Genomic DNA, 57,671 nt, shown 5'->3' on the forward strand with positions numbered 1-57,671 from the left:
ACAAGAAACCCGAACAACCTGCACTGAGGTCAAAGGCAGGAACATTTTTTGCTCCAATATTATTTTGGATTATACAAGCTGTTGATGGAAATGCCATATCGGGAGTAACCGTAGCTACAATAATCAAATCGATTTCTTCAGAGGTAACTCCTGCCGCCTCCATTGCCTTCAAAGCCGCTTGAGTAGCAATATCTGAAGTCGCAGTCTCATCATCAACTATTCTTCTATTATGAATTCCTGTACGCGCCACAATCCAATCATGGGAAGTATCAACAATTTTTTCGAGATCATGATTTGTTATAACCTTTTCTGGAAGACAACTTCCTGTCCCCAGTATTCCAACATTCCTTAAACTATTCTTCAATATTATCAGCTCCTTTAATTTCTTCTTCGATCTTTTCTATTACACCCTTCGAACTAAAGATTTCTCCATACTTAATCGCATTCTTTATTGCTTTATCATTTGAGCTTCCATGGGCTTTAATCACTGGTTTTTTCACCCCTAATAATGGGGCTCCACCATATTCTGTATAGTCAAGCTTTGATTTAAATTCCTTTAATCCACCCTTTAGAATCATTGCCCCAATCTTGCTTATAGTATTTTTAGTAAAAGTCTCTTTGAGCATGGAAGTAAGGTTCATGGCTACACCCTCTGTAAGTTTTAGTATCACGTTGCCAACAAATCCATCGCATACTATTACGTCCACTACTCCATCTGGAACCTCACGGGCTTCTAAATTACCATAGAAATTCAAGTTTGAGTTCTTCATTACTTCATAGGCCTCTGAAACTAATTTATTTCCTTTACCCTCTTCTGTACCAATATTAACTATCCCAACCTTTGGAGTTCTAATATTCAATACCTTTTCCAGATAGATTGATCCCATGATACCAAACTCAAGTAAATTTCTTGGCTTGCAATCTGCATTGGCTCCTGCATCTATCAATAAAGAAAAACCCTTTTTAGTTGGATAGATAGGAGCTAAAGCTGGTCTGTCAATCCCCTTTATCCTACCTATTTTCAACAGACTCCCTGCTAATAATGCACCTGTATTCCCTGCCGACACAAATGACTGAGCCTCATTCTTTCTTAATAAATCAAACCCAACCGCCATAGAAGAATTTTTCTTTTTACGAATTGCTTGAACTGGCTTATCTTCATTAATTATTACTTCATTTGCATTAACTATATCAATTCTTTTAAAATCCTTTGTATGTTTTTCTAACTCACTCTTTATTATCTCTTCTTTTCCGACTAATATAATTTCTGATTTAATTTCCCTTAAGGCTTTTAGACTTCCTGAGATTATAGCACTTGGCGCATTGTCTCCTCCCATTGCATCTATGGCAATTTTCATATTCTTACTCCCCCTAAACATGCATCTATATAGCTACTAAAATGAACTTTCCTCTAAAAACTTGTTCATCCTTAACCATTATCTTTACATGAACGAAATAATTATTAGCCCTTATTCTTGTTACTTCAGCCTTAGCTATAAGCTTCTGTCCAGATAATACAGGCACTCTATACTTTATATTAGCAACACCCGTTAAGGCTACATCCGTATCAATTACTGCCATAGCCAAGGATTCAGCCATAGCAAATATGTAGTGTCCTCTAACAATCTTTGTTTTCTTAAATACCATTGTGGCATCGGTCTGTAAAATAGAAATTCCCCTTTTATTCAATTCTAGGTCAATGAGCTCTCCAACTATTTCCGCTTCACCTATAGTTCTGACCTTCTTATAGTTTAATTTAGCAACATTTCTTACCCTTTCCCTAAGCTCAGGTATATTCAGATATAATCTATCAAGTCTAATTGTCTGTATGCTAACATTAAAAAGCTCACACAATTCTTCATCGGTTATAAAGGGATTATCTTCGATTTCTTTCTTTAGCCTTTCCTGTCTTTCATTTTTACTTATTCTCTTTGAAGACATATTTCCCACCCCTTTAATATTTATATATAATTTTTAGAATAGCTATTAGTACCTACTACTAATAATTAGTATAAATGATTATATAGATCATTGCAAGTTTTTTATGCTGGAAATTTGGGATAAAATTTTTCCCGTGAAAATAGTCCATAATAAAAAATAGTAAGGATGGCTCTAACCCATCCTTACTATTTCTTATAAAACAATTAGTATATTACGTTTTAATATTAGTCTACTTTAACAACTTCCTTGTCGCCATAGTAACCACATGAATCACACACTCTATGAGGCATCTTTGGTTCGTGACACTGAGGACAATTTACAAAATTTGGAGCTGTCATCTTTATATTAGAAGCTCTTCTCTTATCTCTTCTTGCCTTAGAAGTTTTACGCTTAGGTACTGCCATAACTACACCTCCTCATTTTTACTAAAAAACTCTTTAAGTTTTTCCAATCTGGGGTCAATATCGTCTACTTCGCAGTTGCATTCTTTTATGTTAAGATTTTGCCCACAACCGGAGCATAAACCTTTACACTCTTCACTACAGAGAGCCTTCATAGGTAAAGAAAAAGCCAAAGCTTCTTCTATGATGATTGATAGATTTAAGCAATCACCCTGGATATAGGAATCTTCCTCATCCTTTTCTACCAAAGGAATTTCAAAATCTATATTCCCTGAAATATTTTTTTTGAATTCTTCCAAGCATCTAGTACATCTAAAAACTGCTTCTCCAGAAAATACAGCATCTATAAATATGTTTTCATCATCCCTATAAACTTTTCCTAAAAACTTTATAGGGCTTGCCTTTAAAATACCTAAATCCTGTAGAAGCTCTGAATTATTCAGTTCATAATCAAAATTGATATCTATAGTTTTAGTCTTATCGCAAATAAGATTTGAAATATTGATATTCATCAGTTCACCCCAAAGCACGGTCAGATTTATTATACAAACCCCGACCATATTTGTCAAGTAAAAGTACTTGATAACATAAATATTTTTAATACTATTTGGTGTTATTATTTAAGAAGTTCTACAGTATCCTTTGCTATCATTAATTCTTCATTAGTTGGAACAACTAGAACCTTAACCTTTGAATCATCAGCACTTACTATAGCATCCTTACCTCTTACATTATTTTTTTCTTCGTCTATATTGATCCCCATAAACTCAAGACCAGAACAAATTTCTAATCTATTTGAAGCTGAATTTTCACCAAGACCAGCAGTAAATACCACTGCATCTACTCCACCCATAACTGCAGCATATCCAGCAATATACTTTTTAACTCTTGAATTAAATTTATCTAATGCAAGCTGTGCCCTTTCATTTCCATCTGCAGCAGCTCCCTCAATATCTCTAAAGTCACTACTAACACCTGATATACCAAGTACCCCTGACTTCTTATTTAAAAGGTTGTTCATTCCATTAATATCTAAACCTTCTTTTTCCATGATAAAAGTCACTATAGCTGGGTCAAGATCACCACATCTAGTACCCATAACTAGACCTTCAAGTGGTGTAAAGCCCATACTTGTATCTACGGATTTTCCATTTTCTACAGCTGCTAAACTCGCACCATTACCTAGGTGACAAGTAACTATCTTTAATTCATTTATATCCTTACCTAATACCTGTGCTGCCCTTGCAGAAACAAATCTATGACTTGTACCGTGGAAACCATATTTTCTAATGCCATATTTCTCATATAACTCATATGGTAATGGATATATGTATGCTGAGCTTGGCATTGTTTGATGGAATGCAGTATCAAAAACTCCTACCATTGGTACTCCAGGCATTAATTCTTCACATGCTCTAATCCCAATTAAGTTTGGTGGATTATGTAATGGTGCTAATTCAATACAATCTTCTAGTGCCTTTATTACTTTGTCATCAATAATTACAGAACCACTGAAATTTTCACCGCCATGAACAACCCTATGACCAACAGCATTAATTTCTTTAAGATCCTTAATAGCACCATGATTTTCGTCAACTAGTGCATCTAAAACGATTTGAAGTGCTGCTCTATGATCTTCCATTGGCTTCTCTATTACTACCTTGTCCATATTTGGAACCTCATGCTTTACCACAGAGCCTTTAATGCCTATTCTTTCAGCTAAACCTATCGCCATTACATTCTCATTGTTCATATCAATTAATTGATATTTTAATGAAGAACTACCACAGTTGATAACTAATACATTCATAATATATCCTCCTCAAAATCAATAAATAGTTTTATAATACTCTACTAAGTAAATATATACTAAATATAGAGAGTTCCAAGTAAATCTTAATTTATACATATACAAATACTCAGTGTTCCTGAGAGTTTTGGACATGTATAAATTAAAGTTTTTACTGAAATCTCTATAAAAAGTATTATTGTAATTAGATTAAGATTTTATAATCCAATCCATAACAAGGGGAATTATAGAAATTCCCCAATCATAATAATTATAAAATATTCAAGAAATTTTTCAAGCTTTAATTGTTTTTTTTTTGATTTTTGTCGTTTTTTTTGATTATACTATATATAATTATAGATTATATATAGTAAATCCTAAATAACTACATATCATATCAACAATGATATACATTATTTTTTATAATAATATTATTCCCAATAACCTTAAAATCTTTTATATTAATTAAATATTTCTATAGGGATTTTAAACTACCCTTAATATACAAGGAGGATATATGAAAGTCATAGGTTTAGTTACTGAATATAATCCATTCCATAATGGACATAAATACCATTTGGAAAAATCCAAGGAATTATCAGGTGCAAGTCATAGCATAGCTGTTATGAGTGGTAATTTTCTTCAACGGGGAGAACCCGCTTTGTTTGATAAATGGGAAAGGGCAAAGATTGCTGTTAATGAAGGTATCGATTTAGTGATTGAGCTTCCCACTATCTTTTCCTGTAATAGTGCAGAATTCTTCGCCCAAGGCAGTATTACTTTACTGGATTCCCTTAATATCGTTAATTTCATTTGTTTCGGAAGCGAGGATGGGAAATTAGAAAATATTGATTTAATATCAGAGTTATTGATTAATGAACCCCTTGAATATAAGGAAATCTTAAAGAAATATCTTGATTTAGGATATACCTTCCCATTAGCTAGGCAAAATGCCCTAGAAGAATATTTAGGTAATAGTTTGGCTCCCACTAATATATTGAATAGCCCTAATAATATCCTAGGTATAGAATACATAAAGGCATTAAAGCTTTTAAATAGTAGTATTGAGCCCTTAACAATAAAAAGAATTAAGGCCGATTATAATTCTAAGAAGATAGAAGATAACATTTGCAGTGCAACGGCAATTAGAAGCCTACTTCAAGAGGATTATAGTGATTTAATGGGTGTTAAGAAAGTAGTTCCCTTTAAAAGCTTTAATATCATAAAGAATATCATAGAGGAAGGTAGAGGCCCTATATTTTCCAAGGATCTAGAACAAATAATACTTTATAAGCTTAGAATGGAATCACCATATGAATTGAGTCATATCCATGATGTGGTTGAAGGTCTTGAGAACAGATTAAAAAATGGATCAATGAGATCTACCTCCTATACCGAGTTGATGGAGTATTTGAAAACAAAAAGATATACAATGACCAGATTGCAAAGGATTTTAATAAAAACTATTCTAGGTATTTCGAAGGATGATGTAGCTGTTTTAGTAAAAGGACTAGGTCCCCAATATATTAGAGTTTTAGGTTTTAATTCAAAGGGTGCTGATTTATTGAGAATGATAAAAAAACAAAGCAAGCTTCCCATAATAACTAATTTGAAAAGATTTAATCCCCCTAACGAAAATGTTAAAAGAATGCTTGACATTGATATAACCGCTTCAGATGTTTATAGTCTTTTATATAAGAATGGGAAATTAGCTATCGGAGGACTAGATTACATCACAAAACCATTCATTGCTAACTAAAAAGTAATAAAATAGGAATCTGAAAATATATATAAATATATATATTTTCAGGGAGGATCCAGAGTTGATCAATTTCTTTATTATTTTATCCATAGCTTTTACCCTTGTTTTTTTGAAGATCAAATATGTAGACCTTTTCAAAAAAATCAAGTCATTCACATTTGTTTTTATTGTTATTATAATGGTTTTTTATATAGTAATATATCCAAGCGAAATAATAGAAGCCACCCGTAACGGTATTCTTTTATGGGCTAATATAGTTTTGCCCTCACTACTGCCCTTTTTTATTGGAGCTGAGCTTCTAGTTGGTCTGGGGGTCGTAAAATTTATCGGGGTTTTAATAGAGCCCTTTATTAGGCCCATATTTAATGTTCCCGGCGAAGCTTCATTTATTTTTGCTATGAGCATCACCTCTGGATATCCTATGGGGATTAAATTAACCTCTAATCTACGAAAAAGTAATGTACTTACTAAACTTGAGGCCCAAAGAATTCTTTCATTTTGCAGCACATCTGGCCCCTTATTTATGATTGGATCGGTGGCTGTAGGAATGTTTCACAACCCAGATGTTGGTCCATATATAGTTTTAGCCCATTATTTGGGAGCATTAACCGTCGGTATCATCTTCAGATTTATTTATTATAATGAAAGCCCTAACTTCAAAAATAATTTTCACAAAAACAACATTTTTAAAAAAGCTTTGGATGAAATGTCAAAAAAAAGGGAAAGTGACGGAAGAAAAATAGGAAAGCTACTTAGTGACTCCGTTAAAGAATCTTTATCTACATTAGTTGTAGTAGGAGGAATGATTGTTACATTTTCGGTTATAACAAAGGAACTATATCTAATTGGTTTTTTTGATTATGTCATATCCACAGTCAACTTCATTTTTCAAAATAATTTTAGTATTCCTAGGGAAATGATAGAAGCTATATTGACTGGAAGTATAGAAATTACAATGGGCTGTAAGATAACCTCAGAGGCTCTATCAATACCTCCCATACTCCAAATCACATTAGCTACAATGATTATTTCCTGGAGTGGATTATCTATTCATGCACAATCAGCTAGTATACTTAATGATACAGATATAAATTTAAATTCTTATATTCTGTCAAAATTCTTCCATTCAATCATTTCCGGAGTTTATGTTTATATTATGCTAACAATAAGTAATTTTAATTTAAAATCAACTCAAAGAGAAGTTTTCTTTGAAGGCATAAGAAATGTCTATAATTTCACATGGATAGATAAATTTATTTTTTCAAGTTATATGTTTTTTATAATCTTTATAACCCTAATAATTATAGGGCTATTTATAGGACTATTCAATCAGAACCGTTCATAAAAACAAAAAAGGCTTGAGTCATTATTCTAGATTATAACTCAAACCATAGTCCTTTAGTCTCTATAGTTTATGTAGCCAATATATAATAAATGCAAATATCTTAAATCTTCATATTTTTCAGTTCTTCTCTATTAATTTTCAATGTATTCAGTATTTCTATTGTGCTTTTTTCTAGTTTTTCTAAAAGATCATCTGTATACTGAATTGATGCCATTTTCATATTTTTCGCATTTTGCTCAGAATCTAAGATAATGTCTTCGGCTTTTTCCTGTGCTATTTTAACTATTTCATCTTTATCAGCCAATTCTTGTATTCGTTCTTTAGCATTATTAACTAATCTATCGGCTTCTTTCTGTGCATCAACCAATATCTTATTCCTCTCCTCTTTTATCCATTGAGCTTGTTTTACTTCATCTGGAAGTTGTATTCTTATTTCTTTAATCAACTCCGTTATTTCATCCTTATCAAGTAAAACCTTTCCAGAAAACGGTATAGAGGAACCACTCTCAATTAAATCCTCAAGCGTATCGATAAGACTTAGTACATTCATGATCTTTCCCCCTTTTTACAGCTTTTTCTTCATTTTTTCAATTACAATATCCGGTACTAGACCCTCAATAGAACCTCCAAATTTAAAAACTTCTTTTACTAGACTTGAACTGAGATATGAAAAATTGCTACTAGTAGTCATAAACAAAGTCTCAACATCTTTGCATAACTTTTTATTCATTAAGGCCATTTGGAACTCATATTCAAAATCTGAAACTGCTCTTAGTCCCTTTATTATAACATCGATATTCTTATCTTCTATATAATCTATTAACAATCCTGAAAAACAATCTATCTCCACATTGTCTAAGTCTGAAGTAGCATGCTTTATAAGCTCTACTCTTTCTTCAAGATTAAACATAGGTTTTTTATTTGGATTATTTAATACACCTACAACCACTTTATCAAATACCTTTGCAGATCTTCTTATAATATCTAAATGACCATTTGTTACGGGATCAAAACTTCCTGGATAAATTGCTTTATTCATTATTAGTCCTCCTTATGGTAAAAAGAAATCATAGTAGCACCATATTTTTTTTCTTTGAATTTTACTAGATATCCTATATTTTCTGGTATTATATCCTTAATATCGTGTTCAATTACTATTAAACCATCTATACTTAATAAATGCAAATTATTTATTTCTTCTAGACAAGGAATAATAAAGCCTTTTAAATATGGTGGGTCCATAAAAATTATATCAAATTTTTCTCCAATTTTGCCAAATATTTTTAAAGCAGAAGATGCATCTTTTATCAAAATCTCTATTTTATCATCAAACTTTGTTTTCATCACATTGTCTTTAATAACATCAAAGCATTTTCTATTTTTTTCAATCAAGTAAGCCTTTGATGCCCCTCTACTAATTGATTCTATCCCTAAATTACCGGTTCCCGAAAATAAATCCAGCACCTTTGAATCTTCTATGTATGGAGCTAGTATATTGAAAACAGACTCCTTTACTTTATCACTAGTTGGTCTAGTGTCCATACCTTTTTGAGCCTTTAGTCTTATGCCCCTTGCTTCTCCACTTATTACCCTCAAATTATACGCTCCTTTCAAGAATATATTTTAGCACAAATGCAAAATATGAACAAATTTTTATTAGTTTTATTACATTCAAAATAAAAAGAAGAGGTAGTAGAAAACTACTACCTCTTCTTTTTATAATTTATTTACCTGACATTTGTCTTTCTGCCATTTCTACTAATCTCTTAGTCATATAACCACCAACATAGCCATTTTGTCTAGCTGTTAAGTTTCCCTTATCAGCTGTTTGGTAGTTTGTAAGTCCAAGCTCACCAGCGATTTCATACTTCATTTGATTAAGCGCTTGTCTTGCTTCAGGAACTACTTTTTTGTTAGCCATCATATTCACCTCCTGTACTATTAATTTCTCCACTTAGGTGAAAGTATATGCTAGTAATTTTTACTAACACTGTAAAGATACACTAACGTACAAAGGAAGCAAATTCAAATGGTAATAATAATACACCTATATTGAAAACTCCTTAAAGAAGTCCCCAAATAATTCACTCAACTTATATTTAAAATTTTCTTTTTCTACATCAGTTAATTCATCAAAATTTTTCAAAGTTTCATATGCTTCTTTTTGAGCTTTTTTAAGTATATCCCTATGCTTAAATAAATCTGCAATTTTAAACTGGGGAAGACCATGCTGTTTGGTACCAAAAAAATCTCCCGGTCCCCTTAATTCTAAATCCTTTTCAGCAATAACAAACCCATCATTTGTACTTTCCATGGTTTTTAATCTTTCTAAAGTCACTTCACTTTTACCTTCGCTAACAAGGAAGCAATAGGATTGAAATTCTCCTCTACCTACCCTGCCCCTAAGCTGATGGAGCTGAGCTAAACCAAATCTCTCCGCATTTACGATTACCATGATTGTTGAGTTTGGTACATTAATTCCAACCTCAATAACTGAAGTTGAAATTAATAGATCAATTTCTCCTCCTTGAAATTTTTTCATTATACTATCCTTTTCATCGGGTTTCATCTTTCCATGAATCAATGCCAGCTTCCAAGCTTTAAAAACAGAATCCTTCAAGTCATTATATAGCTCCACCGCCGACTTTGCATCTACTTTTTCAGACTCTTCCACCAAGGGACAGACTATATATCCCTGTCTACCCTTTTTAAGCTCCCCTTGGATAAATTCATAAAGCCCTGTAGTTTTATTATTTGTTATATGATGAGTTTTTATATATTTTCTTCCCGGTGGCAGTTCATCAATAATTGATATGTCAAGATCACCATATAATATCAATGAAAGGGTCCTTGGAATAGGTGTAGCTGACATAACTAGCACATCTGGATTTAATCCTTTTTTCTTTAGAAAGCTTCTTTGTCTTACCCCAAATCTATGCTGCTCATCGGTCACAACTAAACCTAAATTATTAAATTCAACCTTATCCTGTATAATTGCATGGGTTCCTATAACTATATCTATCTTACCCTCTTTTATTTCTTGTATTACAATTTTTTTATTTTTTACACTTCTAGATAGCATTCCAATATTAACACCTAGGGGCTGTAACATATCTTTAAAGCTTTCAAAATGTTGTTCAGCCAAAATCTCAGTTGGTGCCATCAATGTGCTTTGACACCCATTTAAATATGCCAAATACATTGCTAAAAGTGCTATAATAGTCTTTCCTGATCCAACATCCCCTTGAACAAGTCTATTCATTTCCTTTGTCTCAGTCATATCACCAACAATATCATCAAATGTTTTTTGCTGGGCTGCTGTAAGTTTAAAAGGTAAAGAATCCAATAAACCTTTGAGTTTTGGATGATTTTTGAACCTTATCCCTTTACTACTATGGAAATACTTCTTCTTTAATAGCATTAATCCAAGCTGTACAAAGTAAAGTTCTTCAAAGATCAATCTATATTTTGCAACCTTAAGTGCCCGAGGTGAAGATGGAAAATGAATATTCTTCAAAGCATATTCAATATCACAAAGCTTGTTTCTTTCTATCACTCTGGATGGTAAATATTCACATACATCTAGAGACTCTTTAAATAGAATCTTACTAATATAATTAGTTATTTCCTTCTGTGTCAAACCCTTTGTCAACCCATATATTGGCTTAATACTACAAAAGCTCTCTATACTATCTTTTTTGACACTAGAAAATTCTGGGTGGCTCATTTGTATTACTCCACCAATATTATTTGCAGTTCCATAAAAGTAATAAGTCTCATTTTTTTTAAAAACATTCTTTAGAAACATGGAGTTAAAGAAAGTAACATACCCTCTCCCTGTACTATCCTTAATAGGCACCTTTAAAATTCTCATTTTTTTTCTGGTTCTCATTTCCTTTACTTCATCATAAACTGTGCCTATGATAGTTGCCTTTTCCATATGCTTAACTGTATTAAGTTTTTTTATATTTCTCCTATTTTGATAGGATGATGGATAATGATTCAATAAATCCTTAAGGGAAAATATATTTAGTTTTGCATATAAAGCAAGCTTCTTAGGTCCTATACCCTTAATCTGGGATATAGAATCATTTAGTAATGACATATTAACACCCCGTAAAAAAAGCGACAAAAGTCGCTTCAGATTGTTGACAAAGTCAACAAGATGTCAGGCTGTTGAGAAATCTGGAGTTCAAGGCGTGCTGAAACCGAGAGGCCGCAGCGTATACAGACATACGTAAGGGTTCTTGGTTGAAGCAACAACGAAGAAATTCGGGTTTGTCAATAGCCTGAAGCGACAAAAGTCGCTTTTAAAATTATATTCAGGTCATTCCTATAGATATTTAAAATAATTAATATTTAAATTTAGAATTAAACTCGTCACACAAACTAAAATCTAACTTTGTTCATTCATTATTCAATAGAAAAAATATAATAATATAATGGCTGCCCACCGTAGTATACTTCTACATCTAATTCTTCATATTTTTCTTCAATTAATGAAGCAAGTTCATCGGCTTGTTCTTCACTTATATCTTCTCCATAGTAGATAGTAAGTATTTCATGATCATCATTAACAGCTTTATCCAAAACTTCTATGGCAACCTCTGAAACATCATTTCCTACTTTATCTATATCACCATTAAGTATTCCCAGAATATCATCCTTCTTAATTTCCAGATCATTAAACTTAGAATCCCTTACAGAATAAGTAATCTGTACTGTATTTACCTTAGTTAATGACTTTGTCATATTTTCCTCATTTTCCTCTGGGGAAGAGGTGGGATCGAATTCCAGCATTGCTGTTATTCCTTGGGGAACTGTTTTAGCTGGGACAACTATCACATTTTTATCGCTTAATTCCTTTGCTTGATTAGCAGCCAATATTATATTGCTATTGTTAGGAAGTACAAAAATATTATCTGCATGTATCTCATTAACCGCCTTTAGAATATCTTCTGTACTAGGATTCATGGTTTGTCCACCCTCAATAACCCTGTCAATATTTAAGTCTTTAAAAATACTACTTATTCCTTCTCCCATGGCTACGGTAATGAATCCATATTTCTGAATGTCTTTTTTACTATCCTCTTCTGCAATATGTCTGTTATTATGTTGATATCTCATATTATCAATCTTTATATCAATTAGTTCTCCAATATTTAATCCAAATTCTATTACTTTCCCTGGATTATTTGTATGTATATGAACTTTAATTAAGTCCTCATCTCCAACAACTATTAAACTATCACCTAAACCCTTAATCTTATCCTTAAAGCCGTCGGACTTTGATCCATCGCCTTGGATTATAAATTCAGTACAATAACCAAATTCTATATTGGTTTCAACAACCTCTTTTTTATGACTTGGTTCTACTCCTCTACTCTCAGGCTGGGAAACCTCTTTTCCAGAAATGGCCTCCAAAAAGCCATTTAATATAAAAATCAGACCTTTTCCACCTGCATCAACCACATTTGCTTGTTTTAAAACATCAAGCATGTCTGGGGTTTTATCAAGAACAGAGTCTCCATATGAAATTATCGCAGATAAAAAATCATTAAAGTCCATGGCATCATTTGATAACTGCAAGGCTCTTTCACTGGTTTCCCTTATTATTGTTAGTATAGTACCCTCAATTGGTTTCATAACAGCCTTATAGGCAGTATTTGATGCTTGCTTTAATGCATTAGCAAAATCCACTACATTAAGTATTTCTTTGCCTTTACAACCCTTTTCAAAGCCTCTAAGTATCTGAGATAATATAACTCCTGAATTACCCCTCGCACCCATAAGAGAACCCTTGGCAGCTGATTTTGCGACATTTTCAATAGAAGGATCCTTTACCCTTAATATTTCATTTAATGCTGAATCAAGGGTCAACGACATATTTGTGCCTGTATCCCCATCGGGAACGGGAAATACATTAAGTGCATCCACTACATCACGATTTTTATATAACGAATTATTACCTAGTATAAACATTTTCTTGAGCATTTCACCATTTATATGTTTTATTTTCAAGATGAACCCTCCTCTAAACTCCTTGAACTCTTACTCCTTCAATATTAATGTTTACTTTTTTCACATTCATGCCAGTTTGATTCTCAACGTTATATTTGACTTTATTTATTATATTATCAGCAACTGTAGAAATCCTTGTTCCAAACTGAATAATAACGTACAAATCGATAACTATTGAGTTCTCATCTAAATATACCTTAACGCCTTTATGCATATTATCCCTTTTTAATAATCTAACAAATCCATCGGCTGCCGATTTCGATGCCATCCCAACAAGGCCATAGCATTCCATTGCAGATGCTCCTGCAATTGTAGAAATCACTTCGGTATTTATATGAATAGTTCCTATTTCATTTTCAAATTTTGCTGACATATAGATGACCTCCTTATTTTTTTGAGGATATATATATATATATTCTATAGTAATATCGATTTATATTCAATTATTACTTAAAATTTTTCTTTTTATTATAAATAGAAATCTATATCTAAGATAAAAATAATCAAAAGGAAAAATAATATGACTAGTTTATTTTGTGAACCTGCCTTGATTAAAGGTTCTGTTACATTCTTAGATATATCTATTATTATTCCCTTCACTAAAAGGTATTGACCTATAAGAATATTTTGTGATAAAATAAATATTGTTTTATTAGGAAAATTAACCACTCGAGGAGGTGTTATATATGGCAAAGCATTGTGTAGTTTGTGGTAAGGGTAAGATATCTGGAAACAGGGTTAGTCACTCAGTACGTCGTACAAGAAGAACTTGGTCACCTAACATAAAAAAAGTTAAAGCTTTAGTTGACGGTACACCAAAAAGAATAACTGTATGTACTAGATGTTTACGTTCTGGCAAAGTTGAAAGAGCTATCTAGTGTTCCATATGAAAGGCCTACTTGCTATGTAGGCTTTTTTTAGCACATAGGAAATCATGTTTTGAGTTATAGGGATTTTAGTATAGACTTTAACTTATACAAGTCCAAAATGCCCAGAACCATAGCATATTTGTCCATGCATAAGTTAAGTTATACTATGAAAACCCTATATAGATATTCCAATTAAAAAGTTAATTTATACACATCAAAATTCCCTAAAAACATCGGATATTTTGAGATGTATAAATTAATTTTAACTTTAGGAAATCTCTCTATAGATATTCCAGTTAAACAGTTAATTTATACACATCAAAAATCCCTAGAAACATTGGATATTTTGAGATGTATAAATTAAGTTTAGCTTTAGGAAATCTATATATATAGTATAAACTCAAAACATCATTTTCTGTTATCAATAATCTATATATAATACTTAGTATAGATGGTCTTAGGCCTTTATTTACATAGAAACAGCTTGTAGCCAGCTATAATAAGGGCAACTCCAAAAAATACTATCCATACACTATAGGGCAATACCATTACAGCTATAATAGTTATTCCAATAGCTACTAATATAATCCCTAATATCTTATCATTTTTTATCTTGATTCTGTAAATCTTCTTTTTGCACTTACCCATCAAAACACCTCTTATTCCTTATAAATATAAGAAAAGAACAATAAAAAAAGATATTACTAATCCAAATAATAATATGTACCATATTTTAATAGGAACAAATTCAATTACAATTATTGCACCAATTAATCCTAGAATTACGCCAAGAATTTTTCTCATCACTACCTTTCTTCGCAGCATAAAAATCACTCCCTAGGCTTATTACTAATATATTATTCATTTTTACAGCTTTATGACACAAAAAAACACCTGCATGTTTGCAAGTGTATTTTTTAAAATGATTTTTCACTTTAAAGAATGCTCCAAATCTTAGAACTTACCACTTTGAACTTGCAATGTGTCACTAGCCACTTTGCAACCTAGTCTCTCGCTTTAATAACAAGAAGAAAGCCCTCTTTAATCACTATTTTTACCACATCCCTAGCAAATTCATTGCTGATACCTAAAGAAGACCCCAGAGGGATTTCTGCGTCCTTTAGTGGAAACTTAAATCCACTTAGGGTAATACCCTTTACACTATTTGATAGAGGAATTATAGAGAGATAGTCCCCTTCCTTGCCTTGTAAAGTAAGTTCATTTATTTTATTATTTAAAAGATATATTTCATTGTTTTCATTTATTACTTTTCCTTTTATATCATTATCTAAAAGTTTTTTTAATAATGTGATATTTCCAATAGAATGATCCATCCTACTACCTATGGCACCTATAAAAACCACTTCAGATGCACCATGGGATAATGCAAAATCAAGAGCCAACTCTGTATCACTAGCATCCTTATCACAGGGGAATTCATAAAACTCAACTTTTTTTTCTTTAAATATTTTTTTATCTTCTTCTCTAATTGAGTCTAAATCCCCAAGGATTACATTAGGCATAATATCCATTTCTATTAAGTGCCTTGCTCCACCATCTGCACAAATTATATAATCTGAATCTTTAAATAGTCCCTTATAAAAGCTATAGTCAAAAATACCACCATTAGAAACTATAATATGTCTCATAATATATTCCCCTAAACTTCTTTGAATTTTTCTTTAAAAGACAATACATTTTCCTTAATATTATTACCATTGAATATAGCCGATCCTGCCACTATTACATTTGCACCAGCATCTATAATCTTACTCACATTATCAACCTTTACTCCACCATCAACCTCTATGTCAATGTCTAAGCCTCTACTATCTATCATTTTTCTGAGTTCACTTATTTTTCTTAGTGAACCTTCAATGAACTTCTGTCCCCCAAAACCCGGATTAACAGACATGATCAAAACCATATCTATTTCTTCAAGTACTTCTTCAATAGTATGTAAAGAAGTCCCAGGATTTAAAGAAACCCCTGCCTTTATGCCATAGGACTTGATATTTTGAATTGTCCTATGGATATGGGGACATGTTTCCACATGTACAGTTATTATATCCGCTCCACCCTGAACAAACTCTGGTACGTATTTATCAGGATTTTCAATCATAAGATGTACATCAAAGGGTAACGATGTTTTTCCCTTTATGCTATTCATAATCACTGGTCCTAAGCTAATATTGGGGACAAAATGTCCATCCATCACATCTATATGCAGAAGATCCACTCCAGCCTCCTCTGCGGCTCTTATATCAGTAAGTAGATTTGAAAAATCAGCTGATAGAATTGAGGGAGAAAGTTTAATCATTTTAGTACCTCCTATTATTAATTTCTTTAATTTGTTCTAAAAATTCTACATAATTATTATAACGATCCCTATTAATATATCCCATATCCAAAGCATTTTTCACTCCGCAGCCCGGTTCATTGACATGAAGACAATTAGCGAATTTGCAATCATTTATATATTTTTTAAATTCAGGAAATAAATATCCTAACTCTTCTATTTCAATAAAGTCAATATTTAAGGAAGTAAAACCTGGTGAATCTACGACCCATCCTCCAAAATCAAGCTGAAGAAGCTCGGAATGACGCGTTGTATGCTTCCCCCTCTTTATTTTACTGCTTATTTCACCGGTCTTAAGTTCCAGACCCGATTGTACTTTGTTAAGCAAACTTGATTTACCTACACCCGACGGCCCTGCAAAAACAGATATCTTGTCCTTTAAAACGGTTTTAATTCTATCTATTCCAATGTCTTGTTTAGTACTGCAAGGAATTATCTCATAACCTGTATTTTTATACATTTCCATAATATGGTCAAAATACTTGTCCTCGTCCAGATCAATCTTGTTTATACAAATTTTCAATTCTAGGTCATGATATTCAGACATAATCAGTATCTTATCTAATAGCCTTAGATTCGGGTCGGGATTTTTGAGTGCAAAGACTATTATAGCTTGTTCTACATTAGCAACCGGTGGTCTTAAAAGCTTTACTTGTCTCTCAAGAATATCTTCAATTATCCCCTGCTTTGTCATATCATCATATGTAAATAATACATAATCCCCTACTAATGGAGTTATTTTTTTATTTCTAAATTTACCCCTCGCTTTACACTCAAAAATCTTATCCCCTTGCTTTATATAGTAAAATCCACCTATTCCTTTAACAATAATACCTTCTTCCATTCAATTCCTCCTTACTCAAATACCATTTCCTCTGAGTACCTCGACTTTTCTCCAAAGAAAATCTCTATCTTTACTGTGCCTTTACCAGAAATTGATAATCTAAGCTGTTTTTCATTTCTATTGTGAATGCTTTCATATACCGTTGATGAAACACCATTTTCTGTCTTAACAACCTTTACTACTTCTTCTTCCTTATCGAAATTGAGAGGAATTATAAAATCCTTAGTTACTTCCGGCAGCTCCTGTTCCTCAGGAGGTTGTTCTATCTTTTCAGAACCTTTACTTACCACTAAATTGAGTACAGAATTTTCTTTTATTTCTGAGCCAGGAGGAATACTTTGGGAAATCACTTCATCCTTTCCGTATTCGTCATTAAATTCATAACCAACGTTCTTAACAATCAATCCTAAATCTTCAGCAGTATCCTTGGCATCCTTTATATTTTTACCCTTCATAGTAGGCATTATAAAGGTTCTTATTTCTTTTCCTTGACTGATGACAATATCAACGGAAGAATGTTCTTTGATCTCAGTTCCTGCCTTGGGATTTTGTCTAATAATGATGCCTACGGGCAAATCATTATATTCATATTCCCTCTCCCCTAGCTCCAAATTTTTATTCTGTAATTCAACCCTTGCTTCTTCTATTTCCTTATGAAGTATTTCAGGAACATTAACTGTTCTTTGACCCTTACTTAAAATTATACTTACAGCATAGCCTTCCTTTACAATATCTCCAGCAACTGGGTCTTGACTGATTACAAAGCCAGCTGGTATTTCATCATCAAAAAGCTGCTTTTGAACTAACATCTTCAACCCTAAATTATTTAGGCTATTCTCGGCAATTTCCTCAGACTGTTTTATTAGGCTAGGTACTGGAACTTCTTTTATCATAAATCTTTCTTTAAACACGTTAAAGAAAATCATTGTTATAAATAATACGGAGATCACCAGTGCTGATAATACTCCAATTACTACAGTTAACTTACCAGTCTTTTTTCTTTCCCCAGAGTACTCCTCTTCCTCTTCAATATCATTTATCGAAGGAATTACTATGGTAGGGGATTCCTCATCATCAACTATGTCTATATTGTGATCAGGATTTTTTAAAGATTTCTCTAGGTCGCTATATACCTGGGTAGCATTATCATATCTAACGTTCTTATCCTTTTTCATGGACTTTAATATGATATTTTCCAGACCTTTACTAATATCGGGATTAATCATTGATGGAGGCACTGCTTCTTCCTTTAGATGCTTTAATGCCACAGTTACAGGGGTACTTCCCGAGAAGGGAACTCTTCCTGTAACCATTTCATACATTGTCGCCCCAAGGGAATATATGTCAGATTTTTCATCAACAAAACCCCCACGTGCTTGTTCAGGAGAAAAATAATGCACTGATCCAATGACATTTCCCGTATTGGTTATGGTTGATGAAGTAATGGCCCTGGCTATGCCAAAGTCAGTAACCTTAACTCTTCCATCATCGGTTATTAGTATATTGTGGGGCTTTATATCCCTATGAACAATATGATTAGTATGGGCATGTTTAAGGGCCAATGCTATTTGCTTGGATATATTTATAGCCTCATCATTTTTAAGAAAGCCCTTCTCTTTTATATGCTTTTTTAAGGTTTTTCCCTCAACTAATTCCATAACTATATAATGTACATCATTATCAGTTCCAACATCATAGATATTAACTATATTAGGGTGGGATAGGCTTGCAGCAGCTTGAGATTCCTTCTCAAATTTATTAATGAAGTCTTCATCACTAATAAATTCTGGTCTGAGTATTTTTACAGCAACAAATCTATTCAAAAGGTGACATTTGGCCTTATATACTAAAGCCATACCACCTCCACCAATCTTTTCAATTATCTCATATCTTTTACCTAATATTTTACCAATCATAGTTTCAACTCCCTCATTAACTATGCCTATATCTGATAGCAATTAAAGTGATATTATCAAATCCACCCCTATTATTAGCTTCATCGACTAAGAAGTCACAAGAATCCTGTAGATTTGAATTATTTAGAAAGCTATTTTTTATCAAATAATTATCAACCATATTAGTTAGTCCATCTGTACATAGTATGATTACATCACCATCATCAACGTCTACACTTAATATATCCGGTATAGGACTTATCTCTGTTCCGAGGGCTTTTGTAATAACATTCCTTTTTGGATGAGTTTTTGCTTCAACCTCGGTAATACTTCCATTTTTCATAAGCTCACTTACTAAAGTATGGTCCTCTGTTAATTGTGTTAATTCTTTTTGTCTCAGCATATAAGCCCTACTATCTCCCACATGGGCAAAATAAAGCCTATGATCAATAAATAATGCCATAGTTATTGTTGTACCCATTCCATCCCAACTATTATGGGACAAAGATTGATTATATATCTCCTTATTACCTTTATAAATCGCATCTTCTATTACCCTTTTAATCTGAGCTTCATCATTAGTGGATATACTATCAAATTTGTTTTTAATTGATTCACTAACTTGTTCGATAGCCATTTTACTTGCAACTTCTCCTGCATTATGTCCACCCATTCCATCAGCCACAATAAAGATACGCATATGTTTCTGATCTACATAAAGCGAATCTTCATTCTTGCTTCTGATTCTACCTATATCTGTTTTTGATGCCCATTCCATTAAATCACCTCAAACTTAAATCAACCCTTAGAAAATTCAATAGAGCAAATTGCATAATTACCTTGTGTTAAGATCATCCACTATACATAGTTCTAAAATTCCTAAAGCTTTCCACCATGTATTATGAAATTTGATCAATAAATAAAGATAAAAATATAATGCATATATTTTCCCTATTTGTCATGGGGCGATAATAAATTTCCAATAATAACTAAGTTTATCATAACTACTAAATTATCTCAATCGTTTCATCTTACATATAAAGAATCCATCGGTATTGGTAATATTAGGATATAGCTGTAGGTATTCCTTTTTAGAATGTAATGATTCAGGCAAATAACTATTTACATCCATCAAAGCAAAATTATCATTTTGTCTTAAAAATTCCTTTATTACATTCTCATTTTCTTCATCTTGAATGGTACAAGTACTATAAAGAAGTTCTCCACCATTCTTTACATATTTTGAACTCATGCTTAGCATTTTAATTTGCATCTTTGAAAGTTCTATTATATGCTTATATTCTTTAAAATATCTTATTTCAGGTTTTCGTCTTATAATACCAAACCCAGAACAAGGAGCATCGACAAGAACCTTGTCTGCACTGCTTAAAAGACCTTTATCGAGCTTTAAAGCATTGAATTTTTCTGTATTAACAATAGAAATGCCCAGTCTTTCACAATTCTCCTTTATTAAGTCTAGCTTATGTTCATGGATATCCCTAGATAATATTTTACCTTTATTATTCATGAGCTGGGCAATATGGGTAGACTTTCCACCAGGCGCACTACAAACATCCAAAATAAATTGTCCTTCACGGGGCTTCAGTACATGACTAACCAGCATGGAACTTTCATCTTGCACCTGAAACAGTCCATTATTGAAGGGTTTTAAATTATCTAAACCTTCCTTCATCGACTGAATGATAATAGCTTCAGGAGCTATCTCACCCCTCTGACATACTACACCATCTCTGTTTAATTCATCAATTAATTCATCCCTAGTAGCTCTCAAAGTATTAGTTCTAATTGTTAAATTAGGAACTTGATTATTAGCTTCTAATAATTCCTTGGTGAAATCTATGCCATAATCATCGACCCACTTATTTACTAACCACTCAGTATGGGAATATTTTAAGGATAGATGCTCTACAGGGTTGTCTTCATACTTAGGTAACTTAATAGAGTCCCGCTCCCTTAAAAAGCTTCTCAATATACCATTTACAAAACCAGATAACCTAAAATTAACTTTCTTAGCTAACTTCACAGATTCATTTACTGCCGCCGATTCCGGTATCTTTTCCAAAAATATTATTTGATATAAACCTAACCTTAAAATGTTCAATATTTCTATTTGTATTTTATTTATTTTGGTCTTAGACAAATTCCTTACTATGTAATCTAAATATTGTTTATTCTCTAAAACTCCATAAACCAATTGGCTAATAAAACGCCTATCTAAAGAAGAAACTTTATTCTTCTTTAGATATTTGTTTATAGTTATATTTGAAAAAGCTGCATTTTTTTCTATGTCTACTAATATGTTTAAAGCTATTTTCCTAGGATTAACATTTTGCATAGTAACCTCCAGTTTTGACTATAGGGTATTCTTAATCTCTACTATTCCTTAATACTAGTAATCTTAACAATTGTCCAATCGAAACAGCTACAGCAGCAACGTATGTTAATGCGGCAGCATTTAAAACGGCCTTTGACGACTTTACTTCTTCATTGTATATTATGCCGTTTGCAGTAAGCTCTTTTATCGCCCTAGAACTGGCATTATACTCAACAGGTAAAGTAATTACATGGAATGCTATTGCTGCAATATAAATATATATTCCTAAATCTATTAATGCTAATCCTCCCCGTCCTAGAAAAAATCCTAGAAATGCCAATGGTAAAGCGACTTGAGATGCTATAGACGCCACTGGAGCAATTTGACTTCTAATAGTTAGTGGGGCATAGTTCTTTGAATGCTGTATTGCATGACCAACCTCATGGGCCGCAACACTTATTGATGCAATTGATGTCCCATTATGGACATTGCTAGAGAGTCTTACTACTTTTTTTCTTGGATCATAATGATCTGATAAATAGCCGCGGACATGTTCTATATGAACGTCTCTTAATCCATTTCTATCCAATATGGTTCTAGCTACTTGGGCACCTGTATATCCCCTCATACTCCTCACCTGTAAAAATCGATTAAAGGTTCCCTTTACTTTACTCTGAGCATAGAAAGCAAATATCATTGCTGGAATCATTAGTATCATACTAAAGTGATACATACCTCCGTAATACATTTTATTCCCTCCTTAAAAATTGCTTTATAGCCTTTTCTACTTTATCAATATCTACACATGTATTATAACATGGACCGTTTGGTCTCTCATTTTTCACGCCAATTACTGGTATACCTTTAACATCTAATATTCCATGTGATAGGTCTCTTTCACAGGCTATTGCTATAACTCCCTTTGGTCTATAATCCTTGATAATTTTTCTTGCCAAGGTTCCTCCCGTTACAATTTGCAGATTTATATTATAGCTTGTACATAAATCAAAAAGACCATTTATATCACAGCCCCCACACCTCTTACAGTTATTAATATCTCCAGTGATTTTATGTTTGCAAGAAGCTTTTTGTAAGCAATGTGGTGCTATCATGAGTATATCCTCTGGATTTAACTTTTTGTTCTTTTGAATCACAACTCTATTATTTATTTCTGAAAAGAATCTTCTGATTGCATCCTTTTCAATTTTAAAAAGATCGCAAAAAGAAATCATTATGGGATAGACAGCCTTTATAGAATATTCAAATACGGGTATAAGAAATCCTGGCAGCCTTTTATTTTTCGTGATTCTAACTGTCAGCATTAACATTACCAATAGATATACCGTAACTATTATAAAGAATAATATCATTCCACTTAATATAGTTAAGTATAAATCTAATTTACCACCTTTAATTAACCAAAACAAAGCACTGACTATGAAAACCGCAAGGATAATGATCAAAATCAACATATTAATAAAAATATTCTTATCACTTTTTACAATACTTCTCATATTGTCTTATTCTCCTAGCACTGTTCCAATTTCTACGTTATTACCTCTAATGTATTCATCAACACTCATTTTTCTGCTATTTGGAAGCTGCATTTCTTTTATGATTAGCATTCCATTTCCTGTACTAACAAAGATACCTTCTTTGTTGACATCAATAATCTTCCCAGTTACTTCAAAGCTTTTTTCCCCACCAATAGCACATTTCCAAATCTTTAACTTTTTACCCTTGTACATAGTATAAGCAACAGGCCATGGATTTAAACCCCTAACTAAGTTGTATATATCTTTAGCTGTATTTTGCCAATCCACAAGTCCAGTTTCTTTTTTTAGCATTGAAGCATAGCTACTATTTGAATGCTCCTGGGGAATTCTTGGAGCTTCATCTGCTTTAATAAGCTCCAGGGTTTCAGCTAGTACCTTGGCTCCTACTCCGCTAAGTATATCATGAAGCTCACCGGCAGTCATATCTTCTTCAATAATGACTTCTTCTTTCAAAATCATGTCTCCAGTATCTAGCCCTTCATTCATATACATTGTGGTAATACCAGTTTCATCTTCGCCATTGATAATAGCCCAGTTTATAGGAGCAGCTCCTCTATACTTTGGTAAGAGAGATGCATGTACATTTATACATCCCTTTTCTGGCATCTCCAATATTTCCTTTGGAAGTATTTGTCCGTATGCTACAACTACACAGCAATCAAAATCCATTTTTTTAATTAATTCAACACTTTCTTTTTCTTTAATTTTTTTGGGTTGCAATACCGGTATGCCTATTTCTATTGCTTTAGCCTTTACAGGAGGAGGCAATACCTTTTTACCTCTTCCTTTAGGCCTATCGGGCTGTGTAACAACAGCCACTACATCATGATTATTCTTAACCAATGCTTCTAAACACGGAACTGCAAAATCTGGAGTTCCCATAAAAAGAATTTTCATATCTTTACACCTGCTCCTCAATAATTTTATCTATGAATAGTACTCCGTTCAAATGATCTATCTCATGGCATAAAGCTCTAGCCAATAATTCTTCACCCTCTATAATTATTTCCTTACCCTCTCTATTAAGCCCTTTAACCTTTACAAACATAGGCCTTTCCACAGTTCCTGTTCTATTTGGTATACTTAAACATCCCTCTACATCAATTTGAGATCCATTTTGGTCAAGAAGTTCGGGATTAATGAGTTCAATTATACCCTCACCCACATCTATAACAATAATTCTCTTTAATATACCAATTTGTGGAGCAGCTAATCCAACTCCATTTTCATGATACATGGTATCTATCATGTCATCGAGAAGCTGTTTAATTCTGTCATCAATTTTATCTACAACCCTTGAGTCTTTCCTCAATATAGGATCTTCATCTGTTCTAATATTTCGTATAGCCATAATATATTACCTCCTAAAAATTCTTAATCTTAATCTCGCAAGGTCCATAATTAAAAAATATTATAGGGCTTCATGTCGAAAATTAAGCTCACATTATTTTCTATATACTTATTCTTATTAATATTACATATATAATTAATTATACTCTTTATATTTTCATGGTCAACACTTTGATACTTTAATAAAATCTGCCATCTATAGTTCTCTTTGATTCTACCAAGTATCGCTGGATTTGGTCCTAATACCTGTGTGTTTTTTAAATCCTTGTGCCTTAGTATCTCACCATGTATTTTTTGGAATAATTTATTTGTGGATCTTATGACTGAATTCTCATTTTTTCCTAATACAATAATATTTATAATCTGATAAAATGGTGGATAGTTAAATTCCCGTCTGAGTTTTATTTCTCTTTCATAAAAATCAGTGTAGTCATGGCTTTTAGATGCATTTATGGCATAATTATTTGGGCTATAGGTTTGAACGACCACCTCTCCAGTATAATCATGTCTACCCGCTCTCCCTGCAACTTGTGTCAATAGTTGAAATGTCCTTTCATTCGCTCTATAATCAGGAAGATTTAAAGTTATATCAGCAGATAATACACCTACTAATGTAACATAGGGAAAATCTAAGCCCTTTGTCACCATTTGTGTACCAATTAAAATATCAATTTCTCTTTTCTCAAAGGAGTCAATAATTTTTTCTAGGCTACCTTTACGAGAAGTAGTATCTATATCAAGCCTTGCTGTCCTAGAGGTTGGAAATAGCTTATTAACATATTCTTCAACCTTCTCTGTTCCCAATCCAAAGAATTTTATATATTTACTTTTACATTCTGGACAGATTTTAGGTACAGTGGTCTTAAACCCACAATAATGACACTTAGCTATATTATTTTTATGATGATAAGTAAGGGATATATCACAATTTGAGCATTTTAATACGTAACCACAGCTCCTACAGGAAACAAATGTGGAGTAGCCTCTTCGATTTAAGAATAAAATAACCTGCTTTTTGTCAAGCAAACTATTTTTCATTGAGTTATATAGCCTACGACTAAATATATTTTTATTTCCTTCTTCTAGCTCAACCCTCATATCGACAACCTCTACATTTGGAAGAGGGTTTTTATTAAATCTATTTTTTAGCTCTAACAGCTTATAGTTACCTATTTCAGCCTTATAATAGTCATCTATTGACGGAGTAGCCGAACCCATAACTAAAACCCCATTATTCTCCATACATAAATATTTGGCTACTTCTATGGTATGATATTTGGGATTCATTTCCGATTTATAGGATGACTCGTGTTCCTCGTCGATAATCACTAATCCTAAGTTATCGCAGGGAGCAAATATGGCTGATCTTGCACCTATAACTATTTGCATTTTATTGTTTTTAATTTTTCTCCACTGATCATATCTTTCCCCTAAGGAAAGTTTACTATGAAGTACTGCTACGGTATCTCCAAATCGCCTTAAAAACTTTTCAACTATTTGAGGGGTGAGAGAGATTTCAGGAACCAATATAATAGCCTGCTTATTATTTTCTATGACCTTATCCACAAGCTGCATATATACTTCCGTTTTACCACTACCCGTTACACCATGTAAAAGAAATGCTTCATGGCTTTTTCCCTCTATCGCTTCCATTATATTATTATATGCTTCCTTCTGTTCATCATTAAGTGTATTTGGCTTGTCTCTTTCTATTTTATCAATATCTATAGGTGTTCTATAGTCTACTTCATCCTTGACTAAAATTAGACTCTTTTTTTCTAAACCATTAATTACCGCCCTAGAAGTTTTTGTCCTTTGAATAAGCTGACTTAATTCAATTTTATTAACCTTTGTGAGATATTTTAAAACTTCAGTCTGCTTGTAGGCTTTTTTAGGAATAGTTAATAAAATTTCATTAATACTGCTAGGTTTAAAATTAATCTCAACTACTTTTTTATATTTTATTTTTATATCAGAATAAAACTTTTCTTCTATGGTAATTAGATTTTCCTTTAATAATCTATTCAATTCCTTGATACATCCACTATCTAAATCTTTAATTAATTCATTATAAGTAAGGGACTTATTTACCAAAAGTCTTTTTATTATAGGACTTTGATTAATATCCCTATGTTCAATAACGCCTTGAGAAGCCTGTTTAAGTTTATATATTTTTTTCTTTTTCAAAGTTGTTCCCCTAGGGATCAAGCATTGAATAGCTTCATAATAGGTACATAAATATGTATCACGCATCCATTTGCAAAGTTTTATCTGTGTTCCCGATAAATATATATCATCATCTGTTACATCCTGTATATCTTTAATGCCTCTTATAGTCTTTACCTCATTGCCAGAATTAAATTCAAATACAAAGCCTTCAAGTAATTTATTTCCCCTTCCAAAGGGAATAATAACCTTATCACCAATTTTAATTTTCCCAAGCAAGCTATTTGGGATTCTATATGTAAATAATCTATCGGTTACTCTCGTTCCTGTATTAACAACTACATTACAATATTTAATACAATCCATTATAAATGCCCCCACGAATTGAATTACAAAGGAGTAGGTTTCCCTACTCCCCAGGCTTATGACAAAAGTCCAATTTCTGCGTTACTGCTGAAGCTTCCGGTACTCACTTGCATATATAGCAAGCTCCGTTCCTCAGCTTCAGCGTGCCTTGAACTTGAACCTTTGTCATAAGCCTGCTATCTTATAGACTAAGGAGTAGGTTTCCCTACTCCTTTAATTTTATCAAATCATATGCTTTATCTAAAATTATATTTGCTATCTCTTTTTTCTTCATTTTATCATATTTTTCTATATTACCCAAGCTGTCAATTATGCTTACTATATTTGTATCGCCCTTAAAGCCCGCACCCTTTTCACTTATATTGTTGGCCACAATAAAGTCTAAATTTTTTCTATTAACCTTCCCCTTAGCATTTTCAAGAAGATCCTTTGTTTCAGCTGCAAATCCAATCAAAATTTTATCTTTTTTAAGTTTTCCCAGCTCAAATAAAATATCTTGATTCCTTGAAAGCTCTATGGCTAAATCCGAGTCGCTTTTCTTAATCTTATTGTTTGAAACTTCCTTTGGTTTATAATCTGCGACGGCGGCAGCCTTGACTACTATATTAGCCCCATCAAAATTATTTAATACTTCCTTATACATATCCTCAGCAGTTATTACATCTATAACTTTTATTCCATGGGGCTTTTCTAAATTAGTTGGGCCAGATACCAGTGTTACATCTGCACCTCTATCCCTTGCCACAATAGCAATTGAATAACCCATTTTACCTGAGGAATGATTAGTTATGTATCTCACAGGGTCTATTGGTTCCCTAGTAGGGCCTGCTGTGACTAAAACCTTTTTATCCTTTAATGGTTTTGTAGATGTATTTGTCAGTATATCCACTATTTCTTGTACAATGTCCTCTGGGGATGCTAATTTCCCTACACCATAGTCTCCACAAGCTAACCTTCCCAATGCAGGTTCAACGAATTTGTATCCCATTGACTTTAAAGCCCCAATATTTTTTTGTACTATGGGATTATTATACATATTTGTATTCATTGCTGGAGCTATAAGAATAGGAGCTTTAGTTGCCATGACAGTAGTTGATAACATGTCATCCGCAATCCCATTAATCATTTTCCCAATAATATTAGCCGTAGCCGGAACAATAACAAACAAGTCAGCTTTTTGTGCTAAGGATATATGCTCAACATCCCAGGTTTTAGGCTGTCCAAACATATCTGTAACCACATAGTTTTGGGATAAAGATTGAAAGCTTAAGGGTGCAACAAATTCTGTTGCGGATTTAGTCATTACAACGTTTATATTTGCCTTTAGCTTTTTCAATCTACTTATTACATCCAGTGCTTTATAAACCGCAATTCCTCCACTAACACCAATAACTATATTCTTATTACTAAGCATATTGCACCTCTATATATCAGATTCAATTCTTTCATAGGTAATTTTGTCTTCTATTATTTCATTAGTTGCTATAGTTACGGGCTTATTGGATTCTATATCTATAAGCTTTTCACTACCTTCTATTATCTGTCTAGCCCTTTTAGAAGCAGCAATAACTAATGTATATCTACTGTCAACCTTTTTTAGCAATTCATTAATTGGTGGTTTAAGCATTATATTTCCTCCTTATATTTATTTATTAACTCACATATATTATCTTTTACGGTACATTTTTCTGCTTCAATAATTGATATAAGACTATTTACAGCCCTAGATAATTCATCATTTATTATATAATAATCATATTCCTTAATAAAGTCAATTTCATCATAGGCAGCTTTTAATCTTCTACTTATATTTTCTTCAGAATCTCTTCCCCTTGTAGTAATTCTATTTTTTAGTTCCTTCATACTTGGAGGAAGCAAGAAAATGAATATCCCATCTGGAAATTTCTCCTTCACTTGCATTGCCCCTTGAGGATCAATTTCTAATATAATATCCTTTCCCTTATCTAGTTGTTCTAAAACATATTTTTTTGGCGTTCCGTAAAAATTATCATAAACTTGAGCATATTCTAGAAGTTCATCGTTTTCTATCATATATTCAAATTTATTTTTTTCAACAAAATAGTAGTTTACACCTTCTACTTCACCTTTTCTTATTTCCCTTGTTGTAGCTGAAATAGATAGTCCTATTTCAGGCTTGTTTCTTAAAAGCTCCTTACATACCGTACCTTTACCTACACCTGACGGGCCGCATACTATGAATAATGCTCCCTTTTTCATCATATAGATTCTCCTTTTTTATCGTTTATTTCATTGATTTCCTTTACTTCTTTTATTTCTTTAGTATGGAATCTATTGGCCATTGTTTCAGGTTGAACCGCTGACAATACCAAATGATCACTATCACATATGATGACTGCCCTTGTTCTTCTACCATATGTAGCATCAACAAGCTTACCTTGATCTCTAGCTTCATTAATTATCCTTTTAATAGGAGCTGATTCAGGTTTTACTATAGCAACTATCCTATTAGCTGAAATCACATTACCAAAACCTATGTTAACTAGTTTTAAATCCATTTTTATCCCCCTGCTACTCTATATTCTGAATTTGTTCTCTAATTTTTTCCAGTTCACTTTTTATTTCTATTACTATTTTTGATATGTTTATATCAGAAGATTTAGAACCTATGGTGTTTATTTCTCTATTCATTTCTTGAATTAGGAAATCTAGTTTTCTACCCACTGCACCAGACTCATTTAAAATTTCATCCAGTTGTTCTATATGACTGTATAGCCTAACTATTTCTTCAGCTATATTACTCTTATCAGCATAAACAGAAACTTCTAAAGCTATTCTTTCTTCATTGATTTCAATTACATCTTCAGTTAAGTCCTTTATTCTTTCTAATAGCTTTTCTCTATATTCTTTAACTATCATTGGAGTACAAGTCTCTATTTCCTTAACGGTTTCAAATATCCTCTTACTTCGATCCTTTATATCATGTGCTAAGGCATCGCCTTCTGACCTTCTCATATCGACTAAAGAAGATATTGCACCGTCCACTGCAACCTTTAAAGTTTCCCAAATTACATCCTCTTCGTCTTCTTTGCTCTCAATATTAAACGTGTCTGGAAAACGAGTCAAATGAGTTAACTTGATTTCATCACTTAACTGAAATTTATCCTTTATTTCCATTAAGGAATTATAGTATTGCTCAATGATATTTAAATTAGGCTTTATGATTAAATCATCATTTTTGCATTCATCAAGGGTAATATATACCTCTACTCTCCCTCTTTTAACATAGTTCTTAATCAGCTTTCTTATCCTCTCCTCAAAAGAAGATAATTTCTTTGGCATTCTTATAATAATGTCATTATATCTATGATTTACAGATTTTATCTCTACGAGAAAATTCCTTGATTCATCATTGGACTCTCCTCTACCATATCCTGTCATACTGCTAATCATAAAATCAATCCTTCCTTCCACGAAGCAATTTATAGAGTAATATCTACCAACTTCATATTATATCATTAAAAGCCTAAAATTTTAAGGATAGATTAAGTATAATTGTAAAATAAATTGATTATTTATATATAAAATTTTCCATCACATATAAACTCAGCTGTACCCTCCATAAAAACTCTATCATCTTCATTAATATAAATATTTAAAGTTCCACCAGGAATGTCTACCTTTACATTATTGCCAACATTATTTAATCTATAAGCAACATATACCGATGCGCATACACCAGTACCACATGCCAGGGTCTTTCCTGCTCCCCTTTCCCATGTATCAACCTTCATAAATCCTTTATTAACAACCTGAGCAAAATTTACATTGGTATTTTTAGGATAAATACTATATTTTTCTATTTTGGGGCCTAGGATACAAAGCTCCTCTTGGTTTATATTTTCAACAAATATTACGGTATGTGGCACTCCCATCAATATGCTTGAAGCTGTTATACTGGATTCTCCAATTCTTATGCTTTCATTGATAAACATTTCCTTATCCGTATTAACGGGGACGTCTTCAGCCCTTAATATAGGCTTTCCCATATCCACCAATATAGTCTTAACTCTACTATCATCCGCTAGAGTTAATTTTATTTCTTTAACTCCCGCTAAGGTTTCCACAGTCAGAACATCTTTTTTGACAATCTCTTTTTCAAATACAAATTTTGAAAAACATCTGATACCATTTCCACACATTTCACCTATTGAACCATCGGAATTGTAATATTGCATTTTTACATCACTGGTTTGTGACTCCTCTACAATCATCATTCCATCGGCTCCAATACCAAAATGTCTATCACAAACCTTTTTTGCCAATGTAGAATAGTCTATCCCATTAGCCTCTTCTGCCTTAAAAATAATAAAATCATTGCCTGCACCATGCATTTTGCTAAAATTTATCATATGAACCTCCTTATTTAAGTTCCAAGTTTTCAAGTCATTCTTTTAGGTCATTAATAAAAATTCCTATAATAACCTTTAACTTTATTATAATACTTATTATATATCCTATTGGTATTATATTTACTAATTATTTATATTGCCTTTCAAATTTTTTTATTTAGTGGTATACTTTACAAAGAATTTTACACTTGTAGTTTTACGCTTATAAAAGTTCTATTTATTTTATTTACATGTAATGGAGGGATAATATGCCGTTTGATGGCTTAGTCATAAATTCTATAGCATCAGAATTAAAGGAAATATTGTTAACTAAAAAAATCGAAAAAATATATCAACCGGAAAACGATGAAATACTGATAAAGTTTAGAAACGTCAGCAATAAGCTATTGGTATCAGTTAATAGCAGCTTTCCCCATATTAGCTTAACGGATGTACAAAAGAAAAATCCATTAAATCCACCTATGTTTTGTATGCTATTAAGAAAGCACCTTCACGGAGGAAAAATTGTTGATATACATCAAGTAGACTTTGAAAGAATATTAGTAATATCTATTGAAAGCTATGACGAATTAGGAAATATCAGCATTAAAAAATTAATAATTGAAATAATGGGCAAGCATAGTAATATAATTCTAATAGAAGAAAGTAGCAGTAATGTCATCGATAGTATTAAAAGAATACCTTCTAATATAAGTAGACAAAGACAACTGTTACCTGGACTCAAATATGAATATCCACCTTCTCAGGATAAGGTGAATGTTTTTGCCATAAATTATGAGGATTTTGTAAGTAAATTGAATTCGGTTTCAAGTGATACTAAGGTATTTAAGGCACTATATAAATCATTTCAAGGGATAAGTCCTGTAATTGCTAAGGAAATCTGCTTTAATGCCAATTTGGATTTAGATAGGTCTATTACTAATCTTTCACAGGAAGACTTTAAGGACATATGGAATGTTTTAAGGGGTATTCTTGATAAAATCAATGAAATAGAATATTCACCAAATATAATTTTTGATAAGAAAGATAATAAAACCATTGATTTTTCTTCATTAGAATTGAGTATGTATAAAAATGAGCTTTTTTCTCAGATGTCCTTTGTTTCTATGAGCAAGGCTATTAATAAATTTTATTTAGAAAAGGATAGACATAATCGTATTAAGCAAAAATCTACGGATATTGTAAAAATCATTAATACCAGACTTGAAAGACTATATAATAAACTTCAGAAACAAAAAGAAGAACTTTTAACCGCTGAAGGTGCTGATAAGTACAAGTTATACGGGGAATTAATACTATCTAATATGCATAATATACAAAGGGGCATAAAGGAAGTTACCCTACAAAACTACTACGAAGATACTATGCCCCAAATAACAATCCCACTTGATTCTAGATTGACACCTTCTGAAAACAGTCAAAAATACTACAAAAGATACAATAAATATAAAAGTGCCCAAAATAAAATAAGCACTCAAATCAAAGAAACATGTGGTGAAATACAATATTTAGAAAATGTAATGATCAACATTGAAAATACAGATGATATTAATAATATTGAGGAAATAAAACAAGAATTGATAGAACAAAAATATATCAGAAAAAGAAAAATCGGTAAGCAGAAGGAAAAAGCCTTAAAATCAAAGCCCTATAAATATATTACCGAAAATGGTTTCATCATATTAGCCGGAAAAAATAATAAACAAAATGATCAATTAACATTAAAAACTGCATCGAAAAAGGATATATGGTTTCATACTAAGGACATTCCTGGCTCCCATGTCATAATAAAAACCGATGGAAAGCCTGTCCCCGAAGATACTATAATGACAGCTGCTTTGATTGCAGCTCACCACAGTAAGGGCAGACAATCCAGCAATGTACCTGTAGATTACACCCATGTCAAATTTGTGAAAAAACCATCTGGTGCAAAACCTGGGATGGTCATATATGAAAATTTTAAAACAATATATGTGACTCCCTATGAAAATGAGATCAAAAAGCTAGAAGCACAGAGTTAACAGCTCTGTGCTTCTATATTTAGAAAGCTCCATAAAGAATGACCTAAAACTTTGAACTTATGACTAAAAAAGCACCTTTTATCTTACTTTTCATATATTTCCACTTCATTATCCTTATCCACTTCATCAAGGTGTACACTTATAATCTCTTTTTTTGAAGTAGGAACATTTTTACCAATAAAATCTGGTCTTATGGGAAGCTCTCTATGGCCTCTATCCACTAAAACAGCCAACTGAATAGTCTTGGGTCTTCCCATATCTATTAAAGCATCCATGGCGGCTCTAACTGTTCTACCAGTGAAAATCACATCATCTACTAGTACAACATTTTTATTATTTATATCAATGTCTATCTGACACCTATTAACTACAGGATTGTCATCGATTTTAGACAGATCATCTCTATATAAGGTTATATCCAGTGAAGCCACTAAGACCTCAGCATCCTCTATTTGTTTTATTTTAGAAGCAAGTCTTTTGGCTAATGGAACTCCTCTAGTATGTATTCCAATCAAAACTACGTCTTCTATACCCTTATTTTTTTCAATTATTTCATGGGATAATCTTGTTATTGACCTATTTATTGCTTTTTCATCCATGATTTTTGCTTTGAATTTCATTTTTTACCTCCAAAAATATAGTATTTATAATAATAAGTATAGGGTTTTCATAGTATAAGTTAAAGTCTATACTAAAATCCCTATAGATATTCCAGTTAAACAGTTAATTTATACACATCGAAAATCCCTAGAAGCATCGGATATTTTGAGATGTATAAATTAAGTTTAACTTTGGGAAATCTATATAATAAAATTTTTATCAAAATCAAGTAAATCCACTTTTCAAATCATTACTTTTGATGGATTCTCTATGTCCCTTTAATTTTTCCAAGTAAATCTTCAAAGTGATTAGGAAGTATGCTATTAAACTCCATATATTCCAATGTGGTTGGATGTACAAATCCTAATACCTTGGCATGGAGGGCCTGACCATTCAAATTAAATTTTTTCTTTTTTATACCATATAATGGGTCTCCAACTAAGGGATATCCTAAATATGCCATATGTACCCTAATCTGATGCGTACGCCCAGTTTCTAGTTTGAGCTGAGTTAAAGTATACTCATTGTATCTTTCTAATACCTTAAAATGAGTAACGGCTCGTTTTGAATTTTTTTCCGTAACAGCCCATTTTAGTCTGTTAACAGGATGTCTTCCTATGGGTGCGTCGATTGTACCACTATTAGTTTTAATGTTTCCATGGACTAAAGCAATATAAATCCTATTAATACTGTGTTCCTTTAATTGAGCAGCTAGAAAATTATGAGAGTTATTATTTTTGGCTACCATTAATAGTCCCGATGTATCCTTATCGATCCTATGAACAATTCCCGGTCTTATTATTCCATTTATAGAAGATAAATTTTTTGAGTGATATAATAATGCGTTTACTAGTGTACCATTATAGTGGCCTGGAGCCGGATGAACAACCATGCCTTGAGGTTTGTTTACTACTATAACATCATTATCCTCATAAACAATACAAATTGGAATATCTTCAGGCGCTAATTCTAGTTTTTCAGGCTCTGGAATTGCTATATCTATAATATCATTTTCATTTATCTTATATTTCTTTGAATCAATTACTTTATCATTAACTCTTACTTTCCCCTGCTGAATTAATTTCTGTACATAGGAACGAGAAATATCATTTAATTCCTTAGATATATATAAATCTAACCTGATACCATCTTCAATATTTTCAACAATTAATTTAATGTCCTTCAAATTATCTACTCCTTTATAATAAATACAATAGTATTATAACATAGAAATAGAAGCAAAGCCTAAGCTCGCTTCTACTTTATTAATCTTTTTTATCATCTTGAATTTGTTTTTTATAATAATCAGAGCTTATATCATCTACGGCTTCTACTTTTCCAGAGATATTTGGATCATACATATTATTATCATACCAATCCAGAGCCATTTTTTTCTCATCGGTCTTATTAAATCTAGCTACTGCTTGCCAAGCATCCTCTCCATCAAAACCATTAAACCTAGAATTATCTTTAAAGGTTCTTCCAAAGGGATAATTGAGTTCCTCCTCCTCTACAGGTCTAGTATTCATTTTTTCTACTAAAGCCATCGATGACTTATTATCACTGCACTTTGCACATATTGCAGTATATGGTATAACATCTAGCCTTTCTATTTCAATGGAATTACCACATGAATCACAAACACCATATGTGCCATTATCAATTTTCTCAATGGCATCGTCTATTTCCTTCAAATGTCTTTTCTCGTTTTCTTCTAGGTTAAATTGCATTTCCATTTCAAAGGTTTCACTGGCTATATCAGCTGGATGATTATCATAAACAGATAATTCGCTGTAATAATCCTGTAGGGAACTATGCAAACCATTTTCCTCCTCTTGGTCAATGGCCCTTAGCACTTCCTTTTTATCCTCTAACAGTCTCTTTTTAAAATACCTTAAATGCTCCTTATCCATTATTAGTCCTCCTATCTGTAGTTCTCAATTATATCTATTAACTCCGCTATATACTTTCCTATTAATGGAAGGTCTACTAACTGTTTTACAAAATAAATTAGTATTGCCGCGAGCAAAGTAAAGCCTATAGCCATACCCAGTCCACGTGCCAATCCCCCAACAAAATTGACTATTAACAATCTCTTAGGATTATTGATTATTTCTGTATATTCAGATATTTTCGATTTCTCTAATGCCACTGAAATATTTTCTAATTTGTTTTCCAATGACATCATTCTTTTATCAGGCATTTTGTAACACATCCCATCAAGGAGCAGTTGTAAGTTAAAAGTTCTAAGCTTCCGGTTCATTCCTTTGAGATTTTTTAGAATGGTCAATATTATTTTGCCCTTTTTCAGATAAAATATAAAAGAAAGCAAGTCATCTTTACCTATATAGAATTTCTAATAATTTTATATAATTTTGTTTACATAAAAAAACTATAGTAAACAAATTACTATAGTTTTTTGAAAACTAGCTCTGATTTTTAAAATTGTTTTCTATCATGTTTTTTATTGCTTGACTTAAGTGAATGCCCCTAATCTTAGAACTTTGAACTTAGAACAAAAATGCGTCATAGACGCATTTTTAAATATGTTCAATAATATTTTTTACTATATTACTTGAATTTTTGGCTGCTTCAAGTACAAACTCATTAAAGTTAGTATGTGCTGTTCCATCGGCTTTATCGGATATGGCCCTTATTATAACAAAGGGAATGTTATTTAAATAGCTTGTATGTCCTATTGCAGCACCTTCCATTTCCGTACAGTAGCCTTTGAAGCTATTCCATAAAAATTCTTTCTTATCTGAAGAAGCTACAAATATATCCCCGGATAAAATTCTACCTATCATTGTTTTATGCTTTATAGTTTCACTCCTACTTGCCTCATAGGTAATATCAATAAGCTCTTTGCTAGCATCAAATATATATGTATCCATCCTAGGAATCTCACCTAATTTATATCCAAAACCCGTAGCATCAAAGTCATGTTCAATGACATCTGAAGATATAACTATATCTCCCACATCTAAATCTTCATGGACTGCACCTGCCACCCCTGTATTTATTATATGGCTTACTTTATAATTGCTGGCTAAAATTTGTGTGCATACAGCTGCATTAACCTTTCCAATGCCTGATCGCACTAGTACAACCTCTTTATTTTTCAACTTACCAACATAAAAATTCATACCTGCGATATTATTATTTTCCTTAATCTCCATAAGTTCTTTTAATATCTCAATTTCTTCATCCATAGCTCCAATTATACCTATTCTAGCCATAAAAGCCCTCCTTAATCAAACCCATATTATCTACATCTTATTATTCATAAAAGAGTTGTTAACCAAATCCAGTTGAGATTCAAGTAAAGTTTTAAACCTAGTCTTAAATATTTGAAATTCTTTTTTTGATTCTTCATATTCCTTTCTTATATCCATTACTTCATTATTTGCACCATCAATAATTTTTCTACCTCTGTCTTCAGCTTCTTTAATGATCAATTCAGCTTTTTTACTTGCATTAATAGCTACTTCTTCCGCTGTACTTTGAGCTACTACTAATGTATCCTTCAAGGTCTTTTCTAAGCTATTATACTTTTCTATCTGTTCTTCCAACAGCCTAATTCTTTCTTTCATTTCTGCATTTTCATTATATACTTTTTCATAACTGTCAATAACATTATCTAAGAATTCGTCTACTTCTACTTCCTTATATCCTCTTAATCCCTTGGTAAACTCTTTATTTTGTATATCTAATGGCGTTATCATATTATTCCCCCCATTATATAGTTTTACTTTAGCTTTTACATGAATTTTTTAATGGATATTTTATATCTATCTTTTTTTGTTTTTCCTAAAACTTTATCTAGAATTATTCTTCCTTTTCCTCTATATGATATCAAGTCACCCTCTTTAACGTTATATGAAGGTGAAACAACTGGTAAAAAGTTAACCTTTAGCTTTTCCTTCTTTATATCTGTCAAGGTTTTAGATCTAGATATTTTAAACCCCGCAGAAGAAACAGAATCTAATCTTAGGGATTTAACTGTATCAGTTATTGTCATGAAACTATTTTCCTTAGGCACAATGCCTTGTATTTCATCAATACTAGTATCTACTTTATATCTACCAATTTGATTCATATTCATCTGAACATAGCTAGCAATTTCCTCTGATACTATTATTTGTATATTATTATCATTAATTATAATATCTCCTATTTTTTCTCTTTTTAATCCTAAACCTAATACAGACCCTAGCACTTGTCTATGATCAAAGCTGCTTCCTTTAGGAATTTTATCAATTCTAATAACCTTCATAGGGGTATAATCTTCTAATTCATAATGATAATCTGGATACAAAATTATAATTTTTCTCTCAGCATCTTCATAACCGCCAGTAATCTTAAAATTTACATAGCCAAATTCCGTTCTTAAAATTTCATTGCATATAGATGCTAAATAGGGATCTAAGAAATCCGTGTATTTAAATATATTCTTTTTTACAGATATTTCAATTTTATCAAGAGCTTTAAAAAGTTCAATTTCATACTTATCATTTAGGGAATATCTAGCCACAATATCTTTTCTGTCCAAAAAATCACACTTTCTATAGTAGTCCTCTAATCAAATTTCCTAGAATGTCCAATGTTATAATAGCTAATATTGGAGAAAAATCAATCATTCCCCTAAAACCTATCTTTTCTTGAAGCATTCTAAAGGGTGCCAAAATTGGTTCCGTTATCTGATATAAAAAATTATATATTGGATTTGAGTAATCTCTACTAAACCAAGAAAATAACGCCCTAGCAATAATAAGGAAATTTAATACCCTTATAAAATAACTGATTGCCTCACTCAATCTCCACATCTTATCACCTTCCAATTCTACTTATTCTATTTATTCCATGGAAAAATACCTTTATTACTAAGTTCCTCTCTAAAATTACCTGAAACATCTATATTGTTTGGAGCCAATATAAATATACCCTTTGAAACTTTCTGAATCTGACCATCTAACGCATAAATAGCACCATTTAAAAAATCAAATATCTTTTTAGCCAATTCTTGATCTAATTTTTCCAGATTAATTATTACAGGCTTTCGATTTTTTAAGTTATCCACAATATCCGGAGCTTCTTCAAAATCTATGGGTTCATAGATTACTACCTTCATTTGCTGGCTTGTATGTATACTAACTATTTTTTGTTTAACTGGTTGACTTGCACTAATTGCACTATGTACCGGTTCTTGTATATCATCATCTGCCATCTCTTCTTCATCATATTCATCTAATCCCATAAAGAACTTTACTTTATCGAAAAATTTCCCTGACATATTGCCCCTCCTTATATTTTGATTTGCAAATTTATTTGTTTTGGAAACCTTCTTTCTATTTATTTGTGAAGGCAAACCCTAATTGCTAAGTAAAACCTTAACTATTTTCTAGTATAATCTCTTTCACCAAATATGCCTGTCCCAACTCTAACCATATTTGAGCCTTCTTCTATTGCCACAACATAGTCATTAGTCATCCCCATAGATAAATAATTCATATTAATATTATCATATTCCGAATTTTTTAGACTATCAAAGGTTTCTTTCATTTTTCTAAAATATGGTCTAACCTCTTCAGTATTACTAGCATATGGTACAATGGACATCAGCCCTTGAACCCTTATATTCTCAAACGATGCCATTGCCCTAATAAACTCATTTATTTCGTTACATTTTATTCCAAACTTTGCATCATCATTGGCCACATTAACTTGAATCAACACATCCATAATTCTATCAATATTCTTTGCTCTTTTATCAAGCTCCTGGGCTAAACGTAAACTATCCAACGAATGTATTAAATGGACTTTATCTATAATATACTTCACTTTATTTGTTTGAAGGTGTCCTATAAGATGCCACTGGGGATCACGGTCTATTTTTTCATATTTTTCCATTATCTCTTGCACCTTATTCTCCCCTATTGCATCTATACCGGTTTTTAATGCTTCATTAATTCTTTCAGCATCTATGGTTTTAGTCACCGCTATAAGCTTTACTTCATTAGGATTTCTATTAGACTTTTCACATGCCTGCTTTATATTATCTAGAACATGATTAATGTTATTGTCAATCACTTCCATTTTCACCCTCCTTATTTAATATATAATATCTCCTTCTTTATATTTTTTTCCATATCGTAAGATTTCATCATATAATTTTACAGTATAAATACGTTTTGATGATTCTCCATCTTTGACATCAAAAAAACTATTTCTAATTATTGCATAATCATCATTGTAGCCTAAAACTTTAATTGGCTTAAATACAGCTTTTCTATTTACATTGAGTACATATACTCCCATCTGATCTTCTTTTTCTATTATAGAATCTTTGCAAATTTTTAATCCTTCATACTGTTCTTTTACTATGTTCAAATTTGCCTTCCTTATTTTATTAAAACCACTTACATATTGATTTGTCTTTACTATTATAAAGCTTTTTGTTTCATCATGCAGCTTATCGATTATCTTTCCCTTAATTCTTGCATCTAAAATATCTATAGATATTTGCCTACCTAATTTAAAAGTATCGGCATCATCAAAGTCTGTAATAATAACCGTATACCAAGCAGTATTATCAGTTATTTTAAATATCTTTTGATTGTATATTACTTTCTCATACTTTAGCTTATCTGAAGTATCATCCATTGATTGTATGATTTTATATTCCAATTTCCCTAAGTTATGGGGAGTAAGTATTTCCTCATATCCATCAATATAGTAACTAATAATTCCTGATTCTGGACTGTTTATTTCCAATATAGAATTCTTGATCTTGTTCTCTAATTTACTTTTTTCTCCCTGAAGCTTTTCTAAATTTGCTCCTGAAAAGCTTTTATCTCCGCTAATTCTTCTTTTTTTATTGATTTTGTTTTCCAAACTACTTCTGAGCCCGTTAACTTTTACAAAATCACCTTGTATTCTAGCATTTCTTATATCATTTATAAGTATATCTATCTCATCATCCAGCTTATCAACATCTACTTCAAACAAAGTATTTTTACTATCTTCTATATCATCAATTCTACTACTTAGTTCTTTAATTTTTTCCCTATCCTTATCATTTACATCGGAGGTGTATATTTCACATATTTTATAATATTTTTCTACCTTTTCTCCCTCTTCAGCATAATATTTTATATTTCCCTCACTTGTGGATTTTACTATTTTTTCATCTCTTACAATTAAACACTCATATTCTTTTTGTGTACTAAGCTCACCAAACTTTACAATTTCAGTGCTAGGCGACTTAAGTATAACTCCAAATATAAGTTTATAGGCAAAATATAAAAGAACCATGGAAAAAAACACAAAACGATATAATTTAAATTGTTTTTTCATTCTATCACCTATTGATAATGAATTCTTAAGGATAAATATATGGTTTCAATCTCCATATAATCACCTTTGATTATTAATTCTTCATTTATACTATTTTTCCTCTAGATAATTATAATTTTTGTATAGTAATTTAGTCCCGATATGTTGTAAAATGTCAAAAAATGATAAAGACTACTTAAATGTAGTCTAAAATATCCTGCCATATCTACTTAGTATTCTTAATTTTTTTATTTTACTTACCTTAAGCTCAATGACTTTATCTTCTAATGTAAGAATACAAAGAATATTTTCCTTTGTTTTAGCTCCCAAAACCGTTCCTTTAATAGAATTGTTATTTTTTAAATATATCTTTATTTGGTCTCCAATAGATAGATTTAAATTGCCAAGCTTAAATATTTTCAGATCCAACTCATCTAAAAAACTCTGAGAGATTTTATCACTTTGAAAAATGATCTCGTTATTAATCAAATCCTTTTTTTCCTTTAATACAGATAATAAATATCCAAATATGGATACAATGAATAGTACAATAGAAACTTGTAATAACTGGTCTATATAATACATATCATCACCTTTTTTATAACAAAGATGTACTTTGTTAGTTTAAAATTTACTTGTGGGGTCGGTTTGCTTAAGCTTGGATTAAACTTTACTACTATTCTCTTAAGTACTATATCTTTTCATTATATTTATTTAATTAGTAAGAATAAAAAGAAAAACCTATGGCCTATGCCATAGTATATTGGTCTGGGTGAGAGGATTCGAACCTCCGACCACCAGAACCCCATTCTGGTGCGCTACCAAACTGCGCTACACCCAGATAATATCTTACATATATATTATACATAAATAAAAATATATATCAAGTACATATTTTACTTTTTTCACAATTATCTATATCTTTTAGTCCTTCCTCACTCTTTAGATTAATCCATATCTATACACTAATATAGAGGGATTTATATCCCCCCATATCATTATATTTATTGTTTGTTAAATGATAATACATATTAGATTTCTACTACCTTCATCTATGATCTTTTGAAGTGTTTTTTGAAGCTTGAATCTAACATCATCGGGCATCATAAATAGCTTACTTTGAAGCTGTTCCTTCACTAGATCATGTAAAGATTTCCCGAACATGTTTGTTTCCCATATCTGCTTAGGATCAGTTTCAAATTCCTTCATCATGTAATTGAGTAAATCTTCACTTTGCTTCTCTGTTCCTACAAGTGGTGATACTTCAGTGGTAATATCTGCTCTAATCATATGTAAGGATGGAGCATTGGCCCTTAGTTTCACTCCAAATCTACTTCCCTGCTTAAATATCTCTGGCTCATCAAGCTGCATTTCATCTAAGCCCGGTGGCACAACGCCATATCCAAGGGTTTTGGCACTATTGATTGCTTCTTCGACTCTATCATATTCCTTTTTAGCCTTGGAGAAGGATTTCATTAGACTTAGAAGCTGATGGTCACCTTCAATCTTATATCCTGTAAGTTCTTGTAATATCTCATAAAATAAGCCTTCCTTGGTGTGCATTTTTACGTTTGCTATACCTTTGCCTAGATCGATGTTACTTATTTCTGCACCGGTTAAAACTTCTACATTCTCGCCTTCAAACTGGTATGTTAGATTGTCAATATCCTTAATTTTTTCTGTGTTATCAAGGGCTGACTTTATGGTGTATAATATTTGATTCTTCAGCCAATGATTTGGATCTAGACCCTCTATCCATTTAGGTAAATTGATGGATATTTCTCTTACTGGGAACTCAAATAGAATTTTCTGTAATACAGTATTTATATCTTCTATTTCCATCCTTGCACAATTTAATGGTATCACAGGAACATTATGTTTTTCTTCTAACTCAGCCTTTAGCTTTACTGCTTCATTGGAACTTGGATCTATGGAATTAAGCAGTATCACAAATGGTTTTTTAAGTTCCTTCAGTTCCTTTACTACCCTTTCTTCAGACTCTATATAATTATCCCTGTCAATATCTGTTATAGAACCGTCGGTGGTCACCATTAATCCAATTGTTGAATGATCAGTTATAACCTTCTTAGTCCCTATTTCTGCGGCTTCCTCAAATGGTATTTCATTTTCAAACCATGGAGTCATTACCATCCTAGGCAGACCTTCCTCTTGATGGCCTAAAGCACCCTTAACTAGATAACCAACACAATCAATCATTCTTACTTTAAATTTTGCATTATCCTTTAATAATATCTCTATAGCTTCATTTGGCACAAATTTAGGCTCCGTTGTCATAATAGTTTTTCCAGTTCCGCTTTGTGGTAATTCATCCTTAGTTCTTTCTTTTCTATATACATTTTCTATGTTGGGTATAACAAGTAAGTCCATAAACCTCTTTATGAATGTTGATTTTCCAGTTCTTACAGGTCCTACTACTCCTATGTATATGTCTCCCTGGGTTCTTTCCGATATATCTTTATATATGTCGAACCGTTCCATCGTTACCCTCCTTTATAAATAGTTTGTATACATTTCTATTTCAATTATTATTAACATTATAAATATATGTCTTTATCACTAAAATATGACTTTGATTGTACAAAAAAACACAATGCAACTGCTTAAGTTATAAATGGTAAGTTCAAAGTTCTAAGTTTTGGGTCATTCTAATAGGTACAAAAAATAAAAAGATATCTATTAGGATAAATAGATATCTTCACTATATCAACATTTTTAATTTTTTCTCCAAAGAATACTTTGAATCTTAGAACTTAGAACTACAAATACATCTCAAAATACATTTATACTACCAAGTATCTATAAAATCCTCCATGACCTCTTCTATTTCATGGGTTTTACTTCTAAGCATCAAATTGCTTACAGCTTCTTTTGCTGAGCATCCTTCATATAGAATCTTGTATATTTCATTTGTTATTGGCATTTCAATATTATACTCCTTGGATAACGCATATGCAGCCTTTGTAGTGTATACCCCTTCTACTACCATACCAATAGATGATACAGCTTCTTCTAATGACTTACCTTGTCCAAGCTGTATTCCACACCTTCTATTTCTACTATGCATACTGGTACAAGTAACTATCAAATCTCCAATTCCTGTTAATCCCGTAAAGGTACTTACGTCTGCTCCCATTGCTTGCCCCAGTCTAGCTATCTCTCTGATACCCCTTGTCATAAGGGCAGCCTTAGCATTGTCTCCATATCCAAGCCCATCACATATCCCTGCGCCTAATGCTATTACATTTTTAAGAGAGCCTCCTAATTCCACTCCAACTACATCTGGATTCGTATAAACCCTCAGTCTAGGGGTTATAAATACATCTTGAACAAACTCCGCAGCAAACCTACTTTTCGAAGCTGAAACTATTGTTGTAGGTATCCCTTTACACACTTCCTCTGCATGTGAGGGCCCTGAAAAAGCGACATAATGGTTATCTGGATAATAACTGCTAACAATTTCTGAGATTCTTAGTAGAGTACTATTTTCAATTCCTTTAGATACATTAACAAATATTTGCTTTCCATCAACGCGTCCCTTAATTTTTTCCATTACATCCCTTATACCTTGTGATGAAACAGCTAAAACTATAATAGAGCATTCATTTACGCAATGTACTATATCATTGTGAATATTTATATTCTCAGGAAGCTTAACATCGGGTAAATATTTTGTATTTTCTCTAGAAGTTCTTAGGCTTTCAATGTGTTCATGATTTCTCCCCCACAGATTAATATCATGACCTTTATCAGCTAGTAGAATTGATAATGCAGTTCCCCAACTGCCTGACCCTAAGACTGCTATTTTTTCTTTCATCCTCAAACCCACTTTCTATACAAATCTAAAACTATGGTTTTACTTTTATTTTTTAGCCTTGCATTGCATTACAATTGGTGTCCCCTCAAAGTTATAATTTTGTCTTACTTGATTTTCTAAATATCTTATATATGAAAAATGTGCTAATTCTATGTCATTAACAAACAAAACAAATGTTGGCGGTTTTACACCAACCTGAGTCCCATAGTATATTTTTAACCTCTTACCCTTATCTGATGGAGGCTGATTTAAAAGTATAGCCTCACTAATCAAATCATTTAACGCACCAGTAGATATTCTCATAGAATGTTGATTTGATACATATTTTATATACTCCAAAACCTTATCCACTCTTTGCTTAGTTTTTGCAGATATAAATAATATAGGTGCATATGTCATATATGCTAATTCATTACGGATTTTTTTTGAATAATCATTATATGTATAGTTATTTTTTTCAATTAAATCCCACTTATTAACAACAATTATTGCTGCCTTACCTGCCTCGTGGGCATAACCAGCAATTCTTTTGTCCTGTTCTGTTACTCCTTCTACAGCATCAATAAGAATTAGACAAACATCACTTCTTTCAATAGCTGTTAATGATCTAATAACACTATATTTTTCAACATTCTCATATACCTTACTTTTTCTTCTAATCCCTGCAGTATCTATAAAAACATATTTATCCTCATTAAATTCAAAGGGAGTATCGATTGCATCCCTTGTTGTTCCTGCAATATCACTAACTATAACTCTATTTTCACCCAAGATAGTATTGATCAAAGAGGATTTTCCCACATTTGGCTTCCCAATCACTGCGACCTTAATAACATCTTCTTCGTAGTCCGTATCAACATCTTCTGGAAATTTATTTATTATTTCATCAAGAAGATCCCCAAGATTTAAAGCATTTACTGAAGATATGGGTATTGGTTCACCTAAACCTAATGTGTAAAAATCATAAAAGTCCTCTGGAAGCTTATTGCTGTCAACCTTATTTACTACGAGAACAATGGGCTTATTTGTTCTTCTAAGAATATTGGCTATTTCTTCATCGGCATTAGTTATGCCTGATCTTCCATCTACCATGAATACTATGACATGTGCCATATCCATAGCAATTTCAGCCTGTGTTTTCATTTGAGAAATAATTATATCCTTTGAATCGGGCTCTATTCCTCCAGTATCTATTAGTGTAAATTTGTTATTAAGCCATTCCGCATCCGCATATATTCTGTCCCTAGTGACACCTGGTTTATCTTCAACTATAGATATTCTCTTTCCCGCGATCTTATTAAAAAATGTCGATTTTCCAACATTTGGTCTACCAACCACCGCAACAACAGGTTTTCCCATATTTATTCCTCCACTAATTCAAATTTGTTTTCTATTTTAATATAATACTTTCAATAAAAGATTTCCCTTCAATACCACAAATCACAACATCTTTATTGAATGCTTTTTCAATATCCTCTACGGTAACATCATCTAAAAATATAGGCTCATCGGATTTTAACATACTCTTAGGAATAACAAGCCTATCTCCCACTTCCCTATTCTGTAATTGTTTTATAATGTCTTGTCCAGTTATTAGTCCTGAAACAGTTATAGTTTCACCAAAAAACTCATTTATAATAGGTACCACTTGAAGTTTTAGCTTTGCAATTTTATGGGTCAATTTACTTGCTAATTCTTTAATAAACTTAGAAGCTGAAACTCCAGTCACAATAGTAATTGTCTTATCTACCTCTAAATTATCAGGTAACTCCTTTAAGTATTGGTCAAACTCGTACTCCATCTTTTTAATTAAACCTACACCATTTTCTATCTGGGGAAATCCCTCATAATCCTCATAATGTGGCAAAGCTTTTTCAGCTAAAACGTAAAACTCATCTGATAAATGCACAAAATTAGTACCTATTTTTCGTTTTAATAATCTATGCCAATTATCGATTTGGTTAATAACTTTAGTTGCCTTTTCTTTATCAAAAATCTCCATGGGATATAAGTTTTCTCTAAACTTTGTGACTCCCACAGGAACAATTGCCATACTACATATATTGGGATACAAACCATATAGGTCTTCTATTGTTCTATCTAACTCTATACCATCATTTACTCCCGGACAAAGTACTATTTGTCCATTAATAATTATACGATTTTCAGTTAACTTCTTAATTCTTTCTAGTACATTTCCTGCATTTTTGTTATTTAACATTTTGACTCTTAGCTCTGGATTGGTGGTATGAATAGAAACGTTAATTGGACTTATATTGTATTCAATAATTCTATCTATATCTGCATCACTTAAATTAGTCAAAGTAACAAAATTACCTTGGAGAAAGGACAATCTCGAGTCATCATCCTTAAAATATAAGCTCTTTCGCATATTTTTAGGTAATTGATCAACAAAACAAAAAATACATTTATTTTTACAGAACTTCGCTTTATCTAAAATAGGATTTTCAAATTCGATACCGAGATCTTCATCATAATCTTTATCTATTTCTAAGACCCAAACTTCTCCATCCTTCTTTTCAATCTCAACTTCCAAATAGTCATCAGAAATTAAAAATAAATAATCTAGAACATCTAGTATCTTTTTACCGTTAATACTAACGAGTATATCTCCTTTTTCTATGCCCATTTCCTCTGCTATACTATCTTGTTCAATATTAGATATTATATTATTATATTTCTTTTTATCCATCCAAACACCTGCTTTAATTAATAGAGTAAATTGCATATGCAATTCCCTCAATAAATAATTTCAATATTTACATTCTCGTTTTATTATAATGGAAGTTTAAGAATAGTCAAGCTGTTTAAGTACAAAGACGACCAAAGCTGCTTTGTTGGTTCCAAGTTGCAAGTTACAAGTTACAAGTTTTAAAAGTCATTCTTTTAGGTCATATTTCAAAATCTGCTACGAATCTTTAGGCATTTTAAAACTTAAAAGAATGACCAAAGGCTTGCGACTTGTAACATGGAACTTGCAACTAACAAAGTGCCCCTGGCACTTTGTTAGTGTCTTACTATTACATAAACTCCATTTCTAAGATCATGAACCATGCCCATTGTTATTTTTGCTATCAGTAATGCCGTTTCCTCCTGTTTTTCTAAACTATCCACAAAAAATATTGGTGCTGTAGCCGACGATACATTTTTATTTAATGAAACAAGGGCAATTATATTTTCCTTTATTCCAAAATCCATATATATCTCCTTTCCCTACTCTATTTAACCTTCTTGCAAATGTTTCCCCCTTGGTTTCCTTTTACAGGTTTCTAATACAGGGGTCTTTTTTACAACATCTACCAATAAATCCACATTGGGTTCCATAGGTATAAGCGCCATAACTAAATTCCCATTGTGAGGATTTCTCCTGGCCAATGGAGTAAAATCCGGCTCATCTATATCCTTTCTAATACCCAATTGTGTGGCTGCTTGATGCTGTATTGCCTGTCTTTGCCCAATATTTGATAAAGTAGAACTGGCACTAGGATCTTTAGGTACTATTTCAACGGCTATACCTCTTTCCTCGTATATTTTTCTTGATCCAGTTAGCCCTATGTTCATGATTATTACATCGTTAATAATTAATAATGGGCCGTCAAAACTTATTTTTCCAGGTTTCACCTCCGCTATTTCACCAATTAATTGTCTTGTTAAAAATCTCTTCAAAACTGTCATCGCTAAAATTCCCACAATAATACCCGTTATAATTTGCATTTGCTGTCCACCTTTTAAATATCTAGATATATTCATAGATAAGCTCGTTAGAAGTGATGTCAACATCACCATATAATTTCTAGCTTCAAAGGCTTTGGCTATATCCTCTATGTAAGCTGTACCCCTAGGTACTAGTTCTGTTGGTTCAATATTATCTAAACTCTGTCTTTCCATATTTCGTACATCTCTAAATTGCTGTGCCGCTAATGATAAAAAAGTAACTGCTCCAAATTCCTTAGTTCCCAACGCTGGTATAGCTACAGCTCCAAGGGATGCAGCTATTAGTCCCAATGTAATATGTGATAAAAAACCCTGTGGATAGCTCGGATACTGCCTATGATCAATTTTCATCATATAAGCACGGGCAAAAACACCGATTATAATTGACAATATTATGGAAATCATATAATTTTCCATCAAATACCTCCCTTCATATTTAATATTTTTCCTCAGTAAAATATTAAATATGAAAAAAAGATATTAAAATATTGAAAAAGATTGATATTCCTACATCGAAAGGCCCTTTAATGGTTCAGAAACTATTATTGGATATTTTGATCACCATTCCCATAGGATAGCAATCTTTAATAAGTGGCGTCTTCCTGCTTCGATTAAAAACTTGCCATTCCCTCATATATCATAATTCTAATATCAATAACAAAAATAGAGCTAAATAACTTTTAGCTCTCAGATTGTTGACAAAGTCAACAAGATGTCAGGCTGTTGAGAAATTCGAAGTTCGAGGCGTGCTGAAACCGAGAGGCCGTAGCGTATACAGACATACGTAAGGGTTCTTGGTTGAAGCAACAACGAAGAAATTCGAGTTTGTCAACAGCCTAAGAGCTAAATAACTTTTAGCTCTAATCTATATTTAAAAAAAGCAGAAAAATACCATAAGTGAAAATAAAAGATATACTCACTAAGAATAAACAATGTTGGACAAAATGATTTTTCATTTCTTTTGACTGTCCAGTTTTCATATAATCAGCCAATAGCAGAACTCTCATCTTCTAAGTCATTATTTATATATGGAACTTCTTTAGCCTACTATTTAATTCTGAGGATTTTTCATTCAATTGTATTGCAATACTAGCCACCTCATTAATCACTTCATTTTGGCTATATATTGATGTTCTAATTTCCTCTAAGCTTGTAGCAGAATTTTCAAAGGTATTTGTCACTTCTTCAATCATTGTCAATGTAGTTTCCTTTGAATATTCCATTTTTTCAATCATTTGGCTGATTTCATCCGTGATATTGGGTAATTTCTGAATGTTATTGTCGATGGTAATAAAACTATCATTAACTTTTTCAACAGTATCACTTTGTTGCTGCACAACTATATTTGCTTCTTCCATAGACATTACAATCTTATTTGAAGCTCCTTGTATATCTTTTAAAATACTACTAATATTTTTTACGGCTTGAGCCGATTGTTCTGCTAGATGTTTAATTGATTCAGCTACTACTGAGAAACCTCTTCCATGTTCACCAGCCCTTGAAGCTTCAATAGATGCATTTAATGCTAAAAGATTTGTTTCCTCTGCAATTGAAAATATTGTTTCAAGAATAACTTCCACGTCTCTTGATTTTTCTTCTAAATCGTTCACTATTGTATTTACCCTAGTAATCGAATTTGTTGTCTTATTATTTTTCACCTTCAGTTCTTCTATTGTACTTATTCCCTCTTTATTTGATATTTGAACCTGTTTTGAAAAAGAAATAATTTTACTGAACTGCTGTGAAAGATCATTTAATAATATGGCCAATTCTTTCATCATATTAGATCCAGTTTTACTCCTATCTACTTGTTTAGTACTTTCTTCAGAAATTTCTACTATCCTATCTGTTATGGTTTCCGATATTGCGGTACATTCTTGAGATATTGCCGTCAAATTTTCCGATAGCCCCGTGCCATTGTCGGATGTATCCTGAATATTTTTAATCAAAATTGATAAATTATAAATAGTCTCATTGAAATGATCAGATAAATCTTTGAATTCATCATTAGAATTTATAATTACTTCCGTCCTTAATTCGCCATTCTTTAATCCTCTCATCCCATCTAAGATCTTATAAATTGCTCCTTTAAAATAATTTGAGAAAATATATGTACCTATAACAGTAAATAATAAAGCTATTCCGCCAACCAAAGCTGTTGTATGCAAAATAGTATGGGCCCTTGATAATACATCCTTTGAGGATAAATCTGTTACTACAATCCATCCCAGATTTTCAATACGTTTTTGCGAAAGATAGTGTTTTTCTCCATCTATTATTGTTTCTGTATCTCTTTTTCCTTCTTCTACAACATCAATTAAGGTACTATTAGACATCTTTTTTGCTATTAAATCATGATTAGGATGACTAATATATTTATTATTCCTATCTAAAATAAAGCAATAACTATTTTCTCCTAGCTCTTGATTATTTATATACTTAACAAAATCATCAAGATTAATATCTATAGATAATACACCAATAAAACTATCAACTTCATCATATATAGGAATTGCAAGGGATATAACTAGTTCATTAGTATTTTTATCTCTATATGGATTTGTCCAAATCAATTTATTATCCTGCTTTGCTTGTTGATACCACGGCCGCAATCTTGGATCAGTATCATCCTTTAAATCTAGCTGTGGATACGATATTACTCGCTTATCTTCAAGTACTACATAAACACACTTCATATCGTCACCAGAATTAATAGCACTCTTAAATAAATCAACGATCCAAGGTTCATATTCTGGATGACTTATAGCACTTTTAATATTTCCATTATGTGCAACTATTTTAATAATACTTTCATAGTTCTTAAGATATCTTTCTATTGAACCCATTACTCCATTTAAGGTACTGGAAGAGAGTGCCTTCAAATCTTCTTTAATAATTGTCCTAGATTGTAAGTAAGAACCAGTCCCTATTGTTATCATTAAACAAAATATTAGTACGATAAAAACCAAATTCATTTTAGCTCTAATAGAAAATCTCATTCTTTTTCCTCCTAATTTTGTCATAATCTCTCAATTAGTTGTACCTTACTTATTCTTCTAAGTGCCGCTTGCTACAATTAAAAGGTTTTATATTATCCATATATAGGGTTCTCATAGTATAAGTTAAATTCTATACTAAATTCCCCATATTTATATCAATAATATAAGCTTAATAGATATTTCTACTCTAGTAGCCCTTTTCCTATTACTTGAGGAAATTGCATAACTCTTACTTGGCTAAGCCTAATATGCAAACATCATCATTAATTTGATTACTTAAGATATAAGCATATTTTATGGTATAGATTTAAAGATTTTAGAACTACATGTAAAGATAAACATGCAATTTGCTCACTTTAATAAGAAATCATTATTAACCATAATATACTATTTAAATTTGCATTACAATAGAGTTTCTAAATAAATATGGTCAATTTGGAAAAACTATATAATATTTGAGGGAATTGCATAACGCTTACTTAGCTAAGCTTAATATGGGAATCTGATTCTTGATTTAATTGCTTAAGATAGAAGTATATTTGATGGTATAGCTATTGGGATTTTAAAACTACGTGTAAAGATAAACAACTTCAAGGTTTAATATATCTCGAAAAAAAAATGTAGAAGCGTTCATTATTTTCTCTGAAATATATTTTAAATCTTAATGGTGATTATCTATATAGGGTTTTCATCGTATAACTTATACATGGACAAATATGCGATGTTTCTGGGCATTTTGGACTTGTATAAGTTAAAGTTTATACTAGAATTTTAGATTTAGGGGAAAGGATTCTCCCTATAAAATATATTTAAAGAGCCTATTCTTTGGTGGAACAATAATACTTTTAATCTCCTTAACTAACATCTTAGTTCTGGGTTTAAATGGAATCGAAAGTTACTATTTCCCTTCATTTAAAACAGTCTCAAGAATACATATAGAGTGGATTTTTCAAAGACTAGAGATAATACCCAGCGCAATGTTCACAATAGGTGCCTTTATTAAGATGAACATATACCTACTAGCCTGTTGCAAGGGAATCGCTAAGGTACTTAAATGTAATGATTATAGGTTTATAGTTCTGCCTATTTCATTATTAATGATAAATTTAGCATACTTTGAATTCGAAAGTATGATAGATTATTACGACGTTGTAGAAGTGTGGTACTGGTATGCTTCCTTCTTTGAGGTGCTTCTTCCTATAACAATCCTTATAACTATCGAACTTAAAAAGAAATCCTTGTTTCATCATAGAAGTTAGGGGACGGAGTTGTTGATACCATTATGTTTTAGAACAATATTGTCAATAACTCCATCCCCTGAACATGTTTTTTATTTACAACGTTTTTTAGTGGTCTCTCCTGTCCCCTTGTCTTTTACAGGGCTTATATGGGTTATGTTTGTCTTAGTAGTATTATTGGAATCATTCGGCACTGGATAGACCCATAAAAAAGAAACCTCGAAAGCCATAAAGCCAATCAAGGTCTATTAATACATCATTCTTAAAGCTATAGAATATTAGTGAAGTATAACATAAAATTTACGAATTAGTTTCTCAAATGTTTCTAGTCTCTCATTATCAAGATTCCTTGGCTCAATTCTAACATTATACTTATGAAAAAATCTATTATTTACTTCTTTTTCAAGTGATTGAAGTTCTTCGACATCCCTATGTTCCATTAAAAAATTCAACCAATCATTTATTTCATTTCTATGCCAAATTAACAGGGAATCAGATGAAACCTTCAACATTTCTTCAACATGTTTCTTTAGTAATTCTAATGTGTTAGTTAGTTCACTATGTTCCTTAGTACTCAATATGTTTAACACTTGCATCACCTACCTCAATATTATTTTAATGGTGTAGTAGTAATCCTACTTTCAGGAATAGCTTTAAAATCAATGTAAATCTGATGTGATCCACCATATAACCCCATTCCTTGAGAACCAACCGTACCGTCTAAGCCTGATATACTTGACCCTTTGGGAATAGTAATTTCAAAAAGCTTACTTGCATTATTACACCATTCTTGTTTTATAGCTGTGTTTACTCTCCACTCAAATTCAGTTGCAGGAGGCGGGGTAAGTGACCAAAACCCTCCATTTTTATCACCAATCCTGTATAATTTTGTTCCCTCTCCATATGTTTTTAATTCCGATTTTCCGCCTGCAAACGAATTTAAAACATTTCTTTCCCATTGACTTCCTTCTGGTAGATTAGGAGCTTTAACATGAATTTCCGTCTTTATCGGTCTCGGCTATTGTTCTGCCCAGCATGTCGTTGTGATATTTTGTTGTTTTTTCTGGGGTTATTTTTTCTGTCCTTAGTCCCCTGTGGTTGTATTGGTATTGGTATGTTCCCTTGCTAGATTTCTATGTCTAAAGAACGGAGTTATTGACACAATTATGTTTTAGAACCATATTGTCAATAACTCCGTCCCCTAGACACTTCTCTAAATCATCGTAGCGGTAGTAGGTTCTATTTTTCCCCCAAATATTATATGATATATTCCTGTTTTACTTCTCTTGCATATCTATTAGCCTTTGATTATTCTAACAAATTGTTTTGTTCAGAAGCACTAACTCCTACCCCCTTGCTTCTTATAAACAAAGTATTCTTATCCATCATGAAACCTCCTATTTTAGTGGAGTATAATCTTCAGTTTCATATTTTTTAGATACAACCCATCCACTTAAACCATACGAAGAAGTAATCACATAGTAAGAATATTGCTCTTTTAACAATATTTCTGCTAATTCTTCAACAGTATCATAGTCCATTGGCCAACAATAGTTTTTCTGTTTTTTTAATAAATCACTATTATCTTCTATAAATTGAATAATCTCATATTCTTCTATGTCGAAAATAATACTGCCTTGTAATTGATTTTCAAAATAGTGAGCTAAAACATTAGAAAAAACTATATCTGTCTTTTCTATTAATGTTGAACTATTATATTGAGTGTGTATTATAATCTTTTGATTTTTCAAGTCGACTTCATATGATATTATTTCATTATCATGTATTTTTGACACGTTATCACATCCTAAATATTAATAAATTTACAGCTTTAAAATTTTTAATATACTAGTAATTAAATATCATTTGCAATAATTTAAATCTACTGTCTTGGAGGAATCTTATTCCAATCCCAAATATGTCTATGTGGAAACGTATGACTACCATCACCATTTGAATGATTATAATCAATATCTTCTTGAGCTTTTCCATTTCTCCCATAATATCTTCTCTGTTTTACAGTACCATCTGGGTTCAATTTATCCATCGATGAATTAGGCTCACCTTTTCCAGGTAAATCCTTACCACTGCTATTTACCTCATGATTAGGATAAGGTTCACCCTTTGACCTTAAATCATCAAGGTTAATCGACTCTTCATTTTCAGATGAAGCATGATTATTCTCAGCTTTCTCATCTTCTTTATTTTCACTCATCTTCCAGCGTCTTATATCTTCCTCAGTTTCACCAGCATCAATCGTTCTCATTTTCCATGTAACTCCAAATGCTAAAGTACCTAATCCATACTTTGCACCTGATACTAGTTCTTTTCCAAACGTTACAACTGGAGCTACTATATCTCCCCAACTTATTCCGCCAAATGGTGGATTCAATGCCTCTGTAAATCTAGGACTCCATAACCCTGTATGTGAATGTCCACTCGGGTCAATGTATATCAGTGGATTATTTACACAATATATATACTGATTCATGCTTAGTGGGTCTGTTACATCTCCCTCGTAACTATCCTTTGATATAAACCTTGCTGTTTTAGGGCTATAATACCTTGCTCTTAAGTAATACATCCAACTTTCTGCATCAAAGTATTCACCTGCATATCTTATTGGGTTTTCTATTTCTTCTGTTTCTTCTACAATGTTGCCCCATTCATCATATTTGTATCTATTTACTATATTACCACTTTCATCTACTATTTTCACTACATCCCCGTGTCCATTGTATAGATAGTAGTAGTACTTTCCATTTATTTTCCTTGCAAGGGGTTTGTGTCCCCATATGTTTTGGGCTGTTACATTTCCGTCTTTATCGGTCTCGGCTATTGTTCTGCCCAACATGTCGTTGTGATATTTTGTTGTTCTTTCTGGGGTTATTTTTTCTGTCCTTAGTCCCCTGTGGTTGTATTGGTATTGGTATGTTCCCTTGCTAGATTTCTATGTCTAAAGAACGGAGTTATTGACACAATTATGTTTTAGAACCATATTGTCAACAACTCCGTCACCTAGACACTTCTGTTTTACTTCTCTTGCATACTGCTCTTTGCATATCTATTAGCCTTTGATTATTCTAACAAATTGTTTTGTGTAGAAGCGCTAACTCCGACCCCTCGCTTCTTCTAGTAAGTGGTTTTCAAAATCTTTTAGTATCTCTATCATCCTTTTCTCTCCTTTCATTTTTGATATAACAAAAAGACTAACCCAGGAATTACCTCCCGTGTTAGTCTTAGATTGCTGGTTATTTGTCTTTTATTCTAATTTTGACTAGTTATCTTTAGTTTTTATTACCTTCACACCTAAACTGCTGTTTTATGGCTCTGTAGGTGTTTTTTGTACTTTATTTTCTTACTGACTACAGAATTTAGATTATGCAGTAAGCTCTTGCTCAGCAAACGAAAGGAAAGCGATGGAATGACTAGGTTTGTCTATTCCACCACTTTCCTACTACTTATGTTGTCAGTTTCTTCCGATAAATGTCGTTAGCCTTAGTTGTTTTTAACTTATTTTTTCCAGTAACTCATTTATTACTTTTACACACTCATCGTATCTTTGCGCACTAGATACCATGAATCTAATGTACTCAATTCTGTTTTCTGCTTCTCTTACAAAACCAACTATTTCACTAGGAATAGCAACTCTAGATAGAAATCTCGAAAACTCTTCAACAGTGTATTTTTGCTCAATGAATTTATTGCAACCAATAATCAAATCTTTCATGTCTACCTCCCTATTTTGTCATGATTGTAATTACTATATCACCTTCTGTGACAACTTGTACTGAACCTGACTCCCAAACTTGTCGGACTACCCCATCAACTGTTTGTGTATCGATAAGAGTCCCATTTTTAAGAACATCATCTACATATGTTGGTGATATGCTTCTTCCATAGTCGATTGTTTCTACATCATATATTCTAGATGCCCCAACTCTTCCATCAGTGGTAGAACTATATCTCATCCCACTTGGTTGCATTCTATCTACTGCATGACGAGTGTAATATTTATCTCCAATTTTAGCATACTCACGACCATCAATGGTTACTTTCTCATAGTCACTCCATTTGCCCCACAGCTGTTTAGAATTACTCGTCTCCTTACTATACATACTAAGTCCAAGATCGCTATTAGGACTTCCACTTATTTTATCTTTTAAATATTTAATTCCTTCTCCTATCTTATTCTTAGCTGTATGTACTATCTCTGAACCATATTCAAGTACATACTGACCACCCTGCTGTATTTCTGGTCCATATTGGTAAACCAACATCTGTGCCTCATTCAATATTTGTGGTAATGATGTCTCTGCTATTTCCACAAGCTTCATTAAAATTGGATTATGCCCACTAGGGTCAACATACATTAATGGATTATTATAACAATACATATACTGATTCATACTAAGGGGATTAGTAAGTGTTCCCTCATAACTATCCTTAGACACAAACCTACCAATAACAGGGTCATAATACCTTGCTCTTAGATAATACATACTGCTTTCTTCATCA

The 57,671-nt window shown here is 32.1% G+C and carries 60 protein-coding genes, 1 tRNA gene and 1 pseudogene (2 of these 62 cut by a window edge); 5 read left to right on the forward strand and 57 right to left on the reverse strand.

The genetic code is table 11. From position 1 onward, the window contains the following. The 6 genes from N4A68_12105 to N4A68_12130 form a co-directional block, all read right to left on the reverse strand. A protein-coding gene (locus tag N4A68_12105; protein MCT4565039.1) for a ketoacyl-ACP synthase III crosses the window boundary here: on the reverse strand, positions 1–364 show its beginning. The gene continues 629 nt to the left of window position 1, outside the view; 364 of the gene's 993 nt are visible here — the first part of the coding sequence; the start codon lies at positions 362–364; its stop codon lies beyond the left edge, outside the window. Continuing rightward, positions 354–1,358, reverse strand: a complete 1,005-nt coding sequence (gene plsX, locus N4A68_12110; protein MCT4565040.1) for a phosphate acyltransferase PlsX — start codon at positions 1,356–1,358, stop codon at positions 354–356. Before plsX ends, N4A68_12105 begins: the two co-directional genes overlap by 11 nt. A gap of 25 nt (positions 1,359–1,383) precedes the next feature. Beyond that, positions 1,384–1,941, reverse strand: coding sequence for a transcription factor FapR (fapR, locus tag N4A68_12115; protein ID MCT4565041.1), 558 nt, complete (start codon positions 1,939–1,941; stop codon positions 1,384–1,386). A gap of 224 nt (positions 1,942–2,165) precedes the next feature. Further along, entirely contained in the window at positions 2,166–2,345 is a 180-nt protein-coding gene (gene rpmF / locus N4A68_12120) for a 50S ribosomal protein L32 (GenBank protein MCT4565042.1), read from the reverse strand. A 2-nt stretch (positions 2,346–2,347) separates the two neighbouring features. Next, positions 2,348–2,854 (reverse strand): DUF177 domain-containing protein, encoded by a 507-nt coding sequence (locus N4A68_12125; GenBank protein ID MCT4565043.1) that lies wholly within the window; start codon positions 2,852–2,854, stop codon positions 2,348–2,350. 104 nt (positions 2,855–2,958) lie between these two features. Further along, the gene (locus N4A68_12130) at positions 2,959–4,152 is read right to left on the reverse strand and encodes an acetate kinase (GenBank protein MCT4565044.1); all 1,194 of its coding nucleotides are present in this window, start codon (positions 4,150–4,152) and stop codon (positions 2,959–2,961) included. Positions 4,153–4,648: 496 nt separating this feature from the next. Between N4A68_12130 and N4A68_12135 the strand changes: the two genes are divergently transcribed. Further along, on the forward strand, positions 4,649–5,890 hold the full coding sequence (locus tag N4A68_12135; protein ID MCT4565045.1) for a nucleotidyltransferase: 1,242 nt from the start codon (positions 4,649–4,651) through the stop codon (positions 5,888–5,890). A gap of 64 nt (positions 5,891–5,954) precedes the next feature. Next, on the forward strand, positions 5,955–7,238 hold the full coding sequence (locus tag N4A68_12140; GenBank protein ID MCT4565046.1) for a sporulation integral membrane protein YlbJ: 1,284 nt from the start codon (positions 5,955–5,957) through the stop codon (positions 7,236–7,238). Between the two features lie 100 nt (positions 7,239–7,338). Here N4A68_12140 and N4A68_12145 read toward each other — a convergent pair whose 3' ends face one another. The 7 genes from N4A68_12145 to N4A68_12175 form a co-directional block, all read right to left on the reverse strand. Then, positions 7,339–7,788 (reverse strand): ATPase, encoded by a 450-nt coding sequence (locus tag N4A68_12145; GenBank protein MCT4565047.1) that lies wholly within the window; start codon positions 7,786–7,788, stop codon positions 7,339–7,341. Between the two features lie 15 nt (positions 7,789–7,803). Further along, on the reverse strand, positions 7,804–8,277 hold the full coding sequence (gene coaD / locus N4A68_12150) for a pantetheine-phosphate adenylyltransferase (GenBank protein ID MCT4565048.1): 474 nt from the start codon (positions 8,275–8,277) through the stop codon (positions 7,804–7,806). Positions 8,278–8,279: 2 nt separating this feature from the next. Next, positions 8,280–8,852, reverse strand: coding sequence for a 16S rRNA (guanine(966)-N(2))-methyltransferase RsmD (gene rsmD, locus N4A68_12155; protein MCT4565049.1), 573 nt, complete (start codon positions 8,850–8,852; stop codon positions 8,280–8,282). A 109-nt stretch (positions 8,853–8,961) separates the two neighbouring features. Continuing rightward, on the reverse strand, positions 8,962–9,159 hold the full coding sequence (locus tag N4A68_12160; GenBank protein MCT4565050.1) for an alpha/beta-type small acid-soluble spore protein: 198 nt from the start codon (positions 9,157–9,159) through the stop codon (positions 8,962–8,964). Between the two features lie 126 nt (positions 9,160–9,285). After that, positions 9,286–11,343, reverse strand: coding sequence for an ATP-dependent DNA helicase RecG (recG, locus tag N4A68_12165; GenBank protein MCT4565051.1), 2,058 nt, complete (start codon positions 11,341–11,343; stop codon positions 9,286–9,288). Positions 11,344–11,651: 308 nt separating this feature from the next. Next, entirely contained in the window at positions 11,652–13,232 is a 1,581-nt protein-coding gene (locus N4A68_12170) for a DAK2 domain-containing protein (protein MCT4565052.1), read from the reverse strand. 40 nt (positions 13,233–13,272) lie between these two features. After that, positions 13,273–13,632, reverse strand: a complete 360-nt coding sequence (locus tag N4A68_12175) for an Asp23/Gls24 family envelope stress response protein (protein MCT4565053.1) — start codon at positions 13,630–13,632, stop codon at positions 13,273–13,275. Positions 13,633–13,945: 313 nt separating this feature from the next. On the opposite strand from N4A68_12175, the gene rpmB reads away from it, so the two are divergent. Continuing rightward, complete coding sequence (gene rpmB, locus N4A68_12180) at positions 13,946–14,137, forward strand: 50S ribosomal protein L28 (GenBank protein MCT4565054.1); 192 nt, start codon at positions 13,946–13,948, stop codon at positions 14,135–14,137. A 456-nt stretch (positions 14,138–14,593) separates the two neighbouring features. On the opposite strand, the gene N4A68_12185 is transcribed toward rpmB, so the two are convergent. From N4A68_12185 to dapF, 19 genes are all read right to left on the reverse strand, one after another. Then, a complete protein-coding gene (locus tag N4A68_12185; protein ID MCT4565055.1) occupies positions 14,594–14,776 on the reverse strand; it encodes a hypothetical protein in 183 nt (60 codons plus the stop codon). 18 nt (positions 14,777–14,794) lie between these two features. Next, the gene (locus N4A68_12190; GenBank protein MCT4565056.1) at positions 14,795–14,953 is read right to left on the reverse strand and encodes a hypothetical protein; all 159 of its coding nucleotides are present in this window, start codon (positions 14,951–14,953) and stop codon (positions 14,795–14,797) included. 179 nt (positions 14,954–15,132) lie between these two features. Further along, positions 15,133–15,777, reverse strand: coding sequence for a thiamine diphosphokinase (locus tag N4A68_12195; protein MCT4565057.1), 645 nt, complete (start codon positions 15,775–15,777; stop codon positions 15,133–15,135). A gap of 11 nt (positions 15,778–15,788) precedes the next feature. Continuing rightward, positions 15,789–16,448 carry a ribulose-phosphate 3-epimerase gene (gene rpe, locus N4A68_12200; protein MCT4565058.1) on the reverse strand — a complete coding sequence of 220 codons (660 nt, stop codon included), beginning with the start codon at positions 16,446–16,448 and terminating at the stop codon, positions 15,789–15,791. Between the two features lies 1 nt (position 16,449). Next, complete coding sequence (gene rsgA, locus N4A68_12205) at positions 16,450–17,331, reverse strand: ribosome small subunit-dependent GTPase A (protein ID MCT4565059.1); 882 nt, start codon at positions 17,329–17,331, stop codon at positions 16,450–16,452. Positions 17,332–17,342: 11 nt separating this feature from the next. Next, positions 17,343–19,247, reverse strand: coding sequence for a Stk1 family PASTA domain-containing Ser/Thr kinase (gene pknB / locus N4A68_12210; protein MCT4565060.1), 1,905 nt, complete (start codon positions 19,245–19,247; stop codon positions 17,343–17,345). A gap of 16 nt (positions 19,248–19,263) precedes the next feature. Continuing rightward, positions 19,264–20,004 carry a Stp1/IreP family PP2C-type Ser/Thr phosphatase gene (locus N4A68_12215; protein ID MCT4565061.1) on the reverse strand — a complete coding sequence of 247 codons (741 nt, stop codon included), beginning with the start codon at positions 20,002–20,004 and terminating at the stop codon, positions 19,264–19,266. A gap of 234 nt (positions 20,005–20,238) precedes the next feature. Continuing rightward, positions 20,239–21,582, reverse strand: coding sequence for a 16S rRNA (cytosine(967)-C(5))-methyltransferase RsmB (gene rsmB / locus N4A68_12220; GenBank protein ID MCT4565062.1), 1,344 nt, complete (start codon positions 21,580–21,582; stop codon positions 20,239–20,241). 31 nt (positions 21,583–21,613) lie between these two features. Beyond that, positions 21,614–22,309: a zinc metallopeptidase gene (locus tag N4A68_12225; GenBank protein ID MCT4565063.1), complete on the reverse strand. Its 696-nt coding sequence runs from the start codon at positions 22,307–22,309 to the stop codon at positions 21,614–21,616. Between the two features lies 1 nt (position 22,310). Then, on the reverse strand, positions 22,311–23,075 hold the full coding sequence (locus N4A68_12230) for a DUF116 domain-containing protein (protein MCT4565064.1): 765 nt from the start codon (positions 23,073–23,075) through the stop codon (positions 22,311–22,313). A 6-nt stretch (positions 23,076–23,081) separates the two neighbouring features. Then, positions 23,082–24,014, reverse strand: a complete 933-nt coding sequence (gene fmt / locus N4A68_12235; protein MCT4565065.1) for a methionyl-tRNA formyltransferase — start codon at positions 24,012–24,014, stop codon at positions 23,082–23,084. A 4-nt stretch (positions 24,015–24,018) separates the two neighbouring features. Continuing rightward, positions 24,019–24,468: a peptide deformylase gene (gene def, locus N4A68_12240; GenBank protein ID MCT4565066.1), complete on the reverse strand. Its 450-nt coding sequence runs from the start codon at positions 24,466–24,468 to the stop codon at positions 24,019–24,021. Between the two features lie 50 nt (positions 24,469–24,518). After that, positions 24,519–26,999 (reverse strand): primosomal protein N', encoded by a 2,481-nt coding sequence (gene priA, locus N4A68_12245; GenBank protein MCT4565067.1) that lies wholly within the window; start codon positions 26,997–26,999, stop codon positions 24,519–24,521. 205 nt (positions 27,000–27,204) lie between these two features. Beyond that, positions 27,205–28,413, reverse strand: coding sequence for a bifunctional phosphopantothenoylcysteine decarboxylase/phosphopantothenate--cysteine ligase CoaBC (gene coaBC / locus N4A68_12250; protein MCT4565068.1), 1,209 nt, complete (start codon positions 28,411–28,413; stop codon positions 27,205–27,207). Positions 28,414–28,422: 9 nt separating this feature from the next. Continuing rightward, complete coding sequence (rpoZ, locus tag N4A68_12255; GenBank protein ID MCT4565069.1) at positions 28,423–28,626, reverse strand: DNA-directed RNA polymerase subunit omega; 204 nt, start codon at positions 28,624–28,626, stop codon at positions 28,423–28,425. Then, positions 28,626–29,240 (reverse strand): guanylate kinase, encoded by a 615-nt coding sequence (gene gmk, locus N4A68_12260; GenBank protein MCT4565070.1) that lies wholly within the window; start codon positions 29,238–29,240, stop codon positions 28,626–28,628. Before gmk ends, rpoZ begins: the two co-directional genes overlap by 1 nt. Beyond that, positions 29,237–29,536 carry a DUF370 domain-containing protein gene (locus N4A68_12265; GenBank protein ID MCT4565071.1) on the reverse strand — a complete coding sequence of 100 codons (300 nt, stop codon included), beginning with the start codon at positions 29,534–29,536 and terminating at the stop codon, positions 29,237–29,239. Before N4A68_12265 ends, gmk begins: the two co-directional genes overlap by 4 nt. Before the next feature lie 13 nt (positions 29,537–29,549). Beyond that, positions 29,550–30,431 carry a YicC family protein gene (locus N4A68_12270; GenBank protein MCT4565072.1) on the reverse strand — a complete coding sequence of 294 codons (882 nt, stop codon included), beginning with the start codon at positions 30,429–30,431 and terminating at the stop codon, positions 29,550–29,552. A gap of 122 nt (positions 30,432–30,553) precedes the next feature. Further along, the gene (gene dapF / locus N4A68_12275; protein ID MCT4565073.1) at positions 30,554–31,390 is read right to left on the reverse strand and encodes a diaminopimelate epimerase; all 837 of its coding nucleotides are present in this window, start codon (positions 31,388–31,390) and stop codon (positions 30,554–30,556) included. Positions 31,391–31,638: 248 nt separating this feature from the next. Between dapF and N4A68_12280 the strand changes: the two genes are divergently transcribed. Then, positions 31,639–33,411 (forward strand): NFACT family protein, encoded by a 1,773-nt coding sequence (locus N4A68_12280; protein ID MCT4565074.1) that lies wholly within the window; start codon positions 31,639–31,641, stop codon positions 33,409–33,411. Positions 33,412–33,494: 83 nt separating this feature from the next. On the opposite strand, the gene pyrR is transcribed toward N4A68_12280, so the two are convergent. From pyrR to N4A68_12380, 20 genes are all read right to left on the reverse strand, one after another. After that, entirely contained in the window at positions 33,495–34,031 is a 537-nt protein-coding gene (pyrR, locus tag N4A68_12285; protein ID MCT4565075.1) for a bifunctional pyr operon transcriptional regulator/uracil phosphoribosyltransferase PyrR, read from the reverse strand. A 248-nt stretch (positions 34,032–34,279) separates the two neighbouring features. Further along, entirely contained in the window at positions 34,280–35,197 is a 918-nt protein-coding gene (locus N4A68_12290) for an RluA family pseudouridine synthase (protein ID MCT4565076.1), read from the reverse strand. A 79-nt stretch (positions 35,198–35,276) separates the two neighbouring features. Beyond that, positions 35,277–35,924, reverse strand: coding sequence for a TraR/DksA C4-type zinc finger protein (locus N4A68_12295; protein ID MCT4565077.1), 648 nt, complete (start codon positions 35,922–35,924; stop codon positions 35,277–35,279). Between the two features lie 11 nt (positions 35,925–35,935). After that, on the reverse strand, positions 35,936–36,214 hold the full coding sequence (locus N4A68_12300) for a DUF5665 domain-containing protein (protein ID MCT4565078.1): 279 nt from the start codon (positions 36,212–36,214) through the stop codon (positions 35,936–35,938). Positions 36,215–36,551: 337 nt separating this feature from the next. Next, positions 36,552–37,250, reverse strand: a complete 699-nt coding sequence (locus N4A68_12305) for a 5'-methylthioadenosine/adenosylhomocysteine nucleosidase (GenBank protein MCT4565079.1) — start codon at positions 37,248–37,250, stop codon at positions 36,552–36,554. Between the two features lie 30 nt (positions 37,251–37,280). Then, on the reverse strand, positions 37,281–37,736 hold the full coding sequence (locus N4A68_12310) for a DivIVA domain-containing protein (GenBank protein MCT4565080.1): 456 nt from the start codon (positions 37,734–37,736) through the stop codon (positions 37,281–37,283). Between the two features lie 35 nt (positions 37,737–37,771). Next, positions 37,772–38,563, reverse strand: coding sequence for a YlmH/Sll1252 family protein (locus N4A68_12315; protein ID MCT4565081.1), 792 nt, complete (start codon positions 38,561–38,563; stop codon positions 37,772–37,774). 13 nt (positions 38,564–38,576) lie between these two features. Beyond that, positions 38,577–38,837 (reverse strand): YggT family protein, encoded by a 261-nt coding sequence (locus N4A68_12320; GenBank protein ID MCT4565082.1) that lies wholly within the window; start codon positions 38,835–38,837, stop codon positions 38,577–38,579. Positions 38,838–38,863: 26 nt separating this feature from the next. Next, positions 38,864–39,304, reverse strand: a complete 441-nt coding sequence (locus N4A68_12325; protein MCT4565083.1) for a cell division protein SepF — start codon at positions 39,302–39,304, stop codon at positions 38,864–38,866. Between the two features lie 101 nt (positions 39,305–39,405). Continuing rightward, positions 39,406–40,107 carry a YggS family pyridoxal phosphate-dependent enzyme gene (locus N4A68_12330; GenBank protein MCT4565084.1) on the reverse strand — a complete coding sequence of 234 codons (702 nt, stop codon included), beginning with the start codon at positions 40,105–40,107 and terminating at the stop codon, positions 39,406–39,408. 15 nt (positions 40,108–40,122) lie between these two features. Next, positions 40,123–41,367, reverse strand: a complete 1,245-nt coding sequence (locus N4A68_12335) for a hypothetical protein (GenBank protein ID MCT4565085.1) — start codon at positions 41,365–41,367, stop codon at positions 40,123–40,125. A gap of 186 nt (positions 41,368–41,553) precedes the next feature. Then, positions 41,554–41,931 carry a hypothetical protein gene (locus N4A68_12340; GenBank protein ID MCT4565086.1) on the reverse strand — a complete coding sequence of 126 codons (378 nt, stop codon included), beginning with the start codon at positions 41,929–41,931 and terminating at the stop codon, positions 41,554–41,556. A 179-nt stretch (positions 41,932–42,110) separates the two neighbouring features. Beyond that, positions 42,111–42,187, reverse strand: a tRNA-Pro gene (locus N4A68_12345). 173 nt (positions 42,188–42,360) lie between these two features. After that, positions 42,361–43,845 (reverse strand): stage IV sporulation protein A, encoded by a 1,485-nt coding sequence (gene spoIVA / locus N4A68_12350; protein MCT4565087.1) that lies wholly within the window; start codon positions 43,843–43,845, stop codon positions 42,361–42,363. Between the two features lie 307 nt (positions 43,846–44,152). After that, a complete protein-coding gene (locus N4A68_12355; protein ID MCT4565088.1) occupies positions 44,153–45,181 on the reverse strand; it encodes an NAD(P)H-dependent glycerol-3-phosphate dehydrogenase in 1,029 nt (342 codons plus the stop codon). 45 nt (positions 45,182–45,226) lie between these two features. Beyond that, positions 45,227–46,540, reverse strand: a complete 1,314-nt coding sequence (gene der / locus N4A68_12360) for a ribosome biogenesis GTPase Der (GenBank protein ID MCT4565089.1) — start codon at positions 46,538–46,540, stop codon at positions 45,227–45,229. 31 nt (positions 46,541–46,571) lie between these two features. Then, positions 46,572–47,894: a DUF512 domain-containing protein gene (locus tag N4A68_12365; GenBank protein ID MCT4565090.1), complete on the reverse strand. Its 1,323-nt coding sequence runs from the start codon at positions 47,892–47,894 to the stop codon at positions 46,572–46,574. Positions 47,895–48,208: 314 nt separating this feature from the next. Continuing rightward, entirely contained in the window at positions 48,209–48,400 is a 192-nt protein-coding gene (locus tag N4A68_12370) for a hypothetical protein (GenBank protein ID MCT4565091.1), read from the reverse strand. A gap of 24 nt (positions 48,401–48,424) precedes the next feature. Then, complete coding sequence (locus N4A68_12375) at positions 48,425–49,333, reverse strand: YIEGIA family protein (protein ID MCT4565092.1); 909 nt, start codon at positions 49,331–49,333, stop codon at positions 48,425–48,427. Positions 49,334–49,938: 605 nt separating this feature from the next. After that, positions 49,939–51,915, reverse strand: coding sequence for a methyl-accepting chemotaxis protein (locus N4A68_12380; protein ID MCT4565093.1), 1,977 nt, complete (start codon positions 51,913–51,915; stop codon positions 49,939–49,941). A gap of 794 nt (positions 51,916–52,709) precedes the next feature. On the opposite strand from N4A68_12380, the pseudogene N4A68_12385 reads away from it, so the two are divergent. Further along, a pseudogene (locus N4A68_12385) lies at positions 52,710–53,174 on the forward strand (spore germination protein). Positions 53,175–53,431: 257 nt separating this feature from the next. Here the strand turns inward: N4A68_12385 and N4A68_12390 are convergent. The 5 genes from N4A68_12390 to N4A68_12410 form a co-directional block, all read right to left on the reverse strand. Next, complete coding sequence (locus tag N4A68_12390; GenBank protein ID MCT4565094.1) at positions 53,432–53,749, reverse strand: hypothetical protein; 318 nt, start codon at positions 53,747–53,749, stop codon at positions 53,432–53,434. A gap of 801 nt (positions 53,750–54,550) precedes the next feature. Next, positions 54,551–54,949, reverse strand: coding sequence for a hypothetical protein (locus N4A68_12395; GenBank protein MCT4565095.1), 399 nt, complete (start codon positions 54,947–54,949; stop codon positions 54,551–54,553). Between the two features lie 86 nt (positions 54,950–55,035). Continuing rightward, the gene (locus N4A68_12400; GenBank protein ID MCT4565096.1) at positions 55,036–56,007 is read right to left on the reverse strand and encodes a hypothetical protein; all 972 of its coding nucleotides are present in this window, start codon (positions 56,005–56,007) and stop codon (positions 55,036–55,038) included. Between the two features lie 654 nt (positions 56,008–56,661). Continuing rightward, entirely contained in the window at positions 56,662–56,883 is a 222-nt protein-coding gene (locus tag N4A68_12405) for a hypothetical protein (GenBank protein MCT4565097.1), read from the reverse strand. A gap of 10 nt (positions 56,884–56,893) precedes the next feature. Beyond that, on the reverse strand, positions 56,894–57,671 hold the 3' end of the coding sequence (locus N4A68_12410; GenBank protein MCT4565098.1) for a hypothetical protein. The gene runs 5,060 nt beyond the window's last position; the window shows 778 of its 5,838 coding nt (coding positions 5,061–5,838); its start codon lies beyond the right edge, outside the window; the stop codon is at positions 56,894–56,896.

The organism is Maledivibacter sp., from assembly GCA_025210375.1.
Classification (GTDB): Bacteria; Bacillota; Clostridia; order Peptostreptococcales; family Caminicellaceae; genus JAOASB01.

Bases quoted from the DNA above. Each gene is read 5' to 3' on its own strand.
- N4A68_12280 (MCT4565074.1), top strand. From the start codon at position 31,639: ATGCCGTTTGATGGCTTAGTCATAAATTCTATAGCATCAGAATTAAAG.
- N4A68_12300 (MCT4565078.1), bottom strand. From the start codon at position 36,214: ATGCCTGATAAAAGAATGATGTCATTGGAAAACAAATTAGAAAATATT.
- N4A68_12305 (MCT4565079.1), bottom strand. From the start codon at position 37,250: ATGGCTAGAATAGGTATAATTGGAGCTATGGATGAAGAAATTGAGATA.
- N4A68_12390 (MCT4565094.1), bottom strand. From the start codon at position 53,749: ATGCAAGTGTTAAACATATTGAGTACTAAGGAACATAGTGAACTAACT.
- rpmF (MCT4565042.1), bottom strand. From the start codon at position 2,345: ATGGCAGTACCTAAGCGTAAAACTTCTAAGGCAAGAAGAGATAAGAGA.
- spoIVA (MCT4565087.1), bottom strand. From the start codon at position 43,845: ATGGAACGGTTCGACATATATAAAGATATATCGGAAAGAACCCAGGGA.
- gmk (MCT4565070.1), bottom strand. From the start codon at position 29,240: ATGATGAAAAAGGGAGCATTATTCATAGTATGCGGCCCGTCAGGTGTA.
- N4A68_12265 (MCT4565071.1), bottom strand. From the start codon at position 29,536: ATGGATTTAAAACTAGTTAACATAGGTTTTGGTAATGTGATTTCAGCT.
- N4A68_12190 (MCT4565056.1), bottom strand. From the start codon at position 14,953: ATGCTGCGAAGAAAGGTAGTGATGAGAAAAATTCTTGGCGTAATTCTA.
- N4A68_12320 (MCT4565082.1), bottom strand. From the start codon at position 38,837: ATGTGGAGATTGAGTGAGGCAATCAGTTATTTTATAAGGGTATTAAAT.
- rpoZ (MCT4565069.1), bottom strand. From the start codon at position 28,626: ATGCTTAAACCACCAATTAATGAATTGCTAAAAAAGGTTGACAGTAGA.
- fapR (MCT4565041.1), bottom strand. From the start codon at position 1,941: ATGTCTTCAAAGAGAATAAGTAAAAATGAAAGACAGGAAAGGCTAAAG.
- rpe (MCT4565058.1), bottom strand. From the start codon at position 16,448: ATGATTAAACTTTCTCCCTCAATTCTATCAGCTGATTTTTCAAATCTA.
- der (MCT4565089.1), bottom strand. From the start codon at position 46,540: ATGGGAAAACCTGTTGTTGCGGTGGTTGGTAGACCAAATGTTGGAAAA.
- N4A68_12135 (MCT4565045.1), top strand. From the start codon at position 4,649: ATGAAAGTCATAGGTTTAGTTACTGAATATAATCCATTCCATAATGGA.
- N4A68_12340 (MCT4565086.1), bottom strand. From the start codon at position 41,931: ATGTATTATATAGACCAGTTATTACAAGTTTCTATTGTACTATTCATT.
- coaD (MCT4565048.1), bottom strand. From the start codon at position 8,277: ATGAATAAAGCAATTTATCCAGGAAGTTTTGATCCCGTAACAAATGGT.
- rsgA (MCT4565059.1), bottom strand. From the start codon at position 17,331: ATGGAAGAAGGTATTATTGTTAAAGGAATAGGTGGATTTTACTATATA.
- pknB (MCT4565060.1), bottom strand. From the start codon at position 19,247: ATGATTGGTAAAATATTAGGTAAAAGATATGAGATAATTGAAAAGATT.
- priA (MCT4565067.1), bottom strand. From the start codon at position 26,999: ATGGATTGTATTAAATATTGTAATGTAGTTGTTAATACAGGAACGAGA.
- N4A68_12375 (MCT4565092.1), bottom strand. From the start codon at position 49,333: ATGGAAAATTATATGATTTCCATAATATTGTCAATTATAATCGGTGTT.
- N4A68_12330 (MCT4565084.1), bottom strand. From the start codon at position 40,107: ATGGAAGTGATTGACAATAACATTAATCATGTTCTAGATAATATAAAG.
- N4A68_12185 (MCT4565055.1), bottom strand. From the start codon at position 14,776: ATGGGTAAGTGCAAAAAGAAGATTTACAGAATCAAGATAAAAAATGAT.
- N4A68_12400 (MCT4565096.1), bottom strand. From the start codon at position 56,007: ATGTTGGGCAGAACAATAGCCGAGACCGATAAAGACGGAAATGTAACA.
- fmt (MCT4565065.1), bottom strand. From the start codon at position 24,014: ATGAAAATTCTTTTTATGGGAACTCCAGATTTTGCAGTTCCGTGTTTA.
- N4A68_12215 (MCT4565061.1), bottom strand. From the start codon at position 20,004: ATGGAATGGGCATCAAAAACAGATATAGGTAGAATCAGAAGCAAGAAT.
- N4A68_12310 (MCT4565080.1), bottom strand. From the start codon at position 37,736: ATGATAACGCCATTAGATATACAAAATAAAGAGTTTACCAAGGGATTA.
- N4A68_12405 (MCT4565097.1), bottom strand. From the start codon at position 56,883: ATGAAAGATTTGATTATTGGTTGCAATAAATTCATTGAGCAAAAATAC.
- N4A68_12335 (MCT4565085.1), bottom strand. From the start codon at position 41,367: ATGAAAAAACAATTTAAATTATATCGTTTTGTGTTTTTTTCCATGGTT.
- rpmB (MCT4565054.1), top strand. From the start codon at position 13,946: ATGGCAAAGCATTGTGTAGTTTGTGGTAAGGGTAAGATATCTGGAAAC.
- N4A68_12170 (MCT4565052.1), bottom strand. From the start codon at position 13,232: ATGCTCAAGAAAATGTTTATACTAGGTAATAATTCGTTATATAAAAAT.
- N4A68_12295 (MCT4565077.1), bottom strand. From the start codon at position 35,924: ATGGATAAGGAGCATTTAAGGTATTTTAAAAAGAGACTGTTAGAGGAT.
- N4A68_12160 (MCT4565050.1), bottom strand. From the start codon at position 9,159: ATGGCTAACAAAAAAGTAGTTCCTGAAGCAAGACAAGCGCTTAATCAA.
- def (MCT4565066.1), bottom strand. From the start codon at position 24,468: ATGGCTATACGAAATATTAGAACAGATGAAGATCCTATATTGAGGAAA.
- N4A68_12270 (MCT4565072.1), bottom strand. From the start codon at position 30,431: ATGATTAGCAGTATGACAGGATATGGTAGAGGAGAGTCCAATGATGAA.
- dapF (MCT4565073.1), bottom strand. From the start codon at position 31,390: ATGATAAATTTTAGCAAAATGCATGGTGCAGGCAATGATTTTATTATT.
- N4A68_12370 (MCT4565091.1), bottom strand. From the start codon at position 48,400: ATGGATTTTGGAATAAAGGAAAATATAATTGCCCTTGTTTCATTAAAT.
- pyrR (MCT4565075.1), bottom strand. From the start codon at position 34,031: ATGAAATTCAAAGCAAAAATCATGGATGAAAAAGCAATAAATAGGTCA.
- N4A68_12355 (MCT4565088.1), bottom strand. From the start codon at position 45,181: ATGAAAGAAAAAATAGCAGTCTTAGGGTCAGGCAGTTGGGGAACTGCA.
- N4A68_12195 (MCT4565057.1), bottom strand. From the start codon at position 15,777: ATGAGACATATTATAGTTTCTAATGGTGGTATTTTTGACTATAGCTTT.
- N4A68_12230 (MCT4565064.1), bottom strand. From the start codon at position 23,075: ATGAGAAGTATTGTAAAAAGTGATAAGAATATTTTTATTAATATGTTG.
- plsX (MCT4565040.1), bottom strand. From the start codon at position 1,358: ATGAAAATTGCCATAGATGCAATGGGAGGAGACAATGCGCCAAGTGCT.
- N4A68_12380 (MCT4565093.1), bottom strand. From the start codon at position 51,915: ATGAGATTTTCTATTAGAGCTAAAATGAATTTGGTTTTTATCGTACTA.
- coaBC (MCT4565068.1), bottom strand. From the start codon at position 28,413: ATGCTTAGTAATAAGAATATAGTTATTGGTGTTAGTGGAGGAATTGCG.
- recG (MCT4565051.1), bottom strand. From the start codon at position 11,343: ATGTCATTACTAAATGATTCTATATCCCAGATTAAGGGTATAGGACCT.
- N4A68_12130 (MCT4565044.1), bottom strand. From the start codon at position 4,152: ATGAATGTATTAGTTATCAACTGTGGTAGTTCTTCATTAAAATATCAA.
- rsmB (MCT4565062.1), bottom strand. From the start codon at position 21,582: ATGCAAAATGTTAATCCTAGGAAAATAGCTTTAAACATATTAGTAGAC.
- N4A68_12225 (MCT4565063.1), bottom strand. From the start codon at position 22,309: ATGTATTACGGAGGTATGTATCACTTTAGTATGATACTAATGATTCCA.
- N4A68_12325 (MCT4565083.1), bottom strand. From the start codon at position 39,304: ATGTCAGGGAAATTTTTCGATAAAGTAAAGTTCTTTATGGGATTAGAT.
- N4A68_12365 (MCT4565090.1), bottom strand. From the start codon at position 47,894: ATGGATAAAAAGAAATATAATAATATAATATCTAATATTGAACAAGAT.
- N4A68_12145 (MCT4565047.1), bottom strand. From the start codon at position 7,788: ATGAATGTACTAAGTCTTATCGATACGCTTGAGGATTTAATTGAGAGT.
- N4A68_12175 (MCT4565053.1), bottom strand. From the start codon at position 13,632: ATGTCAGCAAAATTTGAAAATGAAATAGGAACTATTCATATAAATACC.
- N4A68_12125 (MCT4565043.1), bottom strand. From the start codon at position 2,854: ATGAATATCAATATTTCAAATCTTATTTGCGATAAGACTAAAACTATA.